Below are 57,671 nucleotides of genomic sequence, written 5' to 3' on the forward strand. Positions count from 1 at the left end.
GCGAGTTTCCATGTTTTATCTCCTTGAATATGCTGGAGATACAATGCCTTTTTGCTAATTATGTTCCAAAAGGGATAGATATGCGCCAAAAGGAATAGGAAAGATCTAAAGTTAAGATCGAGATCATCATGATGGGGCATTTTCTTTTGAAACTTTTGTTTAAAGCGCGTTCATAGAGAGTTTTTGTTGATCATAAAAAAGGGGGGTGAAAACGACAAGGCATGTCTATAGGGCTTTATGAGGTCATTATAATATAGATGCTGTTTTGTTTATATTCTTTCATAAATTTGAATTTTTATCTCATGACAATGTTTTTGTTGATAAACATATGATAAGCGTTACAAATGGGAATATATTTATGTTTCATAAATAAAAGCACATTTTGTATAGAGAGATCTTTCTTTGTGTTTTCGCTATTGTATTCTTTTGACAAATGCTTTTCTTTTTGATTGTATCAAAAAGTTTAAAGAGAGATCTTGTTAGGATATAAAATGTTTCGTTCAACTTTTTTTAAAAATCGTGAAATCTATGGACCTCTTTGTATTGGCTTTGATCCGAGCCATAAAGTTTTGCAATCGTGGAAACTAAGCTTTGATTATAAAGGTCTAAAAGATTTTTGTGATATTCTCTTAACAGCAGTTGTTGGTAAAGTGGGTATTATAAAGCCGCAAGTCGCATTTTTTGAATTATATGGTGTGGAAGGTCTTCAAGCTCTCAAAGAACTGATTGAAAATGCACACGAACAAGGCATATTGGTTCTGGCGGATGCAAAAAGGGGGGATATTGGCTCTACTGCTGAAGCCTATGGTAAGGCTTGGCTTGGTCCAAGTAGTGCGTTCAAGGTGGATGCCATGACAGTTAATCCTTTTTTGGGTTTTGATGCTCTTATTCCTCTGATAAAGGTTGCAGAAGAAACAGGAGCAGGGGTTTTTGTGGTTGTTCAGTCTTCTAATCCAGAGGGGAAACAAATACGAAATGCGCTTATTGGTGATCAGACACTCTCTCTTCATCTTGCACAGTGTATTTGTGATTATAATAGTCAGTCTTCGGTTATTTATCATAATATTGGCCCCATAGGTGCGGTTATAGGAGCGACATTAGGATCTGAATCAAAAGACACAATCGAGCAGTTAAAAAATAGTCTGTTTCTCGTTCCGGGTATTGGCGCTCAAGGTGGAACAATGACACAACTAGCAAATCAATTTCCACAAAGACTTTGGCAGAATGTTATTCCCTCTGTATCACGCTCTATTACAGATGCTGGACGAAATATTGTTGATTTAAAAAATGTTATCAATCATTTTGCAGAACAAGCGCAAAGCACACTGATGTCTTGAGGATTTTTGCATCTGTAATAAATCTGAAGAATTCTGAAAGGGAGGGCTTTTGAGGGGGATGCTTCCGATTTATCCAGAATCAACAGTCGCTTTGAGGTTTCTTTCAACAAGCACAGATGTCTTTTCATTGAATGTTAAGCGGGCATTTCATGTTGAGCGGGGGGCTATGTTCCTATTGAAAATGCAAATATTTTCAGTAGATTGCCTTAAGGGTAAAGGTTTGCATCTTTTAAAAGAAAAAGCTTATGTATATTGTTACCAGTTTCCAGTTGATAAAGTTATTGCAGCGTTTGTTTCTATAAGATAGACACACGTTATCGGTGAATATATATTGTTGTTAGAGAAAAATATGTTATCAAAACAAGAAAAAACCAAAGCCCGTTTACCCCGGGGTTTTGTTGATCGTACAAGTGCACAGTTGTATGCAACTGAAACAATGATTGCGCAAATTCGTGAAGTTTATGAACTTTATGGTTTTGAAGCACTGGAAACACCAATTTTTGAATATACAGATGTGCTGGGTAAGTTTTTACCGGATTCAGATCGTCCAAATGCGGGCGTTTTTTCGCTACAAGATGATGATGAGCAATGGATGTCTTTGCGCTATGATCTTACCGCGCCTCTTGCTCGTTATTTTGCCGAGAATTTTGAAGTTTTGCCAAAGCCTTATCGCAGTTATCGTCTTGGCTTTGTTTTTCGCAATGAAAAACCAGGTCCAGGGCGGTTTCGGCAATTTATGCAGTTTGATGCGGATATTGTTGGAACACCAACGGTAGCAGCTGATGCCGAAATTTGTATGATGGCAGCCGATAGTTTGGAAAAACTAGGGTTTCAGCATCATGAATATGCCATTCGTCTGAACAACCGAAAAATTCTCGATTGTGTTTTAGAGAAAATTGGTTTGGGGGGAAATGAGCAGGCTGAAAAGCGCTTAACTGTCTTAAGAGCAATTGATAAGCTGGATAAATTTGGTTCTGAAGGGGTGCGTTTGCTTTTGGGAAAAGGGCGTTTGGATGAAAGTGGTGACTTTACAAAAGGGGCGGAGCTTAAGGATAAAGAGATTGAGTGTATTCTTACCTTAACTGCTGCTGGAGCTGAAACAGCAGAAGAAACGCTTGAGGCTCTTAAAGAAGTGGTTGGTGATCATGTTCAAGGGCGTGAGGGAATTTGTGAGCTTGAGGAAATGCAAGCAATTTTTGCCGCAAATGGCTTTCAGAATCGTATCAAGATTGATCCATCGGTGGTGCGTGGACTGGATTATTATACAGGTCCTGTCTTTGAGGCTACGTTGCTGTTTGATGTTTTCAATGATGATGGGCTGAAAGTTGTTTTTGGCTCCGTTGGTGGTGGTGGGCGCTATGATGGATTGGTGGCACGCTTTCGTGGTGAAAACATTCCAGCAACAGGTTTTTCAATCGGGGTCTCACGCTTGATCGCTGCTTTGCAAAATCTTGGAAAGTTGCCTATGAAGGAGACAACAGGGCCGGTTGTGGTGCTGATGATGGATAAAGAGCCAGAGGCGGTTGCTGGTTATCAAAAAATGGTGATGCAGTTGCGTGGTGCGGGAATTCGTGCTGAGCTCTATTTGGGGGCATCGGGGATAAAAGCGCAGATGAAATATGCAGATCGACGCCAAGCGCCTTGTGTGGTTATCCAAGGCTCACAAGAACGTGAGAGCGGAAAAATACAGATTAAAGATTTGATTGAAGGGGCGCGTTTGTCTCATGAAATTAAGGATAATCAAACATGGCGTGAAAGTCGACCAGCACAAGTGACGGTTGATGAAGAACAATTGGTCAAAACAGTACAGGATATTTTAGCCGCCCAAAAATGATAATGGTAAAGGTCTTTATCGAGGTGATTGTTTGAAATATTTTGGAAATTTGAAATTCAATTTTTAAAATTTGTGCTTTGCTCGTTTATACGTGTTGGTGCACGCGTTCAAAAGCGGGGTTTTGAAGTGCGTGCGGCATAAAAGAGAGATTTTTTAAGAGATAAATAAGCGCTATTTGCTATAAAACGTGCCCTTCTGAGGATGCGATGATAATGCGTTAAAATGAGCAAAAAAAATTGTAACGAACAAAAACTCTGAGAAAATTAAAGGGTTTCACGTAAAGCTTCTGCAAAAGTTTATAAAAATATTGACAAGTTCATATTGGCTTCATCTTTGAATTCTCATCTATGAGTATCAAATCCTTTGATGTTCTCTTCTTGGACATTACAAAATCTAGCCTTATTGCAAAAGGAGGGAGAACTAGAGCGTTTTATCCTAAAAGACTTTTTAAGCTTCAAAAAACAATGGAATGACTTAAATCGAACAATTTTTTACAGGAGCATGTTTGGATGAATTGTAAGCTGCCATAATGGTAACTTACTAATAATATGCATTTTTCATAAAGTCAATTCTTTAACGGAGAAATGAAAATGGTCCAATATGATTTTACTCTGCTCTATGAACGAAATCCCTTTATTCTTGAAAGACCTGAGAATATTGGAAAATCATTTAAACTTCCTCCTTCAAATTTCGGATTTGAAGATCTTCCGCAAATTACCTTTTCAGGCGCCTCGTCGTGTCGGCGTATGATTTTTGGGCTATCATTTAGTGGTATGAAAGCATTTTTTGTGATGTTGTGGCAGGTAGGGAAAATGTTAGATGAGGGGGATGATGTGGATTTATGGTTTGATCAGATAACATTGGATCATGATATTCTTGAAGAATTTTTGACTTGCGATCTTTCAATTCAAGAACCAGAATATCTTAATTTTGAAAGTTTTAAAGAAGGTATCAAAGAATTAGAAACAAATAAAATTGTAGCGAAGGGGACAAAAAAAGATTGTTATTTCATCAATCCAGATATTTTTGGTCTTCCTGAATGTGATGAAGATTTTGAGTTTGATGAAGAGGAAGAGATAGAAGCACACTTTACGGTAGAATACCCGAATAAACAACTTCTTTAACCGTTTTTCTCTTAGAGAAAAATAAAAGCTTAGAATAAATGGCTATGAGAACAGTAATGAGTCTGTTTATGGTATGTGAATTGGAATGTTTGCGGGATTTTTTTGATTGAATCTTCTTTATAAACGGTTCTTTATGCAGAGCAGTTTTTATACCATATTTGCTTCTTTTTATGAGACATAAGTTAATTTGAACTGTGCGCCTCTTCAAACAAATGTTTGATCTGTATTTTCCCTCTTGATGCTTTTGTGAACCTTGCAGTCTTGATGTTCACAGCTTTCGCCTTTGAAAGCATTTACGAGAAGCATTTCCACTCTTTTTAATCGTTTATTCATATGCCAATCCCACATGTCGTGGGCAAGAAAATGGTTTTGATGGTTGCAATATAAGAAGGGATAAAATGAGACACTCTTATGATATTCAGCTTTCACATTCAATATGCAAAATTATAAATTATCTCTATAAATCAAACCATTTTCAACATAAAGGTTTTCTCAATATGAGGAGCTGAGCGTTGATTTTGCATAGTTTATCTATATGTTAATCCTTGATGTTTCCGAGAGAGTTTTGCATGAATTTGCGCATTTGGCAATTGCATCCTCATTTTTTGATAGCGTGCAACAGCTGTTAACTCTTTGATTTTTTAGTCCCACAACGGGATTTTTCATCGGCAATTTTCCAAGCTTTTGCAAAGCCGTTAAAACATGAAAGATTTATTGAAAAATTATTGTTGGAATATTTTCTCACTGAAGGCGCACAATCAACTTATCGTGTCTGCTTTCACGAATAGAGGTTGCAAAAAGTAAACGACACAAATTTCCTGAGGAGGGAGATTTGTGTCGTAAAATTTTGTTTAAATAGACGATTGGGGGAATTAGCTTTTCAAGGCTTTTAAAACATTTTGTGGTGAAGAAACTTCGTAAGGATCTGTTGCACAATTATCTGAAAAACCTGTTTCTTCGAACCATTGTTCAACCACACCATCATTAATAACAGCTGCATAGCGCCATGATCGCATGCCGAAACCAACATTGTCTTTTGCAACCAGCATACCCATTTTGCGCGTGAATTCACCAGAGCCATCGGGAATTAATTTCACGTTTTTGATATTTTGTGCTTTTCCCCAAGCATTCATGACAAAAGCATCATTGACGGAAAGACAATAAATTTCATCAATACCCGCTTGTTTAAATTCATCATAGAGTTTTTCAAAATCAGGCAGCTGAAAGGTTGAGCAAGTAGGGGTAAAAGCTCCAGGAAGAGAAAAAAGAATAACACGCTTTCCTTTAAAGTAAGCATCGCTGTTAACTTCTTGCCACCGATAAGGATTGTCTCCATCCACTGATTCATCGCGTACGCGTGTGTGGAATGTTACATTGGGAACTGTTTTTTTCATCATCATGATGCTCCTGTATTCTTTTACGAAAATTTTGTTTTAAAACAGCCTTCGTATTTAAAAACATATGGCAAAAAGCGTTTTAAATAAAAGGGCTTCTTTAAAAATTCTTACTTCTGGTGAGTGTGCAAATATTTCACACTTCCGTCAAGTAGAATTAATGGTCGACTTTGGATACTCTTCACCTTAAAGTTAAAGGAAAGAATATGAAGGATTGATATGACCGTAAAGACAGTTTTAACCACGGCTTTTGAGGGGCAAAAACCGGGAACGTCTGGTTTGCGCAAAAAAGTGTCTGTTTTTCAACAACCCCATTATGTAGAAAACTTTATACAGTCTCTTTTTAATAACATTGGGCCTCTTGAAGGAAAAATGTTGATTCTTGGGGGGGATGGGCGCACTTTTAATCGTACTCTCCTTCAGATTGTGTTGAAGATGGCGGCGGCGCATGGTGTCTCTCTTATTAAAATGGGAAGGGGCGGTATTCTTTCTACACCTGCCGTTTCGCATCTTATTCGTAAAACTCATGCCCATGGTGGACTTATTCTTTCTGCAAGCCATAATCCTGGTGGTCCAGAAGGAGATTGTGGTATTAAATACAATGTTTCCAATGGTGGGCCCGCTCCTAATTCTTTATGTGATGCTATTTTTGCAACATCGCAACGTCTTTCTTTTTATAAAATTCTTGAAGCACCAGATATTGATTTAGATAGGCAAGGTACGATCTTTATGGGAGCCATGCGGATTGATATTATTGATCCTGTCGCTGATTATGTTTCTTTGATGCAGGAGCTTTTTGATTTCGACTGTATTGCCAAGGCCGTTGATCGAGGTCTTACTTTACGGTTTGATGCCATGCATGCGGTAACAGGGCCTTATGCTCATGAAATTTTTGAAAAATGTTTAGGATTTTCTGAAGGGACGGTGGTTAATGGTATTCCTTTGCCAGATTTTGGAGGCGGTCATCCAGATCCCAATTTGGTTTATGCCAAGGCTCTTTATGATTTATTGATGTCAGAGAAAGGACCAGATCTTGGCGCAGCCTCTGATGGTGATGGAGATCGTAACCTCATTATTGGTCGTCAACAATTTGTTTCGCCTTCGGATTCTTTGGCTATTATGGCTGAACATGCACACCTCATTAAAGGATATCGGAAAGGCGTGGTGGGGATAGCACGTTCTATGCCGACGGGGCGTGCTGCTGATCTGGTTGCGGAAAAAAAAGGACTAAACTTTTTTGAAACGCCAACGGGATGGAAGTTTTTTGGAACCCTTTTGGATGCGGGAAAAGTAACCTTTTGTGGTGAAGAAAGCTTTGGAACGGGCTCTCATCACATCCGCGAAAAAGATGGTTTATGGGCTGTATTATTTTGGTTAAATCTTTTAGCGGTAACAGAAAAAACTGTCGCACAAATTGTTCAACAGCATTGGCACACCTATGGGCGTTTTTACACGTTACGGCATGATTATGAAGAAGTCGAAGCAGACAAAGCTTTGGAAATTATAGAGCATTTGCGTGCGCACTTACCACATGCAGGAACTGAAATTGCTGGATTTTTCGTCAAAAAAGCAGATGATTTTACATATCATGATCCCGTTGATCAGAGCGTTAGTACGCAGCAAGGTATCCGTATTTTTTTCGAGAATGGCGCACGGTTGGTGGTTCGTTTGTCGGGAACAGGGACGCTAGGTGCTACTTTACGGCTTTATTTTGAACAATATGAAAGTGATCCGCGCAAACACAATTTTAATCCGCAAGACGTTCTTAAACCTTTGCAACAGGTGGCATTAAAACTGTTAAATATACAACAAGCATTGGGGAGAGATCACCCTGATATTATCACCTAAGATCATTGGAATGTTTTTTTGTAAAGGTATGATGATTGATCACATGGGTGTGATTTTAGGGGCGTGATTTTATGTGCATAAGGGAGATCTTCCATTTTCAAGCTCTCTTTGTTTTTTCCTCTCTTACATATCAATCGGATTCCTAAAACTGCCGGATTCTTAAAACTAAATGCTGTAGGAAATTATAATCGAGCATAATCGGAGCATTTATGTCCAATGGGTTTGCTCAATGGCTTGATAGAAATTTTTGTTTAATAGGAGAATGTTTCTCATACAAAACAAAATACGATCATTGTTGCACATTTCATATGTTTGTTTTAAAGAATCTTCTCTCTCAAGACACTAAAAACGCATCTTATGCGTGTTGCTTTGAAAGGGATAACCGTCCCTTCATTGAGCAGCACCATTTTTACGCTTATGAGAGAGTAAGACGGCACCATTATTCACTTTGCCCGCTTTCAATGTTGGCTCTTATATTTGAGAGTATTTAGTATTTTGGATAATCGTTTTACACGGCTTTTCCTACTTGTAACATGCAAAAGGTTTTGGTTGTTTCAATGTAAAAGGGGTTGAGAGAATCTCAGCTTATTTATCGGCTCTCATTCAATATACAAAACCATTGACTATGATCATAAATCAGTCTGTTCTCTAACATTATGACTGTTATCTTTACTTAAATAAAAGGTTAAGTTGGGGACATCATTTTCTTGTTTCTCAATGCTGCAATAGTTTTTAGCTCTTTGAGAACGTTTTATTCAGAGATGTTCCTTTTCTAATTGTTTTTTTATCCATTCGTTAATTGCATTGGTGATGTATAAGAAAATGATTTTGATTAATTTATTAGAGAGAATGAAATGCGTAAATTTTATGATATGCGGGGACTCATTTGAGTTGTATAATGATCAATCATTTTTATAAACCCATGTATGGTATGTGATGAGGGCATTCATAAACACTGTTGACAGATGAGGATTGAAACAAAGGGAAACATTTTTCTAAAATAATGGACAATAAGCACTTCTTGCTTTATGACCAGTCATAATGAATGATTTTTCTTTTAATAAGGGGAATTTATGACCCAATATCCCAAATGTCCTCGTTGTGATTGTCTTTATACTTATGAAGATGGTGAAAATTTTGTGTGTCCTGAATGCGCACATGAATGGCCACAAAAAAACGATGATACGGTTCTTGTCAATACTGTTTATGATGCCAATAGTCAGATTTTAACAAACGGAGATACCGTTATGGTGATAAAAGATCTGAAAGTAAAAGGCGCTTCATCTGTTTTAAAAGGGGGGACGAAGGTAAAGAATATTCGCTTGGTGGATGGGGATCATAATATCGATTGCAAAATTCCAGGGATTGGTCAGATGAGTTTAAAGTCGGAGTTTGTGAAAAAAGTTTAGGCATTTATTTTCTTGCAATTGTTTTTGCATTTCATTGGTTTCCTATTTTTACATTCTTCTCTAATTGGGCATATTTTTCTCCAATGGGCTTCTTTTCTTGTTTCATAGATTACACCAATCAGATAGAAGCAATATGTTTTCCTTTATTGCAAAGCCATGTATCGCAGAGAAATAGCGACTCTTTCTTTTCTTTTAATATGCGGTTATGAGGGGACTGGATATTGACTCACAAGCAACAATAAAAGTATGCGCTTTATGAGAAGAACAACGCCGTAAAGTAGACAAACTTATTCCTGCTGAATTGAAAAAATATTCTTTCTTTTTATCAGATAATTTCTCAAACAACCATAATAGATCTGGCTTCGATGTATTTATTTTTTATGGGTAGTTACACCTTTTTCGTCATATTTATGGAAATGAGATTGAAAATGATAGGGGGGGAATTCTTGATTTTAAGAATGGAAAAAGGACGCTATGATCTTGACAAGGTCGTACAGTCATTCATTTTCCAGCTCTTAGTTCTGCAACAGTCTCTTATAAAAGTGTGCATAAGCGCTATTAAAAATAGTTTTTGTTATTATCCAGTTTGTGCTGTGTAAGCGGACGATTTTTATTGGTGCAACATAAACAGAATTGAAATAAGAAGAATGTCAGAATTCTCATTCAAGTTGCAAAATGTGATCTTTGTCAACTTGCTGCTACAACATATTGATTTATAATAATAAATTAGCATTATTCATATTGAATTAGAACCCCGAATAACGTGGGATTCTCTCATTTCAAATCTGTTCCATGTTAAATCAATTAAAATCACTTGCTTGCATACCACAAGCGGGGCTGGCGTGTGGGTAAAAACTGTACAAGAAAGGATTAAAAATGACTCTTATGAATCGTCTTAAGTGCCAAGGGCTATCGCAACATTGGGGGCTGGCAGATATGATGATGGTGCCGGCTTGCTACAAGAAGTATTTTGCGTGATTTGTCGTTTGGAGAGCTGAGAAAGATGAAGCAAATGGGCACTCTATCTTGCAATGTTTTCTTTTTTTGGGGGCTTTTTTGTAACGAGGTCGTGTTTTCTTGATTAAAATTGCATGACAAGATTATGAGATAAAATAAATTTAAAATGTACGCTCATGCGTTGTACTTCTGTGTACGTAAATTGGTTTGTTGAAACAACGTATGTTTCCTAAAGGGAGCTTTGAAAGCTTTTTAAGGTATATGTGGAGGTGAAAGGTGGGTGAAGGTATCATTATTGGACAGATTTTTTTTAACAGTACTCTATTTTTATGGCTGCATAGCTTACTTCTAAAATTTCAGGAATAAAATGACGTAAGATCTTTACATTCCATGTTTGAGCGCTGTTGAAGAGGGGCAATCGGTGTGGTTATTTTACCTATTGAGGTCAATATTTATTGTGATTTATTGTGGCATGGCTTCAACGCCTAAAACTTCAGGGATAAAATGACGTAAAAGATTTTCAATACCATGTTTGAGAGTTGCTGTTGAAGAGGGACATCCAGCGCAGGAGCCGCGCATATTGAGATAAACAATACCATTTTCAAATCCGCGAAAAGTAATATCTCCACCATCATTGGCAACTGCGGGGCGGATACGCGTTTCAAGGAGCTCTTTAATGGTTAAGACAATATCAGCATCTTTTTCGTCATAAAATTCTTCGTTAAGGGCATGGGTTTGTGCTTGTGTTGTAGCGTTGGTGGTGATCACTGGCTCATTGGATAGAAAATGTTCCATAATTGTGCCTAAAATGACGGGCTTGAGATGTTGCCATTCTCCTTCTTTTTTGCTTACGGTGATAAAATCATAGCCTAAAAAAACACCATTGATATTGGGAATATTAAACAGTTTAGCCGCCAAAGGTGAGTTTTTAGCTGCTTCTTCACGGTCACGAAATTCTAATACGCCCTCAGAAAGAACCACGCGTCCTGGCAAGAATTTAAGAGTTGCAGGGTTTGGGGTGGTTTCAGTTTGAATAAACATAGATTCTCCTTTTATAATGAAGGCTTGGGAAGATCTTACGTTGTAGAATATTATATTTTTTAGGCAATAGATCTAATATCTTCATCGGCAAGATTGCTAGGAATAACAATGACAGGGATTGAAAAAGCTGTTCCTTTATTCCCGATTAATTGAACAAGGGGTCCTGGTCCTTCTGTATGTCCACTGGCTGCTAAAACAATTAGTGCAATCCTTTTATCTTCGTCGACCAGTTTGGAAATCTCATCAATTTTTTTTCCTTCACGCACTACTATTTCTGTTTCAAGCGCATGGGTGGTGCGGACTTCACTGGCAATGTCTCCTAATATTTTATGAGCACTTTGCTTTGATTCTGTACGCATAACGTTGTTTACACCCAGAAAATGTTGAAATTCTACACTATCAACGACACAAAGTAATACCAATGTTCTACTGGTATTTTGGGCATGCTGTGCGGCAAACGCAACGGCACGCCGACACTCTGGTGTTTCATCGATAATAACTAAGTTTTTTTTCTTTGGTTCTTTTTTCGGATTTTGGGGTTTGGAAATCATGCACTTTCTCTATTTTGTACAAACGATTTTTTTGCTCTCTACAGTTTTTAGTTTTATTATTTTTATGTATTGTGCAAAAATCCAATAATTTCACGAATTTTTTTCATATTTTCTTCTGCGAGCATACTAGCACGTTTAGCGCCATCATGCAAAACAGAGTCGATATAACCGCTTTCTTGATGAAGGCGACGTAATTCTTCTGTTATAGGGGCAAGCTTATGGACAACAAGGTCGGCTAGAGCTGTTTTAAAATGGGAAAATTGTTGACCAGAAAATTCTAAAAGAATCTTTTCTTTGCTAACTTTGGCAAAGGCGGCATAAATACCAAGCAGGTTATCTACTTCTGGTCGTTCTTTTAAAGCGGCAAGGGTATCGGGAAGTGGAGCTGAATCCGTTTTGGCTTTGCGTATTTTTTTTGCGATAAGATCAGCGTCATCGGTCAAATTAATGCGTGAAAAATCTGAAGGATCTGATTTTGACATTTTTTTTGTCCCATCGCGCAAAGACATAACGCGTGTGGCTGTTGTTCCAATAAGCGCCTCTGGGAGGGGAAAAAAGCCTTGTCTTTTTTCTTCATCTGTTTGCATAGAGATACCAAAATTTAATTCGGCAATACGCTGTGCATAGTCGTTGTTAAATTTTTGTGCAATATCGCGTGTGAGTTCAACATGCTGTTTTTGATCTTCGCCTACTGGAACATGCGTTGCTCGATAGACTAAAATATCAGCAGCCATCAAAGTGGGATAGGCAAAAAGCCCGATGGATGCTTTTTCGCGATCTTTTCCCGCTTTATCTTTAAATTGTGTCATGCGTTGAAGCCAGCCGATACGGGCAACACAATTAAAAATCCAGGCGAGTTCAGCATGTTGAAAAACACGTGATTGGTTAAAAATAATGTGTTTTTGAGGATCGATACCGGCGGCTAAAAAAGCTGCTGTCACTGTTCTGGTGGATTCGCGTAAAGTAAGGGGATCTGGGTTGACTGTGAGCGCATGCATATCCACAACACAATAGAGGCAGTGATGAGAGTTTTGCAGTTCAACCCAACGCTGAATGGCTCCAAGATAATTGCCAAGATGTAAATGACCACTCGGTTGTACGCCGGAAAAGACAAGTGGTGTGAAGGTATCCATAGGAGTGCTCTTTCTTCAATTAAGGTTATTCATTTTATTGTTTTTGACAAAGTATAGATATTATGAGCGTTTTTTCAAATTTTTAAGCGTGTGAAAAAAGGAACGGGTGTTGAATAAAAAATAGGCACTAAAATAGATCAAAAATATGCCAATCATGATCCCAGCTAAGGTGATCGCGCGCAAGAAAAATGATGCTTGTGAGGATAAAGGAAAAGACAAAAAAACAAACACATTCAATCCGTAATAGAGGGCTAGTGCACTCAAAAGAGTTGCCATCATGAGACATAATATTCGCTTTATCAGTTGGAAGTCGTATTTCCAATAACCGCGTTTGATAAGGACACTCCACAGCAAAAGGGTGTTGGCCCATCCAGAGGTAATTTCAGCAATAACAATGCCTCGTGCAGATAGAATAGGAAATAATGTTAAGGCGAGACTGATATTGATGAAAACGCAAATACCTGTAAAAATCATCGGTGTTTTGGTATCTTCATGGGCAAAAAAATTAGGAATAAAGACCTTAATAAGAACAAAAGCTGGAAGTCCTAGTCCATAAAGCTCCAATAATTGTGCAACATGGTGTGTTGATTGACTGGTAAATTGTCCTCGTTCAAAGAGCAAACTGACAATGGGAGTGGAGAGCAGCAAAAAAGCGATGGATGCTGGAAGTGTTAACAACAATGTTAATTCAATAGAGCGATTTTGTAAATGGTGGGTTTCTTTATGCTTTTTGCTCCGCAAAGCACGTGTTAACTCTGGTAAAAGAACGGTTGCAACGGCAATGGCGATTACGCCTAAAGGCAATTGATAAAGACGATCAGCATACATCAAAGAAGAGACAGCACCCGATTGACTAGAAGCAATGTTGGTATTAATAAGCAAATTAATTTGCGTGATGCCACCTGTGATGGCTGCTGGGAATGCTAAAGTTAATAGCTTACGAACATTAGGACTTAAATGGGGCTGGCGGAAGGAAATTTTCATTCCACTTTGACGCAAAGCAAGGGCAATTAAGGTGAGCTGAAGAAGCCCTGCTGCCAATACACCCCAAGAGAGATTTAAGCCAATATGCCAAGCGTCAAGTTTATAGATCCAAGCATAGGCAAGCACACCAATCAAAATAATGTTTAAAAAGAGTGGGGCAATGGCGGCAATAAAATAGCGTCGCAGCGCATTAAGCATGCCCCCCATCATGGCAGCAAGCGACATGCAGGTTAAATAGGGAAACATGATTGCAGTAAAGTGAATTGTAGCGTTAAATTTTGTTGCATCTTCGGTAAAACCTGGGGCAATAATGGTTTGTACCAAAAAAGGCATACTCAGTTCCATCGCAATCGTTAACAGTAAGAGCAGCGAAAAGAGAACGCCAAAGACTTCTTCTGCAAATTTGCATGCCGTTTCGTGACCTTCTTCAGTGATTTTTTTTGCAAAAAGAGGAATGAAAGCAGCGTTAAAGGCACCTTCAGCAAAAAAACGACGAAATGTGTTGGGAAAACGAAAAGCAGCGTTAAAGGCATCAGAAACAGGACCTGTCCCTAGGGCTGCGGCCATAAGCATTTCGCGTACGAAGCCAAAAATACGGCTCATGAGGGTTCCGGAAGCAACTGTTGCAATTTTTTTAATCAATGTCATAAAGATATATCAGCTTTGTTGTAAAAGAGAAGCGATGACAGGAGAAATAAAGCGTTTTAAATCGTAAAAATCTGATCTCTATCCTAATCAAGGATACTTTTTGAAAGCGTTTTACGACGGTGTTTATCTTTCTGTCAACAATGGTGCTTGAAGACTTTTTTATGCTCCTTGTTTACTGTTGCATTAAAATTTTTATTGTTGCCATAAAATAATTAAAATTTCTTTTTCAAACTGAAATATGCGAGTGATATTATAACAGTTTGAAGGGATATGTAGGGATATATAATGATAATTTCTCTTTATGGTGTGATGTCGTGAATAGTGCAACCCAATACCGTTCTGTTTTATGTGAGGGGTGTGACCCTATTAAAGAACGCAAATAAAATAAAAGCGTGGAGCAATACGCAATTTCCATTATTTATTCATTATTAAAAAAACAGCGCTTTAGATGTTTTAAAAAGTCGTAAGGCTGAGCTAAAAGGTGATGGTAAAGCTGGTGATTTATTTTTATCTTTACGGCTTTATATTCTCCCCAAATTTGGCTGCCTTTTCGTTTTAGAGATTACATAAACAAGAGGATAGGAAGACATGATCTTTCAACAGCATTTTTCCTGTTCAGGTTTCTTTTCACAGTTGATGAGGATAAAATCTGAGGAAATAAGATCAATTTGTTCTCTCATGGTTTCCATTCTCGTTGAGGCGCAATTGATTTGCCGATGAAGGCAGAGGGGGGGGTAAAGGCTATCATTTTTACCAGAGGGGGCAAAAAAGTTAAAGTTTATAAACCTTTTAGATATTCATTGCCATTTCTTTTGTGTGCTCCGTTTTGTGAGGTTGAATATTTTCTTGTCTTTTGGGACTCTGATTGACGATTTCTGTCATTTTTTGCACTTTAATTGCTTCTTTATCAAGGGTGTTGGAACATTTTTTTTCATTATTTTTCTTTATAGATTGATGCTGGATAGATTGATACTGGTTTGGTGCTAAGCGCTCATCGAATTTATGGTTATAAAAATACATGGGTTGTATATGCGGTTCTATCTCTTTTATCTGCTTGACTATTTCCATAATCTCTTTTGCTTTGATGGTTGATGTGCCAAGACTCTTCGCAAGTCTTTCAGGATTATTTTCTTTTATAACTTCATGCTCGTTTGAAGATAAGCGCTCATTGATTTTTTTGATATAAGTCCTTATCTCTCCCCTTAATTCAGGAGAGTTTGATAAAGTTTCTTGCTGTTGTGCTTTTGACAAGGAAAGGAGATTTTTCATCCAAGCCTTAGGCATTTCTACCGACTGTTCACACCGCCTTTGTTTTACATGATGGGTATGGAGAATGTCTCTTTCTGTTTGTTTAGAAATATTGATATAACGATCAATGGCTCTACAGAGGGGCAAAATATTTTCTTCAGCATGGGCGCGCGCGTTGTTTTTGATGCCAAATACATTGCTACCAGAAAGCTTAGAAATCGATTGGGGAGAGGTGGTAATTTGATAGGTGAGTTGTTCTCCTTCAGTATGATTTTCATGGATCATCTCAATTCTTTCCCGCAAAATATGACGATTGCCATAAATGATTTGGCACAAAGTTTCTATTTCTTTTCTTCTTGCTTGAATGGATGCGTTGTTTTTTATCCTTGTGGCAATTTCATTGTTGGTAAGGGGGGCTATTGTTTGTGCGGGGATAAGCACTTCTTGCTGGTTTTGAATTTTTGGTGCTGTAAAGGAGAGGGCGTCACCGATTTTTAATGTCTGTATTTGCTCTGGGGTGAGATCTTTTTTATTTCCCAAGATGAAAATTCCGTTAGCATCAAGCATAAAGCCATTGGGTCCACTGCCTCTGTAAAAGCCTTTATAGGTATGACCTTCTTTTGCTGTTATAATAAGATGATGATGTATACTCTCAAGCCCGATATGTTTCATACTGTCCATGAATTCTTTTAAAATAAGTATTTTTTCTGGATTTGAGATATCTTCAAGCAGATGTTTCATTTCTTCTTTATCTTTATGTTTTAGCGATGCAATACTGGCAAGATTCATACGTTTTTCTGTTACAAGAGAAAAGTCGAGTGTGTGGCCAGCAACTTGCCCAAGTTTTTCAAAAAACATTCGTTGCGTGCGTCCATTGCCTTCTCTGAAAGGATGTGTATAGTTGAGCTGTATCAACATTTCAGTGACATGTTCAACAAATGTTTCGCGGGTTAAGCCTTTTAAACTATTCGTTTCTGCAAGTATTTTATCTAAATTTTCTAGACCCTCCTGTATCTGTTTTGCTGAGGCAAAAGAAATACCAGCTTTTTTCATCATTGGCATATAAGCAACGGTACCATCTTCAAATGTAAATGGTTTTTCGCGTGTTTGTCCGGCCCATTCAAAAGTATTTTTAAATAGGGTGTGATGAATATATTGGAGATATGTGGAGGTTAGTTTTTGTGGTGGCGCTTCTTGGCGCAGATGAATGATTGCTTTTGTTGTATCATGGGCACATTGCACTTTTAATTTTCCATAGTCTTTTATTCCATATTTATTCTTTAAGGTGATACTATTGGGGTAAAAGAAATTACGATGTATTGTCTTATTTTCTTCGGTTTCAGGCGGTGATGATAATTTCTCCTGTAAGGTGAGAGGGACGGTGTCCGTTTTTCTTGTACCAGTATCCCAGTATGCCATTGCTTTTTTTGGGGGCTGTTTTGTTCTTTCTTGATGATCAGAGCGTGTTTCCTTTGTCATTTTGACAGATATTGGATTATTTGTCGCTGTATTACTGCTCTGTAAAATGTTTTTTTGAAAATCTTTTTGCATTTGCCTCATAGCGGAAGCCGATTGAGCAATTGGTTGTGCCATTTGTTCTTTTTCTTGTTCTTGCAAACTTTGGGGCATAACTTCAACGCTGTCATGTAAAGCATGAGGGGCAATCCACGGTGAAAAATGGGCTTGTTCTTTTTTCTTTGTTTGAATGGATGCGTTGTCTTTGCTCTTTTCAGTTATTTCATCGTTTTTAAGAGTGGCTCTTTTTTCTTCTGGAAGCAATGTTTTTTGCTGGGTTTTTTCTGGGTTTTGAACTTTTTGTGCTGTAAAGGAGAGGGCATCACCGATTTTTAATGTCTGTATTTGCTCTGGGGTGAGATCTTTTTTATTTCCCAAGATGAAAATCCCGTTGGCATCAAGCATGAAGCCATTGGGTCCACTGCCTCTATAGGTACCATGATAGGTTTCTCCTTCTTTTGCAACGACAGCGAGATGATAATTTTTTTCATCCAATCCAAGCTCTCTCATAGAGTTGGTGAATTCTCGTAAGAGGAGCAATTTTTCTGGATTTGAGATATCTTCAAGCAGATGCTTCATAGGCTCTGGGTTGCCATGTTCCATGGCAGCGGCGCGGACAAAGTCTTTACGTTTTTTGCTCACAAGAGAAAAATCTAGCTCATGTCCTGCTGCTTGAGAGAGTTTTTCAACAAACAGTCTCTTTGTGCGCCTATTGCCCTCTCTGAAAGGATGCAAGTGGTGCAAATCTATCATTATACTAGCTGCTTGTTCAACGAATTCTTCGCGCGTTAAGCCTTGTAAATTATTCTTTTCAGCAAGCGTTTTATCTAACTTTTCTAGTCCCTCCTGTATTTTTCTGCCAATCGCAAAAGGTTTTGTAAATTCTTTTCTTTTCAAAATGGGCATAGAAGCAACAGTGCCATCTTCAAATGTAAAAGGCTCTTCGCGTGTTTGTCCGGCCCATTCAAATGCACGGGAAAAGAGTCCTTGATGAAGGTATTTTAGATAAGAGGCATTAAACTGCTCTGGTAGAGGTTCTTGGTGCAGTTTTATCATTTCTTTTTTTACATCATTAGAACAGCATTCTTTTAATATTTCTTTATCTTTGATACGGTATTTATTTTTAAGCACTTTGCTATTGGGGTAGAAAAAATTTTGCGCTTCTTCATTGATTTGCTTTGAAATGGCTGCATTAATTACAGAGTGTTGTTCTTGCAATTCTTCCTGTGTAGAGGAGGCACAATGTTCTGTGTTTTCTTTCATGCATATTTCCTTTCAAATGGTAACATTATTTTTTGATTTTTTTTGTTTACATTTTTTGCCTTATGTTATTTTCATAGTGTTTTCTTCAAAGAAGAATGCCTATTTGAATGATTGAAAAAATTGACCTTATTCGCATGGAACAAAGTTAAAGTTTGTAATTTTTATAAAGTATTATCGTGAAATTTTATCAATGAATTCTGTAAAATAATGGGGTGTCTTATTCAAAATTTTCTGTATTTCATACACCGTCTTTGGTGCAATCTTGGCAAGATAATTGCACCAAAGTTTTGGATGAAAAGCCAACGATGATTAGACTGTCACGACAAAGCCATTGCTTTTGATGTTTCGGCTCTGTGCGGTCGAACATGCGGCTGGTCTTCCTGTCTAGAAGTTTCTGCAACTTCTTGATGCCGCTTTGCTGTTGAGCGTTCAGGCAGCTTTGGGGGCTGCGATAAGCTTTGCTGCTGTTGCAACTTTTTATCGAGATCGGTAGGTGGTTGATGACGTTTTTGTTGTTCTTCCTGATGGTTTTGCACAATGCCTTCTCTTAACTGTTTTACAGTTTCAGCATAATCCTTAATGGCGGTACAAAGAGTAGGAAGATTTTCTTCAGCAGCTTTGCGTGCTCCATTTTTTATGCCAAGGACTTGTCTACCAGCAAGCGGAGAAACAGATGTACAATCCTTTTCAATTTGAAATACAAGCTCTTCTCCCATCTCTGGAATTTTTTGCATATCTTCTATTCTATATTGCAAAATAAATGGATCCTTATAAACAATTTGGCACCAATATTGGATCTCTCTTTGACCATATTGAACCGATGGATCTTTTTGAACTCTGCGGGCAATTTCCTCATTTGAGAGAGGCTGTATTTTCTTTTCTGAATTGAGCGGATTTTGTAAATGTTGATTTGTTAGCTCTTCCTCTTGTGCTTGTCGCTGATGTTGTTGTTCCGTGTGAGAACCTTGTAAAATATTTTCACTTTTTGTATATTTTGAAGTATACACATAACCGTTAATGGCAGCACATAGGGTGGGAAGAGCTTCTTCAGCTTGTTTGCGCGCATGATTTTTTATGCCAAGAACTTTTCTACCAGCAAGCTTAGAAATAGACTTAGGCTGTTCTGTAACATCCCATAAGAGTTGTTCTCCCATATCAGGGTTTTCTTTAATTTCTGCTATTTTTTCTTCTAAAATAAGTCGGTCGCCATAAACCTTTTTGCACAAAAATCGTATCTCTTCTTGATATGCTACGAGCAATAGCTCTCTTTCCATTGTATTAATAGATGGTTTTTGTTCGTGAGACGGTTTTGGTTGTTCAATTGCTGTGTGTGGAGAGGCAGGCTTTTGGACGACAGTATCGCTTTGTTTTCTGTTTTCTATACGGTGCGGTTTTCTTGAAGGCGGGACGGCATATGTTCCACTGTCTTGTGATGATGAACTGCTTTGCTGCCTGACTTTCATATGTGATAGTGTTTTGGGTCTAACACTTGGTTCGTGTGTTTCAGGATTTTGGATTTTTGTGCCATTTTGTACTCTTTCTCTCATGCGTGGGGGAAGGGGCGGAGCAGGCGTTGCATAGAGATGTTCTCCCTCTTGAGCTGTTGTTTTGTTTTGTTGCTTATCTTTTGCGCGTGGAGGTCTTTGTGGAGCTGCTTTTGTGTGCGGAGAGGAGTGTTCTTGGATTTTTGAGTTGAGGATTTTTGCGTCGGCTTGTGTTTTTTCTCTCATGCGTGGAGGAGGGGGCGGAGTCACTTTTGTCTGTAGGGGGGGGGACTCTTGAACTGTCGGTTTATGTTGTTGTCTCTCTTTTGCACGTGGAGGTCTTTGTGGAGCTGCTTTTGTGTGCGGAGAGGAGTTTTCTTGGATTTTTGAGTTGGAGATTGTTGTGCTGGTTTGTGTTTTTTCTCTCATGCGTGGAGGAGGGGGTGGAGCCACTTTTGTCTGTAGGAAGGGGGACTCTTGAACTGTTTGTTTATGTTGTTGCCTCTCTTTTGCACGCGGAGGTTTTGGTGGAGCTGCTTTTTTTTGTGGGGGAGGTGTCTCTTGGTTTTTGGCGTTAGGAGACATTGTGTTGGTTTGCACTGAGCTTTTCATACGAGGGGGGGGTGGTGGTGCAACTTTTGGGTGGGAGGATAAATTTTCTGGGCGTTTTTCTACAGTTGCTTTTGGCAAACTTTGAGAAACTTGGGAAGGAGGGGTTCTGGTAGGGGATTGTTCAGCCTGTTGTTGAAATTTTTCCATCATTTCGGTGATAAAAGGGGAGGGATTTCTTTTTTTCATACATGTTCCTTTCAAACTCTTCCAATATTGTTTTTAAATACTATTTAAAAATGTACGTTGGTTTTTATTCTGTTTTATGCTTTTTCATTTGCTTTTATGAGAGAGGATATGAAACTGAATGGTCTCGCACGATTTGACTCTTATGGTTCAGATCATAATCATTCTCTAAAGATTATTTTCTCAGTGTTTGGGTTAAGGGACAGAAAAATAAATTTTGTTTCAATTTTTCTCTCTTTCTTGGCGCAAATACCTCTTTCCTGTGTTGCGCCAAGACGTTAGATTCAACGTGAAAACTTATGTCTGTTTAGCTGGCAAAAGCCATCGCTTTTGGGGCGGCAGTTTTGCGAGGACGAACATCTGTTTCTCTTTGTTGAGTAGAGGTTGTTGCTCCTTCATGCGTTACTGTTGAAAGCTCAACGCGTTGAGCAGACTGTGAGACGCTTTGTTGTTGATGCAAATTTTGCGCTCTGTCAGAAGGTGCTTCATTGTGTTCTTGTTTTGCCTGCTGAGTTTTTGAAAGGCTCTCTCTTACTTGTGTTACAGCTGTTGCATAATTGTCAGCGGCGTCAATGAGGTGAGAAAGACCCGTTTCAGCATGTCTGCGTGCTTTATTTTTAAAGCCACAAAAGTTATGACCAGCGTACTTGTGAAAAGATTGAGGATTTCCGACAAGTTGCTGTGCGAGTGCTTCTATTGTTTCAGGGTTTTGGAAAAGCTCTTCTGTTTGTGATTGCAAAATGTTTTCGTTCCCAAAAACAACTTTACACCAATATTGGATTTGGGCGAGGTGTCTTTTGACTTTTGAATGTTGTTGAATTTGGGTAGAAATTTCTGTCTCTGAAAGAGTTTCTTTTTCACGATGATTTGGTTTTTGCAGAAGTTTAGCGACGGCTTCCTTCCCCATGAAGCGTTCATAGTTTTTGAGTTCTTGCTCTGGAGATTGTACGAGGCTCTCTCTTGCCTGTTTTACAGCTTCTGTATAACAATCAACGGTGACACTGAGAGCGGAATAACTCTCTTCCGCGTGTCTACGTACTCGACTTTTGAAGCCCAACGCGCTGGTGCCGGAAAGTTTAGCAAAACTTTCAGGATATGCTGCCATGCGCCATGAGAGCTCTTCTCCTGCAGCGGGATTTCTTTGAATTTCCTGCATTTTTTCTTGCAAAATGTTTGGGTTACCATAGGCACTTGCGGATAAACGTTGGATTTCCTCTTGATAGGTTCGAACCAATGAATGGTGTGGAAGCAATAGAATGATTTCTTCCTCTGAGAGAACTCTTGTTGTTCTTTGGGTAACTTGTGAAGTAACTGTTGAGTGTGTCGTTTCAGGTTTTTGCTGCCTTTTGGTAGAGCTGCCTCTTGTTAACGAAGCTGTTGGATTTGTTGATGCATGTACAGTTTCTTCGCTTAAAAGAGATTGTCTTTCCTCATCTTTTTCCGGTATGGATGACAGTCTTTTGCTTTTTGAAGGTGTTTCTTTAGGAAGAGGGGCTGCGCCTGAGACCTCTGCCGCCGCTTGTTCATAGAGCTTTATAAGTTCTTGTATTGAAGAGGATGGAAAAGGATGAGGGTGTTTTTTTTTCATGCATGTTTCCTTTCAAAAATTGTTTTAGAAAACCTCTTTGGTGCATTCTTGCCTTTTATGCTTGGATCGCTTTGAGACAAAAAAAATATCGAGCTGAATGAGCTTCCAAAGATCTGCGCTATTTGCAATCAGCTTAATAGACATTTGTGTCTTTTATACAGTTTTTTTGTGAAATTTTATCAATAAGTTATGGTCAATCACAAAGTACATTTTTAGGACTATTTTTTGTAACATTCTAAAACAATTCTTGGCGCAATCGCAATAAAACGATTTGCGCCAAGAAATTCACTGAAAAAGAGATTATATGAAAAACAAAAATTGATCTGTTTTTATGTTTATGCCCCCTTACATGGCATAAGCCATCCCTTTTTCTCCTTGTCTTTGTCGTTGTGGACTGTGTTCTGGACTATTTTGTTCTTGTCCTCTTTCGTGATGACGATGATGGTGATGATGGTGATGATGATGATGGCGTCTCTGTTCCGCTAGAGGGGTTTGCGATAGCCTCTCTGTGGCTCTTTCTACAGCCTTTGTATAATCATCAATGGCGTCAACAAGCGATTTAAAACCCTCTTCAGCTTCTTTGCGTGTTTGACTTTTTAGTCCAAGTGCGGTACGGCCCGCAAGCTTATGTATAGACTCAGGATCTTCAGCAAGTTGATCTGAAAGCTCTTTTCCTTTAGTGGGATCTGTAAGTATTCCTTGCAAGTGCTGCTGGAAAATCGTATCATCGCCATAAACAATTTTACTCCAGTGTATGACTTCTTCTGCATGTGCTTGGACGTGAGGATTTTTTAAAAGCATGACACTCTTTTGGTCAGTTGTGAGAGAAGGTGAAGATGATCTTCCTTTTTGTTGTGGAGAAACCTCTGTGTAGTTAGTTTCAGTTTCTTGTTGTCTTTGATTATGGTGTCTCCCTCTTGAAAGAGGAGAAACGCTGCTCACTGATGCGTATAGAACTTCCTCTTCACGTTTTGGGGGAGCAACCGTTGTGTAATCGGTTTCAGTTTCTCGCTGTCTTTGCTTAGGGTGTCTCCCTCTTGAAAGAGGGTCAATTTCGCTAACTGATGCGTATATTAGCTCTTCTTCTTGGTTTTGGGTGCGCTGGTTTCCTCTGTTTTGTTTATTAACTTGTGCATAGAGGGGCTCTTGGCTCTTGGCTTCTGAGTGTGGGTGACTTTTTTTCATGGCTGTTTCCTTTCAATATTTTTAGAAAACCTCTTTGGTGCATTCCCCACTTTTAGTTTTGATAACTTTTATATAAAGGAAGATATCCAACTGAATGACCGCCAAAGATTTCGCGCTATTCGGGAGTAGTGTAACGGACCTTTGTGTCTTTTATACAGTTTTTTTATGAAATTTTATCAATAAGTTATGATAAATTATAGGATCCACTTTTAGAACTATTTTTTGTAATATTTTAAAACAACTCTTGGTGCAATCACGATAAAATGATTTGCACCAAGAAACTCACTGAAAAAAAGATTACATGAAAAACAAAAACTATCTGTTTTTATGTTTATGCTCCCCTTACATGGCAAAAGCCATTCCTTTTTCTCCATGTCTTTGTTGTTGTGGGCTGTGCTCTGGACTATTTTGTTCTTGTCCTCTTGCGTGACGATGATGATGGTGGTAATGTCTGTCTTCTGTATCTCTTTCTGGACTTTCTTGTCTTTGACCTCTTTCTCTTTCATGCTCCCGTGTAAACTTTTTATGGAGCTTTTGTGTATTATGTATATGTCTCTCAAGAGCTGAGCAAAGAGGACGAAAACCATCTTCAGCTTCTCTGCGGCTTAGAGATTTTACACCAAGTATTTTGTGACCTGCAAGCTTACCAGCGCTTTCAGGATTTTCTGCAAGGCTCCATAAGACTTTTTCTGCATTTTGAGGGTCGTCAAGAATCTTAGCCAGTTGTTGATTCAAAGCATGTTCGTTACCATAAACAACTCTGCACCATTCTTGCGTTTCTCTTACACCATATTGAAAGTCTACGCTTGTTAAAAGCTTTGTTGTAACCACATCTTTTGGGGTTCTGGGAGGGGAGATTCTGCCTCCGCCAACGCCTTGATAGATGGGATTTTCTAGTTGTTCAGATTCTTGCCCGCCTTCAGCTCCCATGCCAACCGTTGCATAGACGGATTCGAGTGGTCTTTGGGGAGAGTGCCTACCATTTTCACCAACTTCAAGCTCTGCATAGAGATGTTCTGGTTCTTGGGGATGTCGTCCACCCTGTGCACCTTCACCAACTGTGTCGTAGGGTGTTTGCCAATTTTGTGCTGCCAAATCCGTTATTGAATAGGGATTTACGAGTTTGTCGGTGCGTCGCCCATCACTTGGTCTTTCACCAAGTCTATCATAGGGATTTCCTAGTGGCTTTTGGGGAGCATAGGCCGTTTCTGATGGTTGTTGAAGTGTATATTGTTGTGAGTTGCGCTGTTCTTTGGGTGGTTTGTTAACCTTTGCGTAGAGGTCTCCTACATTAGAAGCTCCTAGATTTTGTTGTTCAAGTGGCTTTTGGGGAGCAAAGACCGTTTCTGGTGATTGTTGAAGTGTATATTGTTGTGAGGTGCGCTGTTCTTTAGGTGGTTTATTAACCTTTGCGTAGAGGTCTTCTACATTAGAAGTTTCTAGATTTTGTTGTTCAAATTGTCGTCTTAGTTCCTCTACATTGGTAGAAGGAGTTGGGTGACTTTTTTTCATGGCTGTTTCCTTTCAATATTTTTAGAAAACCTCTTTGGCGCATTCCCCACTTTTTTGATATTTTTAGGACAAAAGAAGAATATCAAACTGAATGGTCTCCAAAGACTTCACGCTATTCATATTGATATGTAATGGACATTTATGTCTTTTATACAGTTTTTTTATGAAATATTATCAATAAGTTATAGTAAATTATAGGATTCATTTTTAGGACTATCTTTTGTAACATTTTAAAACAATTGGTGGGCGTAATGGAGATAAAATGATTGGTATAAAGAGTTCTGTTGGAAGGCAAAAGTTCACGCGTTTTTAGCCGGTAAGAGCCAGCGATGAAGAGCGACTAACTTTCAAGCTGCGAGCTTGACATTGTGCTTCTTGGGTGTTCTTTACAGTATTCGCAATTTCTTTTGCTTTGCTTTCCGATGTCCCAAGGAGGCAAGCTAGTCTGGTATAATCTTTTTCTTGTATGGCTTTACGATCTTCTGAGGATAGACGATTGTGTAGTTGTCGTGAAAAGGTATGGAGTTCTTGTCGCAGTGAACGAGAATGCAATAAAGCTTCCCTTTGTTGTTCTTCTGGTAAGGCAAAAAGGTTTTGTAAATTTTTTCCAGGTTTTTCGACAGTGTGGTTCAGGCGATTTTGTTCTCTTTGGTGTTGCTCTAGAATTTCATCTTTTGTTTGTTGTGTTATTGCGCCATAATTTTTAAGGGCTTGGCTGAGTTGTGGAACAGCCTGTTCGGCTTGTCTGCGATTTGAACTTTTCATGCCAAGTATTTTACTCCCAGCAAATTTAGAAATTGATTGAGGGTTTTGTAAAGTTTCATCGGCAAACTGATTTCCTAAGTTTGGAGCTGCCGTTATGATATCCAATTTTGTCTTTAAGGCCTGGGTTTTACCATAAACAGTCTTTGATAAATTTTCGATTTCTTTTCGGCACGCTTCAACATAAGCGTCATTTGAAATCCTTGTGAATAACTCTTCATGGGTAAGAGGGGCTAAAGTTTCTTTTGGGATCAGTGTTTCTTTTAAGCTTTGAACGTTGGTTTTTTGAAAGCAGAAGCGGGCACCGTTTTGTAATGTTTTGACGAGTTCTGGGGTGAGATCATCTTTGTGTCCGACGACGAAAGCCCCTTCTATTTCCATGACAAAACCTTCTGCTGAAAAACCTCTAAAGATGCCTTCATAGGTTACATCTTCCTTTGCTGCAACAACAACACGATCGTTAATTTCATCCAGTCCAGCGTTTCTCATTTGGGAGATGAACTCTTTTAAAACAAGGGATTTTTGCGGATGGGTGATATCTTCAAAAAGATCTTTCATTGGTTGGGGATTGCCATGTTGCATAGCTTCAATACAAGCTGCTGTCATCCGTTCTTTTGTGATGAAAGAAAAGTCAATGGTATATCCTGCGGCTTGTCCAAGTTTTTCCATAAACATTCGATTTACGCGCCCATTGCCTTTTCTAAAAGGATGTGCGTGCTCGAGCGCCATAAAAACTTCAGCGGCACTTTCAGCAAATTCTTGGCGCAATAAACCTTTTAAATTGTTCTTTTCATTAAGTGTTTTTTCGAGTTGTTTTAGTTCTTTTTGAATCTGCGGTCCAATAGCAAAAGGAATTTCATAGGCTTTGGGACGCATCGCCGGCATATGGGCAGTGGTGCCATCTTCAAATGTAAAGGATGTATCACGGGTTTTTCCAGCCCATTCAAAAGTTTTGTAGAAGAGGCTCCAGTGGATTAGTTTTAGATAGGAAGCATCAAATTTTTGTGGGGGTGGTTCATGGCGAAAATTTACGGCTGCTTTAGTGACGTCATGGGTACTGCGTTGATACAGTTTTTTAGGGTCTTTGATGCCATATTTATTTTTGAGTGTTTTGGTTCCTTTATATAGATAATTTTGCTCTAACATGTAATCTCTCCTAAGTAGGTAGGGTGGTGGTTGATGAGCGTCTTAAACGCTGCATGTGAAAAATTCCCCTTCGCGTATTCTTTTGAGATTTTGGGTGTTATGAGAGGGAGTGTTTTTCCCTTCAGTGTATGGATGTTGTATAAATCGTTTCGTGATGCTTTTGAAAAGCTTTTCTGATGTTTCCTTTGTTTTTATTATCTTGTACTGTAAAATGCTGGTATTTAGGGCGCTGATATGAAGCCCATGAGTGGTCAGAAAATGGATTTTCTATAAAATTGACTCTGGGTAAAATCTTCGTTTTTTGAGGTGTAAGGAAGAGGTCAAAAAGAAAAATGTTGCTTAAAATTGTTGTTTTTTCCTTTAACAAAGTTGTTTGCAAGAGCGCTTTGATGAGGGGCGTGGATATAGCGGGTGTAATCGCTCTTGGTTAGTGGATGGTGCTGGTACTTTTCATACACAGCTCTCAGATTGGTGAATCTATGGGCAAAAGCAGTCATCAAAAATTTTTCTCCATTATATTTTTTTTATTGCTCCATATGAATATCTTGCCATACGAACATCTTTTTTGTGTATTTTTGCAACAAAATGTTTTTTACTTTGTGTTGTTGCTCTTATTGTATGCGCTGCTTTAAGATTTAAGACCCATAAGAGAATAAAAACTTTTCTTTGGTTGGGGAGAAAAGCCTTTTTCAGCGCTTTATCATTAAAATAGAACACTTTATGATATCGTAAAGGGGGAAAAGCTTGTATAAGAATGATTTATTCATTTTGGTGTATATCTTGGATGTTTTTTGGGGGGGAGGGAGAAAATCGATGTTTGTCGTGTGGGTGTTTTGAGAACTTCTTGTCTCAAAGGCAAATCTTTTGTTGATTATGTTCTTTAATGGAGGAACGCCCTTGACGTAAAACAGAATACCATTGGGGTGCTAATTCACGGGCTTGTTTTAAAGAGACATCTTTTAACACACCCATTTGGCGACGGTGCTCATAAATAGTACAACGTTAAAGTCCCCCATGAAGTGTATAAAATCTATTGAGCTTTCCCATTTTTACGCTTCATAAAGAAGCCAGTATCCTCAGATACTTTGAGTGCCTAATGTTTCGGACAAGACCTTGGGCCTTAGAGACGGTTCATAAAAAGGTATGCCTTTCTTGTACAGTTTTACTCTACATGAGGCTCTCGCTTGTGACATGCAGGCGACAGAGTTTTGATTGATGCAACACGACATGGAACAGATTTAAGATGAGAGAATCTTACGCTATTTAGTCTCTTATTTAACAAAAAAATATAAATTATCATTTATAAATCAATTTATTATATAAATTATAGATGAAAAACTTTGTAGAAATGGGTTCCTTTTCCAAGTGGAGATATTAGTGTCGCTATTGGTTGGGTGTATGGGCGTTTTTATAAAGACTTTTTAAAGACCATGGGCGCTGATAAAGCTGATAAAACGATGCACAAAATATAAAACAGAAAATATAAAAAGAAAAATCATGGATTTTTTGAACCTGTTTTTCTTGTATGCGGGCGGTTATTTTTTGTCAATATCGCATCATGGAGGGTAGTTTTTCTTTTGTGGGGTAAAGTGGTGTTTTGTAGCTGCGGCTAACATTTCTTTCCTTCTGAAATAGATGGCTCAACCACATCGCGAAGGGGAGCCTTGCATCAGAATAATTTGTTCATCTTGACGCATTTCTCGAATAACTTTGTGGGGTAAAATGAGTGCTCTTTTTAAAATATTCATATAACCACGAAAATCGACTCCATCTAAGACAAATAAAATAGGCTTTTGTAGCTTTCGTCAGTAGTAATCATGACGTTTAAAAGGAATTAACAATTATCCTGTCCAATTGCTTTGGATATGGTGTATATGCTATGTGCAAAATTGGTGGTAGGGCGCTTAAGTAGTCTGTTTTTTGCATGTATGATAAGAATATTAAAATATCTCTTCCACATAGGTGTTTAAAACAAAAAAACAAAGTTTCATATTTTTTAGTTGGCCATAGCAAGTGTATTTGAACGATTTTGTGTGCGTGTGTAGAATTGGCTATGAGCGTTCCTTGCTTTTTGAACAATGTCGGTAATTTCTCGTGCTTTCTGTTCTGATATACCAATACTTTGTGCAAGTGTTTCATAATCTTTGTTTGTGATCGCACTACATTCGTTTGATGAGAGACGATGTTCTAAACTGTTTATAAAAGTACGGAGCTCTTGGTATAATTGAGGAGATTGAGACAAGATTTCTCTTTGTTTTTCCGGTGATAAAGCAAAAATATTTTGCAAGTTTTGACTGGGATTCTCTACCGCTTTTCCAAGGCGTTCTTGTTTAATTTTATGGTCTCGAGTGACTATATTATAGGTAGCTTCTACAGTATACACATAATTCTCAATTGCAAGAGAGAACACATCAAGATAATTTCGAGCGTGTACACGTGCCGGATTTTGTAGACCGCATATACTAAAACCTGCAAGAGGAGAAACAGAGTGCGGTGCCTGTTTAATCTGATTAGCAAACTGTCTGCCGAATTCTAGATTTTTAATAATCTCTTCTATCTGTTCGTTTAATACGTTTGCGTCACCATAAACAGTTTTTGCGTAAGCTCGGACTTGCTTTTGAGCTTTGAGAACGTAACTATCTAGCGCAACTGTTTTGGCACATTCACTTTTTGTGAGAGGCGCTAATGTTTCTTTTGGAATAAGCGTGTTTTCAAGCTCTTTGCTGTTGGGGGCGGTAAAGGTAATGATATCACCAGGTTTTAATGTTTTTAATCGTTCTGGTGTGAGATCATCTTTGCTACCAATGATGTAAGTTCCTTGCATATCGAGTATAAAACTTTCTGAATAACAACCTTTATAAGTTCCTATATAGGTTTCTCCTGCCTTTGTTGCCATAACAAGGCGATCATCCACGTTGCGTCCCGTATTGTTTACGTGGTCCATAAATTCTTTTAAAAGACGTATTTTGGGGGGATTGGAGATATCCTCAAAAAGATCTTTCAACAGTTGTGTATTGCTATATTGCATTGCTTCGCTACAGGCAGCCATCATACGTTTTTGTGTGACAAGCGAAAAGTCAAGCTGATGTCCTGCAGCTTTGGCAAGATTTTCAAAAAAGACTTGTTCTGTGTGCTCATTGCCATCTATGAATGGGTGGATTTTGTGAAGAGAATAAAATAGACTCGTTGCTTCCTTGACAAATTCTTCGCGTGTTAAGCCTTGCAAATTGTCTTTTTCGGCAAGCGTTTGATCTAATTTTTGTAAGAGTTCAGGGATTTCTTCACCGGTTGCAAAATTATTGCCCCATTCCATTCTTTTCATTTCTGGCATGGCGGCAATGCTATCGTCTGTAAATGCGAAGGGGATATGGCGCAGATGTCCAGCCCATACAAAGGTATTTTTAAACAATTGTTGGTGGATATGGCATAGATAAGTTGAATTAAAATATTCTGGCAGGGGTTCTGCACGCAGATTGATCATGGCTTTTTGCCTATCATGTGAGCATTTTTCCAGAAAACGTTTTAAATCTGTTTCTCCATATCTATTTTTGAGAATTTGGGTACCAAGATAGATATAATTATGGGGTGAGGGAATCCCTTTTGTTTTTTCTTTTGCTTTGGGCATTGTTACATTCCTTATAATGTTACATTATCTATGAGAGTGTGTTAAACTTTTTGTTTGAAAATCCCCCACGCATATTGTTTTGAGATGTTGAGACTTGGGTGAGGAAAAAATCCCTCAAATTCGTAGGTGTTTTTGAGTGTATCAATCTTTATCTTGGCATTTTTTTCTTTTACTGAGAGAGAATGGTTCATTTGGGTTGTTTTCATGCATATTGTCTTTTAATTTTTTTGTAGAAAAATTTCCCTATAAAAGCGGTGCCTTCAAAAGTTTCCTGATAGGATTCTCAAGGCATAGATATGATTGGTATTTATTATTTGGAGATGAGGAGAGTGCTTTATAAAGAAAATTGGCATTGGTAAGCACAGGCATAATACCATCATTTAAAGACTTTTCCCCATATTTTTCTTGTTGTATCAAGCGGGAATTCCTTCTTTATAGGCTTTTATGAGATAGAATCTCTGCTTTTATCCTTTGATGTTTTTGTTTTGATGCATTGCCTCCATTAGAGGGTGTTTTTTAGTTTTTCTTTTGTGGAGCAAAGCGGTTTTTTGCAGCTGCGGCTAACATTTCTTTTCTTCTAAAATAGATCGCTCGACCACAACGTAAAGGGGGTTGTCCTTGCATCAGAATAATTTGTTCATCTTGACGCATTTCTTGAATAACTTCGTGGGGTAAAATCAGGGCTCTTTGTTGGTAATTGACGTTGTATGAACTCTTTCCTAAAGATAAACCTCTTGATTTGTTTGTTCCGGTTACTTCAACGGTCATTTGGCCACAGCGTTCTGAAATGTCTTTGGCAGTTTGGAGATCTTTAATGGCAGCATAGCTGACAAAGGAACAACTTTCAAACCATGAACGTGCTCCTGCTTCTCCAAAGTGGTTGACCAACTGGCCAGAGGATTGATAGAAGAGCATCAAGGATGTACCGTATTTACGTCCACGGTCGCGGGCTTCTTCTAAAATATTCATATAGCCTAAAAGATCAACTTCATCTAAGACAAATAAAACACGCTTTTTATAGTTACCGTCTGCTGTAACCATGGCATTGAGAAAGGCGCCAATAATCACACGTCCAATAGCTGGATAACTGTTTAAAATGCTTGCGGGGAGATTGAGAAAAACATCTGTATTGCCATTGGTAATATCTGAGGAAAAAAAATCATCTCCGCAGACAAGATCTGCATAATTGGATAAAGAAAGCCATTGGGTGTCTTTTGAGGCGGTGGTATAAACCCCTGAAAAGGTTTGCTCTGCCATTTCTGTAAAAATACCAACCATTTCACGAATAAAAGGAGAAGGTGTTGTTTCTTGAATCATGCGTAATTGATTAACAACAGCTGTTTCTGATTGAGAGAGAATACCACGCAATGTTTTTAAATTGCGCTCGCTGTCTTCATATTCATCAGAAAATACAACATGAGCAAGAAGAGCCGTTAATAGATTATGGGCTTGTGTTGAGAAATATTCCGCTGAAGAATTATCTGATTTTTTATCTGTAAGAAGCAACTTTGAAAAGCTTACAATATTTGCTTCGCGTTGTGTGCGTGGTACGCTGTCATCTAAAAGCCAATCGATGACATTAAAGTTTTTTGTTAACAATGAGTTGGGATCGAGAACAATGACATTTCTATTTCCCATTTTTTGACGCGCAAATTTGACCATTGGGGCAACTTCTGTTGAAGGATCAAGACAAATAATAGACCCTGGATAGGTTAAACACGTGGGAACTACTGTACTTGTTGTTTTATAGCCACCAGAACCAGCAAAAAAGATCATATGAGTTGAACCAAAATCAAGATTAAAGGTTAGCAAAGGGGCTGTTCCACCCTTTCCCCATGTTGTTTTATTGCCAGGTGCAAAGGGAATGTTGCACACATTATCTTGATCGACACGGTATCTTTCACCCACAACAATTTGCCCATTGGCAGGAAAGATTTTTGCTGCTTCTCTTAAATTCATCCAAGCGGCCTCACCAAAAATACCTTTTTTTGCACGCTTGACCTTACTTTTAGGGGGAAGGGTTGTTACGAATTGAATGATGGAAAAAAAAACACCAATGATGATGCCAAAAACAACCATGGGGTCCATGAATTGAAGAGCATAGCCCCATGTTATTCCTTGTTGGCCAACATAGGGACTTAAACGTTTTATTTCACCACCAATATAGTAAAGAGCGGTTGTTCCAAAAAAGACAACGGAGACAAAAGTGATCATTTTACGCAGGTGTAGTTTTTGCGAGAGACTATACAACAATGAAACAGCAGCCGTTAGTGCTAAGACTAATAAAGGCTCAGAACGAAGAGTCCAATAAATTTGATCGCTTTTTAGTCCATTTGTTATAAACAATAAAAAATGAGGGACAAGGAATATCGTTAAAGCACCTAAAGCGATCGGTGTTAAAATGAGTACCATTTGTGTTTTGGTATATTTCATTGTATTTTACTTTCAATTCTGTCAGAATATGTTGCGAAATGCTCTTTTCTAGGTGTGTGATATGAACTCTCATCTCTTTTTGCAAAGGTGCAGATAACGCCAAACAGTTTTCGCTTATGAGCCTTTCTCATTAAGGAGGAAGGTTTTGTCTATTCTTAGCAGGCCATAGCGAATGCTTTGGAACGGTGCATTGTGCATACTTGTGCTTGCTGGTGTACTTCTTTGGTTTGCTTAATAATTTGTGTAATTTGTTTGGCTTTATTTTCTGATACACCAATGCTTTGAGCCAATGTTTCATAATCATTATTTTGAACTGCTTTATGTTCATTTGGTGAGAGACGGGTGTTGATCTTTTTTACAAAGTTGCTGAGCTCTTTTTGACATAAAGGATTTTTTGCTAAAGCTTCTTGTTGTAATTCTTTTGGCAAGGCGAAGAGGTTTTGCAAGCTTTGACTTGGCATTTCTACCATTTTTGCAAGGCGACTTTGTTCTGTTGCATGTTCTTGCGTAATTTCCTTTTCAGCATGTCTCACTGCATGGGCAAAATTTACAACGGCAGTACAGAGCATCTCAAGATGATTTTTAGCGTTTGCACGTGTCTGATTTTGTAGTCCACATAAACTGAAACCGGCAAGATGAGAAATAGAGTGCGGTGCTCTTTCAATCTGGTTGGCGAGCTGTTGGCCTAAGCTTGGATTTTTGATGATTTCTACCATCTGTTTGTTTAATGTTTTTGTACTACCATAAACAATTTTTGACAATTGCTGGACCTGTTTTAGGCTTGCGTGGACACAAGAATCTTCTGCAACCATTTGGGCCGTTTCATTTTCTGTCAAAGGGGCTAATCTCTCTTCTGGAATGAGAATGCTTTCAAGCTTTTTTGTTTTGGGAACGGTAAAGGTAAATCTATCACCAGGTTTTAATGTTTTGAGTTGTTCTGGTGTGAGCTGTTCTTTATTGCCGATGATGTAAGCGCCTTTCACATTGAAAGCAAAGCTATCATAACCAGCACCCCTATAGGTGCCTGTGTAGGTTTCATCTTCTTTTGCAACCATAACAGGACGATCATTAACATTGCGCCCAAGTTCTTTCATGTTGCTCATGAATTCCTTTAAAAGAAGTATTTTATTGGGATTAGAGATATCTTCAAACAGATGTTGCATTGGTTCTAGATCACCATTTTCTGCTACAACAACACTGGCGAGCATCATGCGTTCTTTTGTAACAAGTGAAAAGTCAAGCTGATGCCCTGCTGCTTGAGCAAGCTTTTCAAAAAAGACCCGTTGTGTACGTCCATTGCCTTCTCTAAAAGGATGAAGTTGGTTAAGGGTGTTAAATAAGCTTATTGCTTCAGCGTTAAATTTCTCGCGCGTTAAGCCTTGCAAATTATCTTTTTCGGCAAGCGTTTGATCTAATTTTTGTAAACCGTCTTGGATTTCATCGCCGAGTGCAAAAGGATTTTCCCATCCTGTTCTTTTCATTTCGGGCATGGCGGCTATGGTGCCATCTTCAAATGTAAAGGGGAGATGGCGCATATATCCAGCCCATTCAAAGGTATTTTTAAATAAGTGGTGATGAATAGAGCATAGATAGGAGCTATCAAACTTTTCTGGTAAGGGGGCTTCACGCAAATTAACCATTGCTTCTGCTGTATCATGTGAGCATTTCTCCAGAAAGGATTTTAAGTCTTTTATTCCATATTTATTTTTGAGTGTTGTGGTGTTTGGGTAAACATAATGATGGGGAGAAACTATCTGTATATTTTTTGTCTTTGCTTTTGCTTTTGGCATCGTAGCTTCCTTATAATTTTACGTTGTCCATAAGAGTGTTAAATTCCTCGAGTGAAATATTTCCCTTTGCGTATTCTTCTAAAATTTTGAGTGTTGTAGGATGAAGCGCTATTCCCTCTATCGCATGGGTGCTGATGGCTGCTTCAACGGCTTCACGGCGTTTTTTTAATTCTTCTTCTGTCATCGATAAAAGATTTTCTCTATTTTCTGTTTCGTTGGTTTTCATGCATTTTTTCTCTTATTTGCAATTGTTGCTTTAAAAGAGCCTTTGGCAGCCGGTGTGATCTTCTTTTAGTCACCTCCAAAGATGTTTCGTTGTTTGAAGGGATCGTAATAAATTTCTGTGACCTTAAATTTTCCTTCAATCCGTTTGCATTGGATGATGATATCAATCATTGAAATCAACAGTCCTCGAATATCATCACGCTCTAAATCACCACCGCCTTCACTTTCTTTGACCAAAAGGGTCATCTGCTCAAAGGCTGCAAGTGCTGTTGATGCGTGAACCGTCGTAATGGAACCTGGATGGCCTGAATTGACATTGCGGATATAATAAAAGGCTGTACCATCTCGAAGTTCTTGCAAAAGAATACGATCAGGACGCATCCGTAAAGATGATTCAAGTAACTCTTTGGGGCCAACGGAGGCTAAGCCTTGTCCATCTTTTGAATAGAACATTGAGACATGGTTAGGGTGTGGTATCACCAATTCTTGCGTGTCTTCAATGGTGATAATACGCTCTTCTTGAGGGATTTTGGCGATTAATGCTTTTGATAATGTTGTTTTACCCGAACCGGTTTTTCCCGCAATTAAAATATTTTTCTGGCATTCTACAGCTTGATTTAAAAAAGAGACAAAGTCTTTATTACAGTAGGCATTGGCTAAATTATGCTCGATGATTTTGAGTTCGTTAAAACGAGAATGATAGTCATTCAAGGATGTGAAAGAGACCTGTTCACATAACGAGAAGAGGCCTTTCTTGGCGAGCTCTTCGAGAGAAAAACTCTGCGATGACGGTTTGCGAATTGTCATACTAATCGTGTCTTTTTCGACAGCGGGTGGAATGACAATTTGAATACGCTCATTGCCTGGTAGCGTTGCAGATAATATTGGGTTTTTATCCGATATGTTTTGCTTGGAATAGGATGCTACAACTTTCGCAATCCCCATAAGCTCATTAAAAGAGAGCCCCGGTGCTTCTATTGTTTTCCATCCATCAAATCCTTCAGTCATGACTTGATAGGGACGATTGATAACAATTTCAAAGAGTCTCTCATCTTTCAAAAAAGCACTGATGGGTTCAAGTTTTGTGAGAACAATCGCAACGGTTTCATCGCTCATGGTATGTAAGTTTGAGTTCATTCTAAAGTTACCGCCGAATTTTTGTAAAAGTTTCTTGAAACAGCTCGATTGATAATCTGTTTTTTGTTTTCGATGACTTTCAATTTATAAACGCTGGAAAAATCTAAATCGCGGGCGACAAAGATATTCACCATTTCCCCTTGGTTTTTGGATAATGTTGGAGGAATATTGGCGTAATTTTCTACGAGAATGTTTGCGATGTTTTGTCCTGAAGAAATTGTTTCAGTTTCTTCTTTTTCCTGTTTTTTTGATAAACGTTTATTGGCATAGTGTGTTGCATCTTTTATTAGTGAGACAAGAAGCGCAGACCCAATCCTCTCGAGCCAATGGTTATCAATATCTCCATCCATACCAGAACGCCCTAAAGCATCCGTTGCCGGTGAAGCTAAGGATATAATGATACCATTAGGGGTTTTTGCTCTATTCCATAGTACAAAGAGACGTGTTTGGCCTTTTTTCAATCCGGCGCGATATTCACCAACAATTTGGGTGCCTTTATCAAGAAGCACAACACGACCATTGTCTGATAAGATATCTCTGGAGATGATACAACTGGCAAAACCTTGTTGATCACTGTTGATGGCTGTTTCTAAAATACAAGGAATAGAAGTTCCCATCGCGATGATGTAGTTTCGATTGCCAAGGGTTGAAGCACGAATACCTTCAAGCACTGTGGGTTTGAGAAGATGATTAAAACGTTGTGTCGTTTCATCAGGTTTACTTTCAAGTTGGTGAGGCAAAGCACCATTATTTGTTTGTGAATCTATTTTGCCTTGTTGTGTACTTGCATAAGCTAATACAGGAGCACGTTGTGCTGCCTCCAGCAGTGAGTCATCAGAATTTAATTGATTGATGTTTGGTGTTGGTAGCTCGACTTTTGGTAATAGAGCGTTATTTCGTTGAGGCTGTTCAAAGGGAGGAGGGGTAGGCTTTGCAGGATGAAAAAGCTCTGTTTGTTTTATAACTTTTCCTTCTTTTGAAGATTCAATTGGTTGCTTTTTGTCTGTAACAAGTGTTGAATAGGCTAAATAAAGACAGACACTGAAAAGAATAATAAGAGCAATAGCTTTCCCCACATTGTTCTGTTGACTTTTCCCTTGAGCATTTTTTATTGTATCGCGATCATTAATGCTTTTTTCATCCACGGTGTTATTCATGGCTGCTTCCTAGGTTCACTTTACGTTGTACAGATGGTGATGTCGTACCTGTTTCAGGATTAATTCCTTTTGGTACGAACCTTTTGTTAAAGATGCACAATACTTCATTCCCACGTCGTAGCGTGAATTGTGCAGCTGTTGCATGAACAATAACCTTGTTGCCTTTAATCGATTTGGGAATAAGCGCTTCTTGCCCATCAGGCGATACAATGTAAATGGCAGGGATTTCAATGTTGCCTAAAAAGGTAAAGGTTGTTGTTTTCCCATTATCATAGACAGAAGCAGGTTCAATAAGGGATGAGCCTTGAGCTTCATAAGCCCAATTGCGTGGTCCAAAATCTTCATGGATATTTAAAATATCATTGACAAAGTTTTCTTCACGTTGTTTTTCTCTTTCTGCTTCGGCTAATTTCTTACGTAAGGCTTCATCTTCTGGATAACGAAACTTTACTAAGAAATACGTCTCATTGCCGGCTGAAACATCGCCTTCACGGACTTGTAGCTCGAATTGATAAGAGCGTTGTGTTCCATCTTGGCGGCTTGTGACAATTTGTAAATTTGTCACAGGCTGGACTTCACGTGGTTTGAGAAAAACAAAGTGTCCAGCCGGTGCAACTTGCCAAGCAACCGAATTTCCAATTCCTACATAGGTTACTTCTTCATCAACGGCAAATTCTAGTTGAACCGAAGAGCGAATGGAGCCAATGATTTGTACGACGTTGTAGGGGTCATAATTGACAAATCTGATGCGGTTATCTTTACGTGCACTGACAGGCGCTGTTTCTGCAAGTGAGAGAACTGTGTGAAAGCTGACAGTGATCGTAAAAATTAAAGAGATTGTTTGTAAAAGTCTGATCATTTTATCACCTCTGGATCAGATCTATATTCCGATACTTGAAAACCAAGAGGGTTGATAAGACGATCAGACGTTGAAATGTGTGCGTTCACGTAGGAAAAATTTAAGATTGAAATCCAATGGGAAATATTTTCTTTTTCATTCAAGTCTCTGATCGTTTTATAGTAACGAACTTGGATAAGATCTTTACTTATAAAAGAGATTGATTTGATTGTGACCGTAGCAATCATGTTATGATAAATATTTTGCGGACTTTCTGGATTATTGCCCGCGTACCATTTTGCAAAACGGTTTTGTTCTTTTGGAGAAGATAAAAGAGAGATTAAGCGAAAATTGTTTTCTGCTTCTGATGCTTGAAAACCTTCACGAGCGCGAACGTATTGGCTGGCAAAATAACGCGTTATCGCTTCATCATAGTCGTTAGGGGATTCTTTTAGGGCGCTTACAGTATCAATAATGCCTGTTGAGTTATCAACGCGGATAACAAAAGGTTCTACCGTTTTCAAAGGCGTCAAAGCTGCGACAGCTAAAGCCAGCGCAATTGTCATCAATCCAAAAAGCACTGTTAAAGCCATGGAGATTTTCATCCGCACGCGCATGCTATGCATGCGATCAATGTCAAATGAGCGCGCTTCTTTTATATATTCTTCAAGGGCATCACTTTTCACGCATAACCTCCACAGTTTTATCAGATCGTGCTTCATGAATAACCGGCTTTAATAAAGCTGAATTGGCTGTTATTTTTTCACTTTCCAAAGTATTGAGAATGATGGGAGTGGTAACAGGCTTTACACTCTTTTCTGGGTAGACAATGTTTTTATTGTCCCAATTCCACTTATCTTTATTTAAAGCGCGTGTATGTTTGCCATTACAGCGTGGTGGTTTTTTAGGGCCACTCAAAGAGGCACAACCAGTAAGAGCGATTGTTAGGACCATAACAAAAGTTATTTTTCGTTTCATTTTTTGAACTCACAAATATCTTGGAATACAATGCATGAGAGCCTTTGTTCTGAACATTTTTACAAGTTTATGTGATGCAAGGTTTTGATTGGTTTTATTGTTAGACCCAAGATGTTAGATCTTATCTGGAACAGGATCATGGCGTGTACGCCAAAGGGCGCACACAAGGCAAAAACAAAAATGCTTATTCTTTTAAAGAGGTGCTTTATCTTAAAATCGACCACGACCGCCTCCATATTTACCTGCTTTTGCTGCCGCCCCTGCCGCACTTCTAACAGCGTTACCGGCAGCTCCTGAGATTTGTGAAGTGGCACTTTTTACTGCATTGCCACTCGCTCTTGCACCATTGGAAAGCATTGTAAAAATCTGTCCTCCTGAAGAGACACCAGCGTTAAAGTATGGTCCGCCAGAGGCCAGCGCTGTTGCAATACCAGGAAGCGCACGGAAGATAATAACTCCTATGATCGAAATGACGATGACAGGGGGAAAAAGAACGTAAATTGATTCATATGAAACTTTGAGAACCTGTAGGATAACTTGACATATAATGGTTCCAAGCATGATTACGAGAACTTGTAAAATGGTAAAATTGATCAAAGTTGTAATCCATGCATCGGAGTATTTTCGCGTTGCATTGAACAAATACAAACTAATAAATAGAGGACCAAGACCTATAATCATGACGAGTGCAACTTGTGCAAACATTTGCACAATAAAACCACCTATACAAAAAAGAATAACCGCGAGAAGCATGATAGAACCAAGAAGACCTACAATGATCTTTTCAAAAAACCAAGCATTGTATAAGACTTCTTGATAACGCGAACTTGCCTTTAACAAAATATAATCAAAAACATTGGAGCTTGCAGGATTACTGTTAAGCGCATTCCCAATAGCATTGGATAAATCATTGAAGAAAATATCCTTGACATAAGTATTAAATGTATCCGCATTCGTTGCCATTGTTGTAACAACAACGATTTTAACAACATTATTGAGAAGACTATGCATGGAAAGGGCAACGCGACCTGTCATAACATTATAGCCATAAAGAAAGATAAAAATGATTGCGGCGAGATTTAAGGGCGCTGAAATAGCAGAAGACAGCCCACTCACCGTTGTGTCCATCACATTATCGAGGGGTTTTAAAATATACCCAGAAACGCTTTCAAAGGGAGAAAAACTAAAGTCTGACATTTGTACTCGTACTTTCAAGTTTTTCTTTTAATTTCTTTTCTTTTTCTTTTAATTGTGCCTCAAGATATTTATGCTTTTGTTGTTCCTTTTCTTCACGTAGCTCATCTTTTGTTTTCGTATCTCTTGCTTGAATCATATCAAGAGACTGAAGTTTTAAAGAACTTACTTGAAGACCTGCTTGAAGAAGAGAAAGTTTTACTTGAATCTCTTGTCGAAGGGCTTGCAATTCTTCTGGTTTTGTTTCTGGTTTTGATTTAATATTTTCAAGTTCTTGACTTATGTCTTTAATTTTTTTTGCAGTATCAGTTGCACTTTTATAAATGCTTTCAGCTGTTTCAGATTTTGCAGTATTTAATTTTTGTGTGTTCTCGAGTGCTTGTTTATAATATTCATCTACATCGGGTGTTGTTTGCGCTATTGCATGAGAAATAAAAGAAAAAGATAACAGTGTAACTAAGCCATATTTTTTCATTGATTTTTTCTCCTTTGATAAAATATGGGCAGCCATTTGTCAGGGGCAGCTCCATATTCGTTGATAATTTCATTCATGAGTTCAATGTTTTTTGTTGTGCCGCTTAAAACGGCGATCTCATCATTCATTCCACGTAAGTTAAGTTCTGCAACGACGGAACTTTGTCCTTGTTTGATGAGAAAACGACGGGATTCTCTGCTTAACTCTGACTGTATCAGTTCAAATTCACGCTCAGTAAGTTTGAAAGCTTCGACATAATCATTGTAATTTGCTTTTTGATTTGGAAAAAATATTTGGGTGGGGCATTGCTCAATGATTGTGTGCGCGATTGTTGAGTTCAAAGCATCTTTAGGACTTTGTGTTGCAAAGAGCATCATGCCATTTTGTTTACGAATTGTTTTTAGCCGATCTTGCGCAAAAGCTTTAAATGAATCATCTTCTAAAGCTTTCCAGAATTCATCAACGACGATAATGATGCGCCGCCCATCAATCAAATCAAGAATGCGGTGAAAGAGATACATCATTAAGGGGCGTCGAATTTCTTCATTATCTAAGAAATCGGTCATGTCATAGCCAATGAACTGCGCATTTAAATTGAGATCATCTTGGTCATTATCAAAAACCCATCCTAAATCATTGCCTCTAATCCAGCGTTGCAGCCGTATGGCAATCCCTTCTTTGGATGTGTTGTCAAAAAACAGTTGAAGGGCACCAAGAGAGCGCTGGGTTGGGGGTAAGTTTTCTAAGGAATCGATGGCTTTGGCGATATCTTGTCGCTCTTCTTCCGTTACGATTTGCCCTTCAGCGGTTACCAGCTTTAAGATCCAATTACGAAGAAATATTTTATTTTTTTCGGTGTATTCCATGCCCTTTAAGGGAGCAATACCCGTGGGTTGCCCATTTTTTAAAGGTTTGTATTTCCCTCCTCCAGCCCGTACAAAAATCTCTGCTCCTTGATCTTTATCAAAAAAAACCATTGTTGGATTGTGTTTTTGTAATTGTGCAAGAAGAAAATTAACAATCACTGTTTTACCAGATCCTGATGGACCACAAACAAATGTGTTTCCAAGATCGCCATAATGAAAATTAAAATAGTAAGGTGAACCAGCCTGTGTTTTTAGCAATGCGACAGCAGCTCCCCAAACATTATCGTTCAGTTTGCCAACAGGGAAAGAATGGAAGGGCGATAAAGCGGCAAAATTTCTGCTGGTAATGGCGCCTGAACGCGCACGATAGCTAAAGTTTCCAGGAAGTTGTGCCCACCATGCTGCTTCCAATCCTAAATCTTCTCTGGCAATCACGGCTCCTCCATTGGTTAAATGGGAACGTGCTTTTGATAAGTTTTCAGACAATATTTTAGGATGATCAGCAAAAACAGCTAAAGAAATGTGGTGTTCTCCCAAAACAAAACGGTTTGATTCTAAATCATCTAGCGCTTCATCCAGTGCATCGATTTGTGAGCTAGCACGGTCAGCTGCATTGATCATTTGATTTTGTTTGCGGCTCATAATCGCACTGGCGGCTGCCTTACTTTTAAAAACAAAGGATTGTGTTAAGATGAATTCAAATGGCACCGTAAGCAGACCATCAGTCATACCTGGGCGTGTTTTAGAAGGATACTCTTTCCATCCAAACATGCCCACAAAGCGTTCATTGCTTTCATGGCGAATTTCGATAATTTCTTTCCCAAAAATAACACGATCCGAGTAAATTGTTGAAGCAATAGTTCCAAATGTGAGAGGAATACGCTCACGTCTTCCCCCCACTAGCTGGTGGAGAAATTCACTTTGTTCGGCAAATAAAAGTCCTTCATGTTCATAGATTGATAGTAGACGGACTTCATACTCTTCCAAACCTTGCATAAGATCTTGACTTAACTCTTCGAGTTTACGAATAGCTTCCTCATCGGGCTCAGATTGTGTTTTCTTGGCTTTGCTCAAGCGCTGAAAAAATGAAACCAGCTTTTCTGTTTTATCCGCGGCCGGATTCCAAAGCAGTGAAATAAATAGATCATTTCTATACAGTTCTTGCGAAACCATTTTCTTTTTATATTTTTCATCTAATGTTGTTGCAAAAGATGAAAGAAAATGACCTTCTGGGTATATCGTTTCACGGCGGCGGATGATGTGAGAATATAAAGCAAGCCGTTCGTCTGCGATATTTTTAAAAAGGGTGTTTAATTGGTTGTGTAAAGAATTTAATTGATCAATATCCGCAGTGTCAAAATTTATACCCTCAACAGCCATCACAACCATTAAACAGCGTGAATTTAAAGCAACGACATGTTGGTTGATGTAGCGTATATAGGGAATATATTCTTCAGGCAAAGTTTCCCGTTTCATTATTGACATCTGTTTCACCAGTTTCGTTCCTTCAGCTTAGTTCCTTATAAGTGCGGATAAGGCGTAAAGGGGAGGTTGAACCTCCTCCCCATCTGTTGAGGTTTTTTTGTTTTCCTCGGGTATTGAGCCATGCAAATAATACGCGAAATTGGTTGTGATCGTACTTTGTCACTTCTCGCAAAATAAAGTGCATCCCAATCCCAAGACCAAACATGGTAAAATCACTGGTTAAAATGAAAAGAATGGATGTTGCCATGACATTAAGCGCCATCGCTTCCATTGTAACACCAGCAAACATGGCCGGGCGCGTACAGGCAAGGAAAAGAGTATCTTCGTTCATTTATGTTGTGCCCGCTAATTTAGTGACGAGAGCAGGGGCACCAAAAACAATAGCAATCCCCAGAACACAGTAAGCTGCTTTGCGTAAATCAATAAAGCCGTACATCCAGCCAATCCCCACAGCAGCAACACATATAATTGCAATGAGCCTTGCCGTTGGACCCGTCATCATTGTGACAATGTTGCCTAAAACACCATCAAGATTTCCCAGACCACCTCCACCAGTAGTAGAAGCAGCATAAGAAAGATCAGATACAAAAACTGCCGTAAAAAGCAGCATGGTCACGATAAAAATGATGTTTTGGAATCTATTATCTGTCATTTTACCTCTCTTTAACAAATAATATTTGTTCATATGTCGACATTCCATTGCCTCTAACAAACTAAAGAGTGCTGTCATTTGATGACAGTTTAATTCTTCTCGTTTGTTTGCTTTAAAAGCCTTGATCGTGGATCTGTTCACTCTCAAGCTCTTCTTCGTAAAGAGACAGAAGTCTTTTCAAATTGAGATTGTGTTACATGAAAATGGCAATTTTAAGTTGTGTATATTGGTAAAAATAACAATATTAAAATAATGAAAGAAAGAATATCATTCTTTACAAAATGTAGTTAATCTGCAACACTTATATTTGGATTTTTTCTTTAAAAACAAGGGGATTGCTGATCAATAATCTGACATGATAGGAAAAAAACGAATTTTTTGAGCGAGCGTGTTAAGAGATGCTATTTAAATTGATTGTTATTATTTACATTATGGGGGCGACAGTGTGGGGATTAAGCCAATATAAAGATAAAATGGATTTCAGCATTCTTAAAACATTTGAGACGCAAGATATCCAAGATATTGTCGATCTCTATCGAGAAGAAAAAAAGTTGGGTAGATCTATCACCAAACAGCAATTAGAAAAAAATGAACCAGCTCTCGATTTGCAGAAGAGTGTTTCATTAAATGATGTTGCAAATAATGCTGTTGTTTTTCATGGTAAGGCTTCTGTTACAAGTGGGGTTACATTTAAATTACTGACGCCTGCTGCACAATCTTGGCGCTCACATATCTCCCGTGATATTCATCTTTATGGTGTGGACACATGTGCACCCCGTCAAAAAGCAAGATTAAATGATCAAGAATGGCCCTGTGGTGCGGTTACAACGGCTTGGCTTGTCACCAAAACACTTGGGCAGGATTTATCCTGTAAACAGGCTTTGATGCACAATGGTGTTTATTATGCGCAATGTTTTGTTCAAGGGGTTGATTTAGCTGAGGCAGGTCTTACAGAAGGTATGTTGGTACTCTCAAAAGAGGGGAAAAATCCTATTCCAGCCCAGTATCATCATGCGGAAGAAAAAGCACGTGGCAACAAGATTGGTCTTTGGTCGAGTGATTTCACTGAACCTTTAAAATGGCGGCGAGATAATGGATCCTATAATCCCTTTGCTAGTCCATGATTGGTTTTAATGAACATATTTACTTAAATTTTTATAGAGAAAACTTTATCAATAAAATTGTACCAAATCGTAGAGCAAATTTGAATAAACGGTGAGATTATTTTCGTTTATGAAGTAAATGGATGGTACTTCCCTTTTCAAGGGAGGGTTGCTTTCAAAATCGCTTCTCTATTTTTACTTATGTGTTTTATAAAAGCGGGAAAATGTCATTGTTGGTGGCAAAGCATTTTTGAGTATTTGTGTTTGAAGGAGAAAGTGAGGCGATAAAAAACGCTCAAGAAACGGATTTCTAGAGCGGTGTTGATAAAAGTAAAAAATGAACAGCCCCAAAAATGGTGTAACGTTTAATATAATGGATAGAATCTTTCACAATGCCTTAAAAGAATTCATAGCAAAAGTTTTTTCATCAGAATTTTGTCTTCAGGATTGGATCACGTTTTTTACTTCTTTAAAAGTGATCAATCTGTTGCCTTCCTTGAAAAGCTTTCATAATTATCTGCTTTTAAATTCAGACTTCCAAATGATGGATGGATTTCAAATAGACTCTACACGAAGAAATCTTCGTAAAAATGATTTGCATTGCTGATTGTTTTCTATATATCACAAAACGTTTCTATTTAGGCCTTCGATGGGGAACAATAATCAACATATAAATAGGTAAAAAGAGCTCATACTTTTTTGTTATGGCTTTGTGGTTTAATGATCGTGAGACTTAAGTCTTATAATGCTCATAGGCTTTCTATAGGGCTAGGGGCGATGCCTATTGCAATGTAACTATTTGAAATCAGTTGAACAAAAGCATTAATGCGCCTTCTGATTTCATCATTTGTATTCAGTTTGGGCTCTTTCCCTTCTTATTGTATTTTATGACAAACTCATACGATGGCTATTGTGAGCTCTTCTTGCGTTACTTTACTCAGAGTGTTCACTTTGAAAGCAAGCAAGTGGATAGTGAGGTTGTATTCTCATACAGTGTGAAAATTCAACCCTCATTTGGGGGGATAATATTAACAGATAAGGTATTTAAAGAGGGATAAAATGAAAAAAAATTATTTTATTATGCATGGCTCTATTATTCGTCTTGGGGTGTGAAAAAAAACTATAGCGTAGAAGATTGAAAAAAAGATGCAAAATTAAGAGAAGAATGGGGAACGAAGTGTTTTCTTTCAGGACAATTTGTTAAGGAATCTAAAAATTGTCAAAATGTCTTACAAGCAGATACTGAAATGTTTTTCTCGCCAAAGCTTGATGCTCTAGACCGTGGTCATGTATTTTAATAAATATATATTACTCAACAGTAAAGTGTGATATAAAAATTCTAAAATAAAGAAGTTACGGCTCAACGAATGCTCGCTTCTTCAATTGTTATAGCGGAATTTTTTATCATTTTTCATCTTTTAGATGAGCTCCCCAAATCATATTCGCAATCCTATTGTTTGTTTCAACTTTATCAGATTGAGGATTATAATCATGAGAGAATTGGATAGCATTGTCTTATAGAAATATCTCTCAAGGTATCCAAGCCTATTTTGCGACGCTGTTCGTAAAGGGTATAAGGGTAAATCCATTGAGCCCCCCATCTTTACGCTTATGAAGAAGCAAGCCGGCGCCATCATTATATTTGCCAGCCCCCAATGTTGCGACAGATCTTGCATTAAGACGGTTCATAAGAGCCATTTTTTAATCCTTTCTTATACAAATTTGATCCACACATTCATCCCGCTTTTGACGTGCAAGGGAATGATTTTGATTGATTCAAGATAAGCAGGTTTGAAATGAGAGAATCTTACGTTATTCGAGCCTCTCAATCAACATACAAAACAGTGAATTATCATTATAAATCAATGTTTTGCCTTATGATAGAGTTGGTGTAGCATTGAGATTTTAGAGGGAAAATATGCCTTTAAGACTTTATAACAGATACTAAGTCTTTAATAGCAGGTATATTAAATGTACATCATTTAAAATAAATAGAGCGTCCATAGCGAAAAGGGGGCCACTCTTTAAATACAGATAAATACTTATTCTGTTGTGCTGTAAAACGCTATTGTTTGCGGGTGTGGTGATATAAGACATAAAACTTTATACATGGGGTGTTTTGATAAGAGAGTGTGATGAATATTCAAGGGAGGGCTTGTTTATATAATTTTGTGAAAGGAACCATATGAAATGGGAATCTGAGAAGGAGCTATTTTTGAGAAGGCGGATCGTTTATCAACCGGTTTGAGGAGGGGGGCATCCTTTTGGGGTGTGGGGAGAAAGACAAGAATAGGGTGTGTAGCACTTTATAGCTATGCTTTTAAAGCGTTTTAATTTTAATCACAAATTAAGTTTAAAATCGCTTTCTGCTTGACAGATGTGAGGACTCTAAAACTTTTTAAAAGCAAATATTCCTCTTTGCTCGAGGCGATTTCATCATAATGGTACGGGGTGTTGTCTTTTTTGATGATATCAGTGTAAAAAAAGGCAAGTGGAACATTCAAAATATCGGAAATTTCCTTTAAACGTCCTGCGCTCACGCGATTTAAGCCTTTTTCATATTTCTGGATTTGTTGGAAAGTGACACCTAAATGATGCCCTAATGTTTTTTGAGACATTTTTAGCACTTTTCGCCTAAAGCGAATTTTTTTGCCTACAAAAAGATCAATATTAAGATTTTGAGCTTGCATTTTCCCCCTCCAGGTGCGAGCGCCCTCGCATTGGTATTCCGGGAGCTTGAAAACACTGAACCCTAGTCAGCATTTTGCTTTTAGTGCTTGGAGCACCTGGACATAGCAAAATCTCCCGGAATTCCGGGATACCCACATAGTGGGTTTATTTTTACGCTAGGGTTTCGGGTTTTCAAGACCCCTTTTGATCGTTGCGTATGCGATCAAAACATTTTTCGATTCATAAAGTAATTTTAGGAGATTGGCAATAAAAATAGTTTTTCTTGAGACGGATAGATTTTTTTAAATAGGAGGTTGTTTGCCTTTCAAAGTTTTAAGGTTTGCTTACTCAACTCATGACATCAGATATGCATTTTACGAAGGTAAAGCTTGGTTTTTAAGCTCAAGTCACCGCTTACGGTGCTGTCCTTAACCAATAATCAAAATGACTTGTTTTGATGCGTCTGAGATATCATGATGATAGGGGAAAGCTTTTATGAGTAAAGAGCCCTTATGCAAAATAAACTCAAAACATTATAGATCTTATTGTTGTATGTTCACATGTTTGTTTTAGAAGATATTTCTCAATGTTAGCGCCTATTTTACAATGGTGCTTCGTAAAGTATGTAGCGTAAAAGCCTCTATGAATGGGATAAAAGCTATATTGCTATCTTTACTGAAAAAAAGATGCTCGGACGGCACATACTCTCTGCCAGTTCAAAATATTACGACAGTTTTTGCCTTGAAAGGGAGCATAAGAGCTATTTTTTCTTTCTTCACGTGTTTTTATCTGTACGCTCTCTGCTTATAATGTGTAAGCGAAAAGGTTTTGATTGATTCAATATAAACAAATTTGAAATAAGAAAATATATTGGGCTTTCTCATGATGCATGTTTTTAAGAGGGGGATACGTTTATTTTCTCAGTGAAGAATTTGAGTATTTTAGATAAAAAACTCTATCAACGTCGTTGTTGTTAGAATTAAAATTTTTATGAGAAAAATGAGCATTGGGGAATGATAAGCTTTTGCTATCAAGCATTTTAGAATTTTGCACAACTTAATGATAACTTAGTTATTTTATCATTTCTTATGATCTCTATAGACGATAAAAAGTTGGGATATGGTTTGAGAAAGCAGATGACACAAGTATTATCTTTCGGTAAGTAGTTTTGAAGTAAAAGACAGCTTTAAATGACAAATAGAGATAGGTGCTCCATGAATGAACTTACCCATATTGAGACTATTATAGCGCATTATGATGCTGTTTTTTGTGATGTGTGGGGTGTTGTGCATAACGGTGTACATGCATTTGAACCAGCGTTGAAGGCGTTGTATAAAATCCGACAAATGGGAAAAACTGTCATTTTATTAACCAATTCTCCTCGGCTACGGGAAGATGTTGCTGCTCAATTACAAAGCATGAATGTTCATAGCGACTATTATGATGCCATTATCACTTCAGGGGATGTAACGCGCGATCTTATTCAGACTGCTCCACGTAAAGTTTTTTTCATTGGTTCACAACGTGATTTGGTGCTGTTTGAAGGGTTAGAGTGTGAATTTGTTGAAGAATGGGAGGCTTCTGTTGTCGTCTGTAGCGGTTTTCTTGAAGATTTTGACGAAGAACCCTCTGCTTATGAGGAGATGTTTCGTCGCATGCGGTCGCGGAATTTACCTTTTATTTGTGCGAACCCAGATGTGATTGTCCATTATGGAAATAAAGAATTTTGGTGCGCTGGTGCATTGGCTCGTCTTTATCAACAATTAGGGGGGGAAGTGCGCATTGCTGGAAAACCTCACGCGCCTATTTATGAATGTGCCTTTGAAAAACTTCAAAAAATACGGGGAACAGTAGAAAAAAGTAAAGTTTTAGCGATTGGTGATGGTCTTTTAACGGATATTAAGGGGGCGGCTCACTTTGGTCTTGATGCCCTTTATATTATGGGGGGGATTCATCATTATGATTATACGCAAAAGGGTGTGGTTGATAAGCAAGCTTTGCATTCTTTTCTTGAACATCATGGTTATAAACCACAAGCAATCATGTGGGCACTTCAGTAATGACTAATTTTTTGCGTCTTCAGGGAATTCATATGTTTCCCTCGGCTTGGCGGGAAGCAGTGTTGGCACTTGGAAATTTTGATGGTGTTCATTGTGGGCATCAGGTGGTGTTGCAAAAAGCACTTGATTTCGCGCGTATAAAAAAGAAACCATCTGTTGTTTTAACGTTTGAACCCCATCCAAGAAGTTTTTTTCAACATTCAGCTCCTGTCTATCGTTTGACAGAGGCAGCTGAAAAAGCTGAAATTTTTAAAACCCTTGGTTTTGACGGCGTGATTGAACAGCCCTTTGATGCACAGTTTGCCGCTCTTTCAGCGGACGAATTTATTAAGTCGTTTTTAAAGGAAGTTTTTGATGTTTCAGTTGTGGTGACAGGCGAAAATTTTCAATTTGGTCATCAGAAAAGTGGAAATGTACATCTTCTTTGCCAAAGGGGAGAGAAATATGGATTTGAGGTTGTGCAAGTTCCTTGCGTTGCTCGTCCTCAAGAGTCACAATCTTTGATCATTTCCTCGAGTTTTATTCGGCAACTTCTCTCACAAGGGGAAGTGGACAAAGCAGCCCATTTGTTAGGGTATCACTATCGGATACGCTCCAATATTATTCAAGGTGAAAAACTTGGACGTCTTTTGGGATTTCCTACCGCTAATCAAATGTTGCCTCCCCAAGTTCGTTTGGCTCATGGTGTTTATGCGGTACGTTTGCGTCGTGCGAACGGTGTTTTGTATGATGGTGTTGCAAGCTTTGGTTGTCGTCCAACGGTTGTTAAGGATGGGGCGCCCCTTTTGGAAACCTATTTGTTTGACTTTAACGACGACCTTTATGGGGAAAGCTGTATCGTTTCTTTTTTCCAGTTTTTGCGAGGACAAGAAAAATTTGATGGGCTTGAACCTTTGATTGCGCAAATGCATCGTGATGAAAAAAAAGCAAAAGAAGTTTTAAAGACAGTACAACCATTATCAACGTTGGATAGGCTGCTTACTTTTAAAAATATGTCCTAAACTGATCTGAAAAAGAGAGAAGAGCTGTAAAAATAGCACTTAAAGTGATTATAATCACAAAGATATATTCCAAAACATCGTGGAATATATGTTTTTTCCGTTGTTGAGAGGGAGAATCGAATATCTGAAGATCTGATTTTGGCATCATTTTTTTCAAAGTTAACTTTATGGTTTTTGTTGTCATTCAAAACTTTACTGCTTGTTTCTTTCTGATCCGTTAAAACTCGTCATAAAAGATGCAGTAAAGAATAAGCAACCAGCCTATTTAGCAATAATAGACGTGAAGAAGGAGAAAGGCTGTTTTTAAAATTTCTTGCGATTTTAAGCTTATAGTTTGATAAAATTTAATTGATGACTTTTTTTATTTTAAAAGGTTATTGTTTCTTTTTTCTAATTTGGCTTATTATGTCATTTATGCCGTATCATCGTTTATGATGAGAGTTGGTTTGTGTAACCTTACGCATGTGATATTTTGTATTATGTGATGAATATTTTTAAAAAAGGTTTGTTTGTCAAGTCTCGTGAAGAAGATCAGTGGTTAGCAGCAGTTTTCGTGCTAACCAATCACGTAAAAGAGAATGAAGCTGCTGGAAGATGCTTTAACTCTCCTTTCTCTTGTATATTGTGATGGGGAATGCATATTAAGGAGACTGCGAGTGATTGCAGATAAAAAGAAATCATTGCGAGAAGCAGGTGTATTTGTTTCAAAATTTCTAATGCTTTTGATGGATAAAGGCACAATTTTGTTGTCGTAATACGTCAATCTTTTAGATTCTCAAGCTAAGAACTATCCATATATTTCCTTTGTCCTTCACAAATGTAAAGCCTATAATGCAAAGAAAAGGCAGTCTTGTAAGGATATGAAAACACAAAGCCAATAATGTTTTGTTGTTTTTTGATAGAAGTATTGGATAAAAGTTAGAACATCTTTCCAATCTATGTTCGGCCTATTCATGACTTTATGGTGTTGTTTTTCTCATAAAACTTTTTCTTTAGTGTTCCTCAATGCGAGCAGTATGTTTGAGATAAAGATTAAGGCGCTTTAATGCTCTCTCTACTGTTACAGCTTTTGTATGCTAGATGAGGAGAGCCCTATTGCATTATCCATTTGCGTATTCTCTGAAATCAATCTGCAGCCTTATTGGGGAAAATATGAAGTTATCAAGGGAAAAATCAGTCCAGATGACTGTCTTTTTTAAATTCGGCTTTGCTACTTTCAAAAGCGTCCAGAGCAATATCTCTTAAATCATGAAAATAACAGTTTCAGGCTTTTGTTGTTCTTTGAATAGGATATCAGATCTCACAGGTAAAATAAAATGTTGGAATATCCTTGTTTTGCTAATTTATGCACTTCTTTTAAAGAAATATCTCTCAACGCTTCTCATATTTATTTTCATGATGGCTCTCATGAATGGTATCATGCATGTTTCGTTGAGCGCTATCGTCTTTATGCCTAATAAAAGAGCAATCCGACACCACCAGTTATATTGACAAGCCTTCAGTGTTGTACAGTCTTGGCTATTTGAGAGCGTTTATGAGAGTTTGTTCTTAACTCGTTTTATTTCACACGAATACTTCCTGCTTGTGACATGCAAGAAACACGCTTTTGATTGCTTCACTATAAATAGACTTGAGAGAATCTTACGGCATTAGGATTTCTTACTCAACGTGCAAAACAATTAATTGTTATAAATCAATATGTTGTAGTTAACCATAGATTATGGCTTACGGCTTTTTTTATAAAATACTCTGCATGCCTTTTATTCGGAATATGGGGTTTTCTTAGTGGTTTTACTGTCGTTTTAGGTGTCTGTGGCGTACGAATGAGCTCGTATTGGTAAAGGAAGAGAAAAAGAAAGTGGAGCAGTGATAAAAGGTGGGGTAAAAATAAATTTTCTTGATCATCATATGAATTTTCACGCATTTTTATGGCTTCGGGTGTGTATGCTCGTTGTATATTGAGGAGCAAAGCTTGTTTGTAGAGTTTTATGAAGTGGCAAGCCAAGGGAAAGGTGCAAGACAAAGATTATTGACAGATTGTTTTTTACAAATCGATGTGTATTTAAGAATCTTCGTCTTTTAAGGTGCGGAGGAAGTGTGTGAACCCTCTGTTTAAAGACGCGCTAAACGATAAAGATGCAGCGAGCGTGCTCCGTGATGACAATAGGCAAGAAGAGGCAGAGAGGCTGTTTTTAAAATTGTTTGCATGGCTTCAACAGCTGACTTTTCTATAGTTGGAGGAGAAATGGGAATGTGATAGGCTTTTATGCCATATTCATTTGCGACCGTTTTAATGCTAGAAAAGTCAGGTTGATGGAGCTCTTCGTGATCGGGGCGGTTACAGATAATTGTTTTAAAACCAGCTTGTGCCAATGTTTTGATATTTTCTATGCTAATTTGGGCGCTGATAAAAATATCAGGTTCAATTTGTTGTAAATTCATTTTTGTTTATTCCCAATTGCACGATCTTCACGATGCCCTCTGGTCTAGTATATAGAAAGAACATAATGAAGGTAAGTTTTTCAGTGGCATCTTAACAAAAATATTCTTTTTGTCGAGAAGATCTATTTGGGAAAAATGAGCTGTAAGATGCAAAATATCTCATTCCGCAACATGTTCGTTATGCGATCTTATAAAAGATGGATGTTTGGTCTTTATGGATAATCTATAGTGTTTACTCAGCATAGACATTTCATTGTGTTGTTTGTTTACGCGCTTGCTAGAGGTATCCTTACTTTTCTTAAGCCCATTTTACTCTGTCGAGAGTCAAAGAGTATAAAATTCATGGATCACCACCCTTTTTACACTTATGAAGCAGGAAGTCGGCACCATTATTATATTTTCCAACCCCCAATATTGTAATAGTTCTTGGTACTTGAGATTCTGCATAAGAAGCATTTTAATCCTTTCTTGTACAGTTTTTACTCACACGCTAGCCCCGCTTGTAACGTACAAGAGACATGATTTTGATTAATTTAATATCAGAGGGCATGAAATGAGAGAATCTTCCTGATTTAGGCTCTCTCATTCAACGTACAAAACAATGAATGCTTCTTATAGTTTGTTGTATATTCAGAGTGGAGCTTATTTGTAGAGTTGCATTAAGTGGATTGCATGAAGGGAGAAGCCCAAATGGCAGGCGCGAGATAAGAAACTGGATCATTTACATAGCATTGTTCACAGATCGACATGGATTTAAGAATCTTCGTTTTAGGGCGGGAGAAGAAGAGCGTGTCTTTTGTTTAGATTTATTTTTGTTATTTTCAAGAATATCATCTTCATAATGTTTTGCTCATGTTAAAAGAATATTATAATAAATTGCGGGCTATTGTTATTTATCCTGAAAATGGGAGAAATGGTTATTTTGCACGTATTGGATGCTTGTTTCTTTTATTACTTTCTGTATAATCGTAAAAACGATAATGCTGAAAGGCGTAATAAATGATCATTGGACTTTTGAATCAAAAGGGAGGTGTCGGAAAAACGACATTGAGTGTTAATCTTGCGGCCAGTTTTGCTCGGACCGGTGCACGGGTATTGCTTATTGATGTTGATCCACAGGGAAGCGCATTGGATTGGGCTGCTGCGCGTGAAGATGCACCTTTGTTTTCGGTTATTGGTTTACCGCGTGCAACGGTTCACAAAGAGATTACACAGATTGGTCATGGTTATGATCATATTATTATCGATGGTCCTCCGCGTGTAACTGATCTTGCTCGTAGTGCTCTTATGGCTTCGGATTTGGTGCTTATACCTGTTTTGCCTAGTCCCTATGATATTTGGGCAGCGGATGGAATTGTAAAGCTGATTGACGAAGCACGTGTTTATAAAGAAAATCTCAAATCTGCTTTTGTTATTAATCGTAAAATCGTCAATACAGCGATAGGGCGTGATGTGAACGAAGCTCTTGGCATATACCCCGTGCATGTTCTTTCTTCTAGCGTTGCGCAGCGCGTGATTTTTGCAGAAGCAGTAGCACAGGGGAAGGCGGTTTATGAAGTTGATAAGCAAGGACCAGCAGCAGCAGAGATTGAAGCGGTTGCAGCGGAAATCAAGGAGTTAGCGCGATGAATAAAAAAATTAAAATCGGCACAAAACCAACGAATAAATCAATTCCTTTAACAGCGGATGCATGGGTAGGAAGCCACAAAGGGAGCATGAGTGGAGGGATGAAGCGCCTCACGATTGATATACCAGAAAGTTTGCATCGGTTGATTAAGGTCAGTTGTGCAAGTCGTGGAACTAAAATAGCTGATGAGGTCCGCGAATTGCTTTCACAAAAATACGGAAAAGTGTAAAAAATGATACGATAATTTCGTTGGTTTGAGTGCTTTTTCTAGAGATGATATCGATTGTTTTTATACGAAGTTAATAATAAAAGCGCTCTTCTTTTTTCACGATAGTTGCTTCATTTAAGTTGTTTTTCATAAGGTTCTGTATCGTCTCATGAAAGAGCTATGAGTTTGCGAAAAATTCTCCATTTCAAATTTTTCCCTATAAATGTGATAATCATCATACTACTTGTCATCTTATATCTCTAGATGAATAGATAAGTTTATTCTTCCATAAAAATTATCTTGATAATGAATTTAAACATCAGGTTATTTTTGTTTATTTTACTTAATACATAGGTAAATAATATAATTAAGAGTAGCGTTGATTATTTTTTTCTGTTATGCAGCAATCCATTTTATTAAATTATATTCATGTTTATAAAGGGGGGATAAAAATAAGTAAAATTTACTGATATTGACGCGCTATAAGTTATTCCTAATAAACAAAAGAAGTCATTGAGTATACTATAGACAATATTTCTTACATTTATATGATTTTATAGTCTTAAATAGTTAATGCCAGTCGTAATGATATGCAAGACAATAGGCTTTTTTATTTAATTGGAATGTATAAGATTGCTTGTTTAGCATTTCTATTGGCTTTTAAAAAATACAGGGGGACTTAAAGCTTTCTTTCTTTTCCGGTGGTTTAGAAATGATAAGAGTGCAATTAGTTGACTAAAAGCTGTATTCTTTCGTTTGCAGGGAATTTGCAATGGGTATAGGCATAACGAATTTTGGGTAAGATATTCGTACTGTTTCTCGTTACCAAGAGGTTCTTGAAGGAAAAGAAATGATTAAAAAGCTTTTTGAGAATGTCAAGATATCAGAATTTTTACTGAAGTTTTAACACTTCAAATACAAAGAGCTGCCGTGCAGATAATGTTACAAATGCAAGTCTGATAAATGAAAGAGGCTCTTATGATTTAACATGTTTGCGTTGGAAGTGTACGTATTTGCAAAGGAAAATTAGACGCAAGGTCACAATATAGGAGGGGATGTGAATCCAAAGATATTGTTAATAAAATATAAAACAAAGAGAGGGGTTAAATCATGAACAAGATCATTATAACAGCGCTACTGCTTTGCGTGGGACTTGCTGTTACTGGTTGTGAAAAAACTTATAGCGTATCGGAATTTAAGAAGGATCCCAAATTACTCGAGCAATGGGCAATGAAATGCATGATATCAGAGGATTTAGATTCTCAAAATTGTAAAAACGCAGATAAAGCGTATCGTGAAGTTCATGCCCGAGATTGGCCTGGTTCAAGCTTTGTACATGATGACGAGAAAAAAACTAAAGAGAAAAAGGAAGGGAATTAAATCATGAATAAAGTCATTATTACAGCATTACTGGTTTGTACTGGACTTGTTGTTGCTGGTTGCGAAAAAAACTAAATTTAAGAAAGATAAAACATTACTCGAAGAGTGGGCAAAAAAATGTGAAAAGCTGGATCAATCTTCTATGGAGAAATCTAAAAATTGCCAACATGCCAGACAAGCATATATGGAACTGATGTTTGGCATTAATTAAAAACATACAATTCAATAAATAAGGAATTGTTTAGTTCTTGATTCTATTACGTTTTTAGGCTCTCTCTAACTTTTAGAGAATCTTTTTATGGCTTCAAGAATTAGTCGTTTACGATCAGTACTCTTTGTGTAAACGGATGCTATACTGTCATTGTTAAGCCCAAAAGTGCTTTCAATTGTAGATAGTATTGCCTCCCAATGAGTTGTTATGTGTTACTGCTAATTTTTTAATGTTTTGGTTACATGTATTTAAAATATTGAGATTAAATCTATCTTTGGGGTGTTTTTTTGCGTTTATCACAAATAAATGTTTCATCACACTAAGATCGTCTTTAAGTGTTGCGGCTAATTTCGGAAAAATTAGGAGGAAACATTTGTTTGGAAATTACTTTCTCTGTTTTAATAAAGAGAAAAACATTCTGAATAGAATTATTATCGTTTCATACTCAAATGTTTTTCTCAAACTATTTTTAAAAAATTTCTTTTGATTTGAGAATATTATAACATTAGTTAAGTTGTGAGACAGTTTTGCTAGGACGGTTTTGCCGGATGTGTGAGGAATTGAGCGCTCTCCACATCTTTTCATTTTTCTCCTCTCTCTTTTCTGAGTTTACAAGGGTTTTCCTTGTTATTTTTTTATCTTGATTGTGTCGTGATATTATCATGTTGAGCGGTGGAGCTCATATAAAACTTTACGTATGAGGTGTTTTTTGTTCTCGAGCGTGTGATGAATATTTTTCTAAATAACACTTTGATTTATAAAAATGATTTAATTATTTTATGCTGAATAAGGATCTCGAATATAGTAAGCTTCTCTTATTCCAAATCTGTTTTCGGTTGAATTAATTAAAACCATCTTCTTGCATGGTACAAGCGGGGAGAGCCGTGTAGATAAAAACTGTTGGAGAAAGAAGTAAAAATGCCTCTTATAAACGATCTCAAGTGCTAAAGGTTATTGCAACATTTGGGGCTGGAAAAGTGTGTGATGCTGCTGGTTTATTCTCTCATAAGGGTAAAGATGGTGTTCAATGGATTTATCATAAGCTTCATGAAATATTATCCTTTAGGATTGTGAGATGCCCTGAAGGGGGAAGCAAAAGGAACTTACTCAATAAGGAGACAAATTATTTACAGATCGGATCTGGTAGAAAATTTCGTTTTTTAAGCTGGGGATGAAGTTGAGATTCAAGATAGCGTGAAAAGATGGACAATGATGGTTAAAAATGCATACAAAAAGCAGAGTTTACACCTCAAATAGTTGCAAGCGATGTTTGAAATTGGGTGTGTGGTTTATCTGTAGAATTAAAATTTTTCTTTGATCTTATGTGAAATTAAGATGCTTATTTGCACAGATTAC

The 57,671-nt window shown here is 37.9% G+C and carries 40 protein-coding genes and 3 pseudogenes; 13 read left to right on the forward strand and 30 right to left on the reverse strand.

Translation table 11 applies throughout. The features are described from left to right. Positions 1-491: 491 nt before the first annotated feature. From pyrF to ACFINZ_RS05105, 3 genes are all read left to right on the forward strand, one after another. On the forward strand, positions 492-1,337 hold the full coding sequence (gene pyrF, locus ACFINZ_RS05095; protein ID WP_375634394.1) for an orotidine-5'-phosphate decarboxylase: 846 nt from the start codon (positions 492-494) through the stop codon (positions 1,335-1,337). A gap of 349 nt (positions 1,338-1,686) precedes the next feature. Next, positions 1,687-3,171 carry a histidine--tRNA ligase gene (gene hisS, locus ACFINZ_RS05100; protein ID WP_375634746.1) on the forward strand — a complete coding sequence of 495 codons (1,485 nt, stop codon included), beginning with the start codon at positions 1,687-1,689 and terminating at the stop codon, positions 3,169-3,171. A 590-nt stretch (positions 3,172-3,761) separates the two neighbouring features. Continuing rightward, positions 3,762-4,295, forward strand: a complete 534-nt coding sequence (locus ACFINZ_RS05105) for a replication protein (protein ID WP_375618298.1) — start codon at positions 3,762-3,764, stop codon at positions 4,293-4,295. An 872-nt stretch (positions 4,296-5,167) separates the two neighbouring features. Here ACFINZ_RS05105 and ACFINZ_RS05110 read toward each other — a convergent pair. Continuing rightward, positions 5,168-5,692 (reverse strand): peroxiredoxin, encoded by a 525-nt coding sequence (locus ACFINZ_RS05110; protein ID WP_375634401.1) that lies wholly within the window; start codon positions 5,690-5,692, stop codon positions 5,168-5,170. Between the two features lie 216 nt (positions 5,693-5,908). Here ACFINZ_RS05110 and ACFINZ_RS05115 point away from each other — a divergent pair, with 216 nt between their 5' ends. Both ACFINZ_RS05115 and ACFINZ_RS05120 read left to right on the forward strand, forming a co-directional pair. After that, positions 5,909-7,537, forward strand: a complete 1,629-nt coding sequence (locus ACFINZ_RS05115; RefSeq protein WP_375634747.1) for an alpha-D-glucose phosphate-specific phosphoglucomutase — start codon at positions 5,909-5,911, stop codon at positions 7,535-7,537. 1,073 nt (positions 7,538-8,610) lie between these two features. Beyond that, positions 8,611-8,946 (forward strand): zinc ribbon domain-containing protein YjdM, encoded by a 336-nt coding sequence (locus ACFINZ_RS05120; protein WP_375634389.1) that lies wholly within the window; start codon positions 8,611-8,613, stop codon positions 8,944-8,946. A 1,419-nt stretch (positions 8,947-10,365) separates the two neighbouring features. On the opposite strand, the gene ACFINZ_RS05125 is transcribed toward ACFINZ_RS05120, so the two are convergent. The 26 genes and pseudogenes from ACFINZ_RS05125 to ACFINZ_RS05250 form a co-directional block, all read right to left on the reverse strand. Beyond that, on the reverse strand, positions 10,366-10,944 hold the full coding sequence (locus ACFINZ_RS05125) for a NifU family protein (RefSeq protein ID WP_375612176.1): 579 nt from the start codon (positions 10,942-10,944) through the stop codon (positions 10,366-10,368). A gap of 59 nt (positions 10,945-11,003) precedes the next feature. Further along, positions 11,004-11,495, reverse strand: a complete 492-nt coding sequence (locus tag ACFINZ_RS05130) for a universal stress protein (protein WP_375618294.1) — start codon at positions 11,493-11,495, stop codon at positions 11,004-11,006. A 62-nt stretch (positions 11,496-11,557) separates the two neighbouring features. After that, a complete protein-coding gene (gene trpS, locus ACFINZ_RS05135) occupies positions 11,558-12,628 on the reverse strand; it encodes a tryptophan--tRNA ligase (RefSeq protein WP_375618293.1) in 1,071 nt (356 codons plus the stop codon). A gap of 60 nt (positions 12,629-12,688) precedes the next feature. Beyond that, complete coding sequence (gene murJ / locus ACFINZ_RS05140; protein ID WP_375634385.1) at positions 12,689-14,260, reverse strand: murein biosynthesis integral membrane protein MurJ; 1,572 nt, start codon at positions 14,258-14,260, stop codon at positions 12,689-12,691. Positions 14,261-15,049: 789 nt separating this feature from the next. Next, positions 15,050-18,286 carry a BID domain-containing T4SS effector gene (locus ACFINZ_RS05145; protein ID WP_375684064.1) on the reverse strand — a complete coding sequence of 1,079 codons (3,237 nt, stop codon included), beginning with the start codon at positions 18,284-18,286 and terminating at the stop codon, positions 15,050-15,052. Between the two features lie 317 nt (positions 18,287-18,603). Then, positions 18,604-20,568, reverse strand: a complete 1,965-nt coding sequence (locus ACFINZ_RS05150; RefSeq protein ID WP_375684065.1) for a BID domain-containing T4SS effector — start codon at positions 20,566-20,568, stop codon at positions 18,604-18,606. A 304-nt stretch (positions 20,569-20,872) separates the two neighbouring features. Then, positions 20,873-22,153: a BID domain-containing T4SS effector gene (locus tag ACFINZ_RS05155; RefSeq protein WP_375684066.1), complete on the reverse strand. Its 1,281-nt coding sequence runs from the start codon at positions 22,151-22,153 to the stop codon at positions 20,873-20,875. Positions 22,154-22,498: 345 nt separating this feature from the next. Then, a complete protein-coding gene (locus tag ACFINZ_RS05160) occupies positions 22,499-23,338 on the reverse strand; it encodes a BID domain-containing T4SS effector (protein ID WP_375680090.1) in 840 nt (279 codons plus the stop codon). A gap of 342 nt (positions 23,339-23,680) precedes the next feature. Next, entirely contained in the window at positions 23,681-24,850 is a 1,170-nt protein-coding gene (locus ACFINZ_RS05165; RefSeq protein WP_375636860.1) for a BID domain-containing T4SS effector, read from the reverse strand. Between the two features lie 309 nt (positions 24,851-25,159). Beyond that, positions 25,160-26,758 carry a BID domain-containing T4SS effector gene (locus ACFINZ_RS05170; RefSeq protein ID WP_375636859.1) on the reverse strand — a complete coding sequence of 533 codons (1,599 nt, stop codon included), beginning with the start codon at positions 26,756-26,758 and terminating at the stop codon, positions 25,160-25,162. A gap of 861 nt (positions 26,759-27,619) precedes the next feature. Then, positions 27,620-27,739, reverse strand: a pseudogene (locus tag ACFINZ_RS05175) (integrase); the annotation flags it as partial. 575 nt (positions 27,740-28,314) lie between these two features. Beyond that, a pseudogene (locus ACFINZ_RS05180) lies at positions 28,315-28,506 on the reverse strand (type IV secretory system conjugative DNA transfer family protein); the annotation flags it as partial. Positions 28,507-28,754: 248 nt separating this feature from the next. After that, entirely contained in the window at positions 28,755-30,383 is a 1,629-nt protein-coding gene (locus ACFINZ_RS05185; protein WP_375684067.1) for a BID domain-containing T4SS effector, read from the reverse strand. Positions 30,384-30,899: 516 nt separating this feature from the next. Next, positions 30,900-32,816, reverse strand: a complete 1,917-nt coding sequence (gene traG, locus ACFINZ_RS05190) for a Ti-type conjugative transfer system protein TraG (RefSeq protein WP_375634755.1) — start codon at positions 32,814-32,816, stop codon at positions 30,900-30,902. A gap of 155 nt (positions 32,817-32,971) precedes the next feature. Continuing rightward, on the reverse strand, positions 32,972-34,606 hold the full coding sequence (locus tag ACFINZ_RS05195) for a BID domain-containing T4SS effector (RefSeq protein ID WP_375701205.1): 1,635 nt from the start codon (positions 34,604-34,606) through the stop codon (positions 32,972-32,974). Positions 34,607-34,616: 10 nt separating this feature from the next. Beyond that, on the reverse strand, positions 34,617-34,832 hold the full coding sequence (locus ACFINZ_RS05200; RefSeq protein WP_375610603.1) for an antitoxin VbhA family protein: 216 nt from the start codon (positions 34,830-34,832) through the stop codon (positions 34,617-34,619). Between the two features lie 65 nt (positions 34,833-34,897). Then, entirely contained in the window at positions 34,898-35,968 is a 1,071-nt protein-coding gene (gene virB11 / locus ACFINZ_RS05205) for a P-type DNA transfer ATPase VirB11 (protein ID WP_375676826.1), read from the reverse strand. After that, positions 35,965-37,125 (reverse strand): type IV secretion system protein VirB10, encoded by a 1,161-nt coding sequence (virB10, locus tag ACFINZ_RS05210; protein ID WP_375612191.1) that lies wholly within the window; start codon positions 37,123-37,125, stop codon positions 35,965-35,967. The genes virB11 and virB10 overlap by 4 nt, the downstream gene beginning before the upstream one ends. Beyond that, entirely contained in the window at positions 37,118-37,984 is an 867-nt protein-coding gene (gene virB9, locus ACFINZ_RS05215) for a P-type conjugative transfer protein VirB9 (RefSeq protein WP_375618280.1), read from the reverse strand. The genes virB10 and virB9 overlap by 8 nt, the downstream gene beginning before the upstream one ends. After that, positions 37,981-38,685, reverse strand: coding sequence for a virB8 family protein (locus tag ACFINZ_RS05220; RefSeq protein WP_375618279.1), 705 nt, complete (start codon positions 38,683-38,685; stop codon positions 37,981-37,983). The genes virB9 and ACFINZ_RS05220 overlap by 4 nt, the downstream gene beginning before the upstream one ends. After that, positions 38,639-38,941 carry a type IV secretion system protein VirB7 gene (locus ACFINZ_RS05225; protein WP_375701206.1) on the reverse strand — a complete coding sequence of 101 codons (303 nt, stop codon included), beginning with the start codon at positions 38,939-38,941 and terminating at the stop codon, positions 38,639-38,641. Before ACFINZ_RS05225 ends, ACFINZ_RS05220 begins: the two co-directional genes overlap by 47 nt. Positions 38,942-39,151: 210 nt before the next feature. Then, positions 39,152-40,138 carry a type IV secretion system protein gene (locus tag ACFINZ_RS05230; protein WP_375686172.1) on the reverse strand — a complete coding sequence of 329 codons (987 nt, stop codon included), beginning with the start codon at positions 40,136-40,138 and terminating at the stop codon, positions 39,152-39,154. Next, entirely contained in the window at positions 40,125-40,610 is a 486-nt protein-coding gene (locus ACFINZ_RS05235) for a type IV secretion system protein VirB5 (RefSeq protein ID WP_375634362.1), read from the reverse strand. The genes ACFINZ_RS05230 and ACFINZ_RS05235 overlap by 14 nt, the downstream gene beginning before the upstream one ends. Next, complete coding sequence (locus tag ACFINZ_RS05240; protein WP_375634398.1) at positions 40,607-42,961, reverse strand: VirB4 family type IV secretion/conjugal transfer ATPase; 2,355 nt, start codon at positions 42,959-42,961, stop codon at positions 40,607-40,609. Before ACFINZ_RS05240 ends, ACFINZ_RS05235 begins: the two co-directional genes overlap by 4 nt. Positions 42,962-42,983: 22 nt before the next feature. Next, positions 42,984-43,292, reverse strand: coding sequence for a type IV secretion system protein VirB3 (locus tag ACFINZ_RS05245; RefSeq protein ID WP_212112790.1), 309 nt, complete (start codon positions 43,290-43,292; stop codon positions 42,984-42,986). Further along, positions 43,293-43,613 (reverse strand): TrbC/VirB2 family protein, encoded by a 321-nt coding sequence (locus tag ACFINZ_RS05250; RefSeq protein ID WP_375634396.1) that lies wholly within the window; start codon positions 43,611-43,613, stop codon positions 43,293-43,295. Positions 43,614-44,011: 398 nt separating this feature from the next. Between ACFINZ_RS05250 and ACFINZ_RS05255 the strand changes: the two genes are divergently transcribed. Next, positions 44,012-44,737, forward strand: coding sequence for a hypothetical protein (locus tag ACFINZ_RS05255; RefSeq protein WP_375634758.1), 726 nt, complete (start codon positions 44,012-44,014; stop codon positions 44,735-44,737). Positions 44,738-46,226: 1,489 nt separating this feature from the next. Here the strand turns inward: ACFINZ_RS05255 and ACFINZ_RS05260 are convergent. Further along, positions 46,227-46,414: pseudogene (locus ACFINZ_RS05260) on the reverse strand (integrase); the annotation flags it as partial. A gap of 638 nt (positions 46,415-47,052) precedes the next feature. Then, the gene (locus ACFINZ_RS05265; RefSeq protein ID WP_375636854.1) at positions 47,053-47,406 is read right to left on the reverse strand and encodes a helix-turn-helix domain-containing protein; all 354 of its coding nucleotides are present in this window, start codon (positions 47,404-47,406) and stop codon (positions 47,053-47,055) included. Positions 47,407-48,600: 1,194 nt separating this feature from the next. Between ACFINZ_RS05265 and ACFINZ_RS05270 the strand changes: the two genes are divergently transcribed. Together ACFINZ_RS05270 and ACFINZ_RS05275 are read left to right on the forward strand one after the other, a co-directional pair. Next, the gene (locus ACFINZ_RS05270) at positions 48,601-49,446 is read left to right on the forward strand and encodes a TIGR01459 family HAD-type hydrolase (protein WP_375632877.1); all 846 of its coding nucleotides are present in this window, start codon (positions 48,601-48,603) and stop codon (positions 49,444-49,446) included. Continuing rightward, positions 49,446-50,447 carry a bifunctional riboflavin kinase/FAD synthetase gene (locus ACFINZ_RS05275; protein ID WP_375680096.1) on the forward strand — a complete coding sequence of 334 codons (1,002 nt, stop codon included), beginning with the start codon at positions 49,446-49,448 and terminating at the stop codon, positions 50,445-50,447. Before ACFINZ_RS05270 ends, ACFINZ_RS05275 begins: the two co-directional genes overlap by 1 nt. Positions 50,448-52,559: 2,112 nt before the next feature. Here ACFINZ_RS05275 and ACFINZ_RS05280 read toward each other — a convergent pair. After that, on the reverse strand, positions 52,560-52,889 hold the full coding sequence (locus ACFINZ_RS05280; RefSeq protein ID WP_375632881.1) for a TIGR01244 family sulfur transferase: 330 nt from the start codon (positions 52,887-52,889) through the stop codon (positions 52,560-52,562). 999 nt (positions 52,890-53,888) lie between these two features. Between ACFINZ_RS05280 and parA the strand changes: the two genes are divergently transcribed. From parA to ACFINZ_RS05305, 5 genes are all read left to right on the forward strand, one after another. Continuing rightward, positions 53,889-54,518, forward strand: a complete 630-nt coding sequence (gene parA / locus ACFINZ_RS05285) for a ParA family partition ATPase (protein ID WP_375701207.1) — start codon at positions 53,889-53,891, stop codon at positions 54,516-54,518. Beyond that, the gene (locus tag ACFINZ_RS05290) at positions 54,515-54,745 is read left to right on the forward strand and encodes a plasmid partition protein ParG (protein ID WP_273790969.1); all 231 of its coding nucleotides are present in this window, start codon (positions 54,515-54,517) and stop codon (positions 54,743-54,745) included. The genes parA and ACFINZ_RS05290 overlap by 4 nt, the downstream gene beginning before the upstream one ends. Positions 54,746-55,834: 1,089 nt before the next feature. Continuing rightward, on the forward strand, positions 55,835-56,104 hold the full coding sequence (locus ACFINZ_RS05295; RefSeq protein ID WP_375701208.1) for an EexN family lipoprotein: 270 nt from the start codon (positions 55,835-55,837) through the stop codon (positions 56,102-56,104). A gap of 52 nt (positions 56,105-56,156) precedes the next feature. Beyond that, a complete protein-coding gene (locus ACFINZ_RS05300) occupies positions 56,157-56,315 on the forward strand; it encodes a hypothetical protein (RefSeq protein ID WP_375632885.1) in 159 nt (52 codons plus the stop codon). A gap of 941 nt (positions 56,316-57,256) precedes the next feature. Further along, positions 57,257-57,490 (forward strand): hypothetical protein, encoded by a 234-nt coding sequence (locus tag ACFINZ_RS05305; protein ID WP_375632887.1) that lies wholly within the window; start codon positions 57,257-57,259, stop codon positions 57,488-57,490. Positions 57,491-57,671: the final 181 nt, after the last annotated feature.

Origin of the sequence: Bartonella sp. AA81SXKL (assembly GCF_042196945.1) — a bacterium.
Taxonomy (GTDB): domain Bacteria; phylum Pseudomonadota; class Alphaproteobacteria; order Rhizobiales; family Rhizobiaceae; genus Bartonella.

Excerpts from the sequence above, each read along its gene's own strand:
- ACFINZ_RS05185 (WP_375684067.1), bottom strand. The coding sequence starts at position 30,383 with ATGCCCAAAGCAAAAGAAAAAACAAAAGGGATTCCCTCACCCCATAAT.
- ACFINZ_RS05105 (WP_375618298.1), top strand. The coding sequence starts at position 3,762 with ATGGTCCAATATGATTTTACTCTGCTCTATGAACGAAATCCCTTTATT.
- ACFINZ_RS05250 (WP_375634396.1), bottom strand. The coding sequence starts at position 43,613 with ATGACAGATAATAGATTCCAAAACATCATTTTTATCGTGACCATGCTG.
- virB9 (WP_375618280.1), bottom strand. The coding sequence starts at position 37,984 with ATGATCAGACTTTTACAAACAATCTCTTTAATTTTTACGATCACTGTC.
- ACFINZ_RS05220 (WP_375618279.1), bottom strand. The coding sequence starts at position 38,685 with ATGAAGCACGATCTGATAAAACTGTGGAGGTTATGCGTGAAAAGTGAT.
- ACFINZ_RS05150 (WP_375684065.1), bottom strand. The coding sequence starts at position 20,568 with ATGAAAAAAAGAAATCCCTCCCCTTTTATCACCGAAATGATGGAAAAA.
- ACFINZ_RS05110 (WP_375634401.1), bottom strand. The coding sequence starts at position 5,692 with ATGATGAAAAAAACAGTTCCCAATGTAACATTCCACACACGCGTACGC.
- ACFINZ_RS05120 (WP_375634389.1), top strand. The coding sequence starts at position 8,611 with ATGACCCAATATCCCAAATGTCCTCGTTGTGATTGTCTTTATACTTAT.
- ACFINZ_RS05225 (WP_375701206.1), bottom strand. The coding sequence starts at position 38,941 with ATGAAACGAAAAATAACTTTTGTTATGGTCCTAACAATCGCTCTTACT.
- ACFINZ_RS05255 (WP_375634758.1), top strand. The coding sequence starts at position 44,012 with ATGCTATTTAAATTGATTGTTATTATTTACATTATGGGGGCGACAGTG.
- ACFINZ_RS05165 (WP_375636860.1), bottom strand. The coding sequence starts at position 24,850 with ATGAAAAAAAGTCACCCAACTCCTTCTACCAATGTAGAGGAACTAAGA.
- ACFINZ_RS05245 (WP_212112790.1), bottom strand. The coding sequence starts at position 43,292 with ATGAACGAAGATACTCTTTTCCTTGCCTGTACGCGCCCGGCCATGTTT.
- ACFINZ_RS05155 (WP_375684066.1), bottom strand. The coding sequence starts at position 22,153 with ATGAAAAAAAAACACCCTCATCCTTTTCCATCCTCTTCAATACAAGAA.
- ACFINZ_RS05240 (WP_375634398.1), bottom strand. The coding sequence starts at position 42,961 with ATGTCAATAATGAAACGGGAAACTTTGCCTGAAGAATATATTCCCTAT.
- ACFINZ_RS05295 (WP_375701208.1), top strand. The coding sequence starts at position 55,835 with ATGAACAAGATCATTATAACAGCGCTACTGCTTTGCGTGGGACTTGCT.
- pyrF (WP_375634394.1), top strand. The coding sequence starts at position 492 with ATGTTTCGTTCAACTTTTTTTAAAAATCGTGAAATCTATGGACCTCTT.
- murJ (WP_375634385.1), bottom strand. The coding sequence starts at position 14,260 with ATGACATTGATTAAAAAAATTGCAACAGTTGCTTCCGGAACCCTCATG.
- ACFINZ_RS05280 (WP_375632881.1), bottom strand. The coding sequence starts at position 52,889 with ATGAATTTACAACAAATTGAACCTGATATTTTTATCAGCGCCCAAATT.
- ACFINZ_RS05145 (WP_375684064.1), bottom strand. The coding sequence starts at position 18,286 with ATGAAAGAAAACACAGAACATTGTGCCTCCTCTACACAGGAAGAATTG.
- ACFINZ_RS05265 (WP_375636854.1), bottom strand. The coding sequence starts at position 47,406 with ATGCAAGCTCAAAATCTTAATATTGATCTTTTTGTAGGCAAAAAAATT.
- ACFINZ_RS05195 (WP_375701205.1), bottom strand. The coding sequence starts at position 34,606 with ATGCCAAAAGCAAAAGCAAAGACAAAAAATATACAGATAGTTTCTCCC.
- ACFINZ_RS05235 (WP_375634362.1), bottom strand. The coding sequence starts at position 40,610 with ATGAAAAAATATGGCTTAGTTACACTGTTATCTTTTTCTTTTATTTCT.
- ACFINZ_RS05125 (WP_375612176.1), bottom strand. The coding sequence starts at position 10,944 with ATGTTTATTCAAACTGAAACCACCCCAAACCCTGCAACTCTTAAATTC.
- virB11 (WP_375676826.1), bottom strand. The coding sequence starts at position 35,968 with ATGAACTCAAACTTACATACCATGAGCGATGAAACCGTTGCGATTGTT.
- virB10 (WP_375612191.1), bottom strand. The coding sequence starts at position 37,125 with ATGAATAACACCGTGGATGAAAAAAGCATTAATGATCGCGATACAATA.
- trpS (WP_375618293.1), bottom strand. The coding sequence starts at position 12,628 with ATGGATACCTTCACACCACTTGTCTTTTCCGGCGTACAACCGAGTGGT.
- hisS (WP_375634746.1), top strand. The coding sequence starts at position 1,687 with ATGTTATCAAAACAAGAAAAAACCAAAGCCCGTTTACCCCGGGGTTTT.
- ACFINZ_RS05270 (WP_375632877.1), top strand. The coding sequence starts at position 48,601 with ATGAATGAACTTACCCATATTGAGACTATTATAGCGCATTATGATGCT.
- ACFINZ_RS05230 (WP_375686172.1), bottom strand. The coding sequence starts at position 40,138 with ATGTCAGACTTTAGTTTTTCTCCCTTTGAAAGCGTTTCTGGGTATATT.
- ACFINZ_RS05130 (WP_375618294.1), bottom strand. The coding sequence starts at position 11,495 with ATGATTTCCAAACCCCAAAATCCGAAAAAAGAACCAAAGAAAAAAAAC.
- ACFINZ_RS05115 (WP_375634747.1), top strand. The coding sequence starts at position 5,909 with ATGACCGTAAAGACAGTTTTAACCACGGCTTTTGAGGGGCAAAAACCG.
- parA (WP_375701207.1), top strand. The coding sequence starts at position 53,889 with ATGATCATTGGACTTTTGAATCAAAAGGGAGGTGTCGGAAAAACGACA.
- ACFINZ_RS05290 (WP_273790969.1), top strand. The coding sequence starts at position 54,515 with ATGAATAAAAAAATTAAAATCGGCACAAAACCAACGAATAAATCAATT.
- ACFINZ_RS05170 (WP_375636859.1), bottom strand. The coding sequence starts at position 26,758 with ATGTTAGAGCAAAATTATCTATATAAAGGAACCAAAACACTCAAAAAT.
- ACFINZ_RS05200 (WP_375610603.1), bottom strand. The coding sequence starts at position 34,832 with ATGAAAACCAACGAAACAGAAAATAGAGAAAATCTTTTATCGATGACA.
- ACFINZ_RS05160 (WP_375680090.1), bottom strand. The coding sequence starts at position 23,338 with ATGAAAAAAAGTCACCCACACTCAGAAGCCAAGAGCCAAGAGCCCCTC.
- traG (WP_375634755.1), bottom strand. The coding sequence starts at position 32,816 with ATGAAATATACCAAAACACAAATGGTACTCATTTTAACACCGATCGCT.
- ACFINZ_RS05275 (WP_375680096.1), top strand. The coding sequence starts at position 49,446 with ATGACTAATTTTTTGCGTCTTCAGGGAATTCATATGTTTCCCTCGGCT.